This window comes from Intrasporangium sp. (assembly GCF_040414665.1).
Taxonomy (GTDB): Bacteria; Actinomycetota; Actinomycetes; order Actinomycetales; family Dermatophilaceae; genus Intrasporangium.
The window spans coordinates 1-41,703 of the sequence record NZ_JBEDUL010000073.1 but is presented as its reverse complement, the minus strand read 5'-3'; the positions used below and the strand labels follow the sequence as shown (position 1 = coordinate 41,703).

Here is a 41,703-nt window from a genome sequence, read left to right as displayed (position 1 = left end):
CATCTGCCATGCGCATCACGCATACTGGCAGCGTGTCACTGACTCCTTGGGTCGCCTTCGTCTCGGCCTGCGACCAGGGCACTCTGGGCGCCGCTGCGCGCGAGCTCGGCTACACCCAGTCCGCCGTCTCCCGCCAGATCGCCAGCCTCGAGCACGAGCTCGGAGTAGCCCTGCTCGAGCGGCGACCGCGTGGCGTGCGTCCAACGGCCGCCGGCGCGGCGGCCCTCGCCCATGCTCGGCTCCTCGTGGCTGAGGCGGAACGTGCGCGGCGGGCGGCCCACCAGCCGGGGCCGGGGCGGCACTTCGCCGTCGGGTCGGTGCCGTCGATGGCGATCGCCCTCCTCCCGACTGCTCTTCGGGCCAGCGGTGACGTCGTCTCCTGGGCCCTCGTCACGGGCCTGACTCCCACCCTCGTCGAGCGCGTCGCAGCCCATGAGCTCGACCTCGCCGTGGTCACCGATGCGCCTCCTGGCCTCCCGGACATCGCGGGAGTGTCGTTCACCCACCTGCTATATGACCCGATGGCCGTCCTCGTGGCCACCCATGCCGCCCGACCCGGCGGGCTGCGCCTGGAGGACCTGGCAGACGCGGTGTGGTTGGAGGACAACGCCGGTTCCCGAACCTTGCTCCAGCAGACGGCAGCGCGTCAGGGGCTGAGCCTCGACATCGAGCTGGTGGGCGGTGACCTCATGACCAAGGTCGCCCTCGTCGCCGCGGGACACGGCGTCGCCTTCATCCCGTCCTCACTGGGCGGGGCGCTCCGCCCAGACGTCCAGATCGTGCCGCTCGACGACGCGCCCGTGCGCGGCATCTACGCGGCCACCAGAACGCGTGATGACGCCACCGACGGACTCCTCGAGTCCCTCAGGGCCGCAGCTCGATCCATTGAGACGTCCCTCGGACCGGACAGCCACTAGGCTCCGCACATGGTGCGTCCTGCCCTTGTCGCGCTCGCGGCTGTCAGCGCGGTACATCTCGGCGCGCAGCTCGTCGACCCGGACGGGATCATCGCCCCACTGACTCAGGTGCTGCTCATGCCGGTCCTGGCGTGGGTGCTCGTTTCGGGCGTGTCATCGACCCGCCCACGTCTGGTGAGGCTCACCCTGCTCGCCCTCGGATTCTCCTGGCTCGGCGACACGCTTCCCCGTTTCGCGTCGGAGGATGCCGGGTTCCTCCTCATGGTCGGTTGCTTCCTTCTCGCCCAGCTGACCTACGCCGTGGCCTTCCTCCCGTACTGGCGCGCCTCCATCGTCAGGCGCAGTCCCATCCTCCTGGTGCCGTATGCCGCTGGGCTCGCTCGGCTCGTCGCCGTCACTCACGTGCGGGCGGGGTCCCTCCTTGTGCCCCTCGTCTTCTACGGGTTGGCGCTGGGCACCATGGCGGTTCTTGCCACCGGTCTGGGTTGGGTCGCCGGGATCGGGGGAGCACTCTTCTTCCTGTCGGACTCCCTCATCGCGCTACGCGCCTTCGCCGACGTGACCCTGCCAGCGCATGGATTCTGGGTCATGCTCACCTACATCCTGGGCCAGACACTGCTCGTCCTCGCGGTCGTCCGTGTCGCGGACGGCGCCGTGCTCAGTCGGAGCCTGCGCGCGGAGCCAGCTCAGCGGCATACGGCATAGCGTGGAAAGGTGACCATCGAGATCAAGCCCGCCACCCGAGCTCGGTTCGACGATCTCGCGACGATGCTCGGCCCGAGGAACCCGACGTCGAACGTGTGCTGGTGCCTCAGCCACCGGATCGACTCGAGGACGAACCGCGGGCTCGAGGGCACCGCGCGCGGCGACTACATGCGCGAGCTGACCGAGCGGGACGTGGCCCCCGGCGTGCTCGCCTACGACGACGGCGAGGTGGTCGGCTGGGCCGCGGTGGCGCCGCGGTCCGAGCTGCCCTTCGAGCGGTCCAGACTCATCCCCCACGTCGACGACCTCCCGGTGTGGTCGATCTGGTGCATCAAGGTGCGACCTGGCCACCGGCGCAAGGGCATCTCCCATGCGTTGCTGGCCGGCGCCGTCGAGTACGCCGCCGCCAAGGGTGCCCCTGCTGTCGAGGGCTACCCGGTCGACAACAAGGGCCAGAAGGTCGACCTCACGATGGCCTTCGTCGGGACCCGCGCGGTTTTCGAGCGGGCCGGCTTCACCAAGGCCGCCGATACCGACGCGATCGCCGGCGGCTTCCCTCGCATCCTCATGCGCCGCAGCCTGGCGTAGCGTCGGATCCGGACGTCTCCCTTCCGGATCGGACCCCGACATGCCTCCCGACGCGAGCCCCACCGCGCGAGCGCTGCTCGCCCTGGAGCTGATCCAGTCGAGCCCCGGGATCACGGCCGACCGGCTCGGGACGAGGCTCGGGGTGACCGAGCGGGCGGCCCGTCGCTACGTGGGCATCCTGAGGGAGGCCGGCATCCCGATCGACTCGGTCCGTGGGCCCTATGGCGGCTATCGCGTCGGGCGTGGGCTGCGGCTGCCGCCGATGGTGTTCAGCGCCACGGAGGCCCTCGGACTCGTCATGGCCGCCCTGGACGGACACCACGCCGCGAGCGACCCCAGCGACCCGGTGGGCAGCGCCCTCGGGAAGCTCATCCGGGCTCTGCCGGAGCCCGTCGCCGCTCATGCGGAAACCGTCCGGCGAACCACCGCGCCAGCGCCCGACCGCGCTGCAGCACGGCCTGATCCGGGCACGACGGCGACACTCGTCGAGGCGTGCTCGAGCCATCGGACGGTGCGGCTCGACTATCGCTCCGAGGCCGGCTCCGAGTGGGTGGTCGAGATCGAGCCGTGGACGGTCGTGGTCCGCCATGGCCGGTGGTACGTGGTGGGGCGGTCGCTCCAGCACGGCCAGACCCGGACCTACCGCGTCGACCGCGTGCGGCGGGTTGACCTGCTCCGTGAGCCTTCCGCGCTCCGAGTGGCTTGGACCCGGTCGAGCTCCTCGAGGAGCACCTCGCCGTCGGGTGGGAGTACGACGCGCACGTCGAGATCGCCGCCCCGCTCGACGTGGCAGGCCGTTGGCTGGCGCGCACCCTCGGCCGACTTGAGCCGCTCGATACCGAGGCGACGCTCCTGGTCGGCAGCACGAGCAACCCGGCGTGGTACGCGCAGCAGCTCGCCATCCTGCCCATGGCGTACCGGATCCGCGGCGGTCCCGAGCTCCGGGCGGCCGCCGTCGAGGTCGCCGGGCGGATGAAGGGGGCCGTGGATGTCCCGAGCGAACCGGAACGATAACGTCCGGAACCGGCCCTACCGTGTTGCGCATGAGCACTGATGACACACCGTGGGAACCACCGCTCGCCGGCACCGAGGTCGGGCACCTGCTCGGCGCACTCGACCGACTCCGCGCCACCTTCCGCTGGAAGGCCGACGGACTCGATACCGCCGCTCTGAACGCCACGATCGCTGCGTCGGCCCTGACCATCGGCGGCCTGCTCAAGCACTTGGCCGCCGTCGAGGACTTCTCCATGACGCGGAAGCTGCGCGGTGAGGACATGGGCGAGCCGTGGGCGTCCTTCGGCTACGACGGCAGCAACGACTGGGAGTTCATGTCGGCCGCCCAGGACTCGCCCGAGGAGCTCTACGCCCTCTACGACGGCGCCGTCGAGCGGACGCGGAGCCGGATGAGGGACGCGTTGGCGAACGGAGGCCTCGACCAGCCCGCGCACGCTGCCAGCGACGAGGGCGAGCATGCCAGCCTACGCCGGCTCATCTTCGACCTCGTCGAGGAGTACGGGCGGCACACCGGTCACGCCGACCTCATCCGCGAGGCGATCGACGGCCGTGTGGGCGAGGACCCCCCGCCCGGGTGGCGCCCCGTCTCAGGCCAGTTCGCCTTCGCCCATGACTGAAGCGGCCCGAGCACCCCCCCACATCGAGTGAACAGCTTTCGGGACACACATTCTGTTCACTCGATTGGGTCTGACGCCGGCGCGGCCGAGCGCGCGTGCGGAAGCCAGCCCAGCGGCATACGGACATCTCTGCTGTGATGATGTCGAGATCCGGCACCCGGCTCCGTTCCATGGGTGCGGGGCCAACCGGGCCCGCGACCGACTCGAAGGAGTGAGCACGATGCCCCAGTTCCTATTGCTCAAGCACTACCGCGGCGCCCCTGACCTGCCCGAGCCCGTCCCGCCGATGGACCAGTGGGCGCCCGAGGACGTGGATCGCCACCTTCGCTTCCTGGACGACTGCACTGCGATGCTCAAGGAGTCCGGTGAGCTCGTCGACGCCTCCGGGCTGGCTCCCGATCGCGTCTGGGTGCAGTACGGAGGAACGCCCGGCGCGACGCCGGTGACGACCGACGGGCCGTACCCCGAGACGAGTGACCTCGTGGCCGGCTGGTACTGGGTCGACGTCGCGTCCCGTGAGCGGGCGCTCGAGATCGCGGCCCACGTCTCGTCCGGCCCCGGCCCGGGCGGGAAGCCGATGTACGAGTGGATCGAGCTCCGCCAGGTCATGTTCTCCGTGCCCGTAGAGGCCGACTGAGTCAGTGGCTGTCGGACGGCTGTCGGGTGACTGTCGGGTGACTCCCAGCGACGAAGTGCTCCTGCGAACGCTCGTGCCGCAGGTCATCGGGGTCCTCGTCCGCCGCGGCAACGACTTCGCGGCGGCCGAGGACGCCGTCCAGGACGCTCTCATCGAGGCGGTGCGGCACTGGGCGGAGCATCCTCCGCGTGATCCGAAGGGCTGGCTCATCGGGGTGGCCACCCGGCGCCTCATCGACGCGGCACGGAGCGACCAGGCGCGGCGGTCCAGGGAACAGCGGGTCGACCACTTTCCGGCACCCGGGCCGACGGAACGCGAGGACGACACCCTCCTTCTCCTCTTCCTGTGCTGTCATCCGTCGCTGAGCCAGACCTCGGCCATCGCGCTGACCTTGCGCGCCGTCGGAGGGCTCACGACGGAAGAGATCGCCGAGGCGTTCCTGGTGCCGCTCGGCACGATGGCGCAGCGGATCAGCCGCGCCAAGCGGACCATCGCGGACGTTGAGCTGGGCCCGACGGGCGACCTCGCCTCGGTGCTCCGGGTCCTCTACCTCATCTACAACGCGGGCCACGGCGGCCGCGTCGACCTGGCCGCCGAGGCGATCCGCCTCACCAGGCAACTGGCGAGCGGGCACTCGGAGCCCGAGGTCCACGGCCTGCTGGCCCTGATGCTCCTGCACCACGCTCGTCGACGTGCGCGCTTCGACGCGGACGGCCGCCTCGTCACGCTCGACCGACAGGACCGCTCCCTGTGGGACACCGGCGAGATCGCCGAGGGCGTCCGGATCCTGCAGCAGGCGCTCGCGGCGAACCACCGCGGCGAGTACCAACTGCAGGCCGCGATCGCGGCGCTGCACGATGATGCGCCCACGGCCGAGGAAACCGACTGGGCCCAGATCCTCGAGTGGTACGACGAGCTCGTCTCCTTGGCGGACAACCCGATCGCGCGGCTGAGCCGGGTCGTCGCCCTTGCGCACGCGCTCGGGCCCGACGCCGCGCTCGCCGAGCTCGAGACCCTCGAGCCGGTCGTCGGGGAACGGCATCGCTACTTCGCCGTGCGTGCCTACCTCCTCGAGCAGGTCGGCGACTTGGCTGGGGCTGCCGAGCACTACGCGACGGCCGCGCGGCGAACGACGAGCATCCCGGAGCGCGACCACCTGACCCGTCGGGCTGCCACGCTCCGCCACGAGGCTCGGGAAGGTTGAGCGCTGCTGCTGGGTTGAGCGGGACATGACCGACTACGGCCACGACCTGCTCTTCGGCTCCTTCATCACGCCGGCCAACGCGGCGCCTGACAACGTCGTCGCCCTGGCCCAGCTCTCGGAGGAAGCGGGTCTGGACCTCGTCACGTTCCAGGACCATCCGTACCAAGCGGCCTTCCTCGACACCTGGACGCTGATGAGCTTCGTTGCCGCCCGGACCGAGCGGGTGCGTATTGCCGGCAACGTCCTTAACCTCCCGCTCCGGCAGCCGGCGGTCCTCGCGCGCGCCGCGGCCAGCCTCGACCTGCTCAGCGGCGGGCGCGTCGAGCTCGGGCTCGGGGCCGGTGGCTTCTGGGACCCGATCGTCGCGATGGGCGGCGAACGCCTCAGCCCCGGCGAGTCGCTCACGGCGCTCCGCGAGGCGATCGACGTCATCCGCGGCATCTGGGACAAGGGCAATCCCGAGCGGCTCGTCATCGACGGCACACACCACCGGGTCAGCGGAGCCAAGCGCGGACCCGCCCCAGCACACGACATCGCGATCTGGGTCGGCGGTCTCAAGCCGCGGATGCTGAGGCTCATCGGCGAGAAGGCCGACGGCTGGCTGCCCTCGCTCGCCTACCTCAAGGGCATCGAGCAGATCGCGGAGTCGAACGCCCGCATCGACGAGGCCGCCTCGGCAGCCGGGCGTGACCCGAGGCAGGTGCGGCGTCTGGTCAACCTCGGCGGCCAGTTCACCGCCCAAGCGAGCGACCGGCTCCTCGTGGGACCGCCCAGCCAGTGGGCGGAGCAGCTGGCGACGCTCGCGCTCGAGCATGGCCTGAGCGCCTTCATCGTCGTGGGTGACGACCCGAACCAGCTCGCCCTCCTCGGCCAGGAGGTCGCCCCGGCGACGCGCGAGCTCGTCGCCGCAGAGCGCGAGCGACGCGGGACCGCGACCGTCCGCCCCGGTTCGGGACGCTGATCGGCACCATGGACCTCGGACAGCCGCTCGAGTTCGGCACGTTCATCACGCCGCTCAACGGCCAGGCAACGGACGACCCTCTCGCCCCCGTCAGGCTCGCGCAGCTCAGTGAGGCGGTCGGACTCGACCTCGTGACATTCCAGGACCACCCCTACCAGCCCCGCTTCCATGAGACGTGGACGCTCCTCAGCTGGGTGGCGGGACAGACGGAGCGCATCCGGCTGGCACCCAGCGTCATCAACGTGCCGATGCGCCAGCCGGCCGTCCTCGCCAGGGCTGCCGCCAGCCTCGACCTGCTCTCGCACGGGCGACTCGAGCTCGCGCTCGGTGCCGGCTACTTCTGGGACGCCATGGAGTCGATGGGCGTGGATCGCCTCTCCCCCGGCGAGTCGGTCGACGCGCTCGAGGAGGCCATCGACATCATCCGCGGCGTCTGGTCAGCGAGCCAGCGGAATCCATTGCGTACCAAGGGGGCCCACCACCGCGTGAATGGCATCGACCGCGGCCCGGCGCCCGCTCACACCATCCCGATCTGGGTGGGCGGAGGAAAGCCCCGCATGCTCGATCTCATCGGCCGGCTCGCCGACGGGTGGGTCATCCCGGGCGGCAAATCGGGACTGACCGACCTGTCCACCGCCGGCCGAGCCGTAGACGCCGCTGCGATCGGGGCCGGCCGCGACCCACGCGAGATCCGGCGCATCGCCAACGTCTCGGGCCACTTCGGCTCCCGCGACGGCGGCTTCCTCGACGGACCGCCCGCGCAATGGGTTGAGCAGCTCCTGCCCGTCGTCGTCGATCACGGCGTCGGGACCGTCATCCTCGCCTCGGATGATCCGGGCTCGATCGAGGCCTTCGCCGGCGAGGTCGTGCCCGCCCTCCGCGAGGCGGTCGCTGCCGAGCGGGCCGCTCGTGGCACCGCGACGCGGACCATCGCGAGCAGCTTCGTCCGGGTCCAGCGCCACGTAGGCATCGACTACGAATCCATCCCGGCCACCTTGGCGCGGGACGCGGTCGAGCCCGGCGACGCCGCTTACGCGCGCCTCCGGTCCACCTACCTGCGGGGCGGGAATCCCGGCCTCGTGCTGCAGCCACGCGATCCGAGTGAGGTCGCCGAGGCGGTGCGATGGGCCCAGACCCAGCCGGTCCCCTTGTCGGTGCGCAGTGGCGGTCACGGCATCAGCGGTCGCTCCACGAACCACGGCGGCATCATCATCGACCTGCGCCAGCTCCGGTCGATCGACGTCATCGACCCGTCCACCCGACGCGTCAGGGTCGAGCCGGGGGCTCGCTGGGGTGAGGTCGCGGCGGCCCTGGCTCCCCATGGCTGGGCCCTCACCTCCGGGGACTACGGCGGTGTCGGAGTCGGCGGCCTCGCCACGGCAGGCGGCATTGGTTTCCTCGGGCGATCGCAGGGCCTGACCATCGACCGGCTGCGGGCTGTCGAGCTGGTCCTCGCCGACGGATCCAGGGTGCGTGCAAGGGAGGACGAGCGTCCCGACCTGTTCTGGGGCGTCCGCGGTGCCGGCTTCATGCTCGGCATCGTCACGGCCTTCGAGTTCGAGGCCGGCGAGGTCGGCGAGGTCGGCTTCGCCCAGCTCGTCCACGACGTCACGTCGGACGTGGCCGGCTTCCTCGAGCGGTGGGGCGCTGCCGTCGAGTCGTCACCGCGCGACACGACCAGCTTCCTCATCATGGGGCCGCCCCGCGACGGCCGGGTCATCGCCCAGACGATGAACGTCGTTGTCTCCGACGACTCCGAGACAATCCTGTCCCGGCTGCAACCGCTGGCCAACACCGCGCCGCTCATCGGGCAGCAGGCACAGATCCTGCCCTACGAGGCGCTCGTCGTCCCACCACCGGCGATCCACGACGCGCAGGGCCAGCCGGTGTCCCGCTCCGGTCTGCTCGACCGCATCACCCCCGAGTTCGCGAAGCAGGCCGCCGAGCTGCTCCGCTCGGGAGCGACGTACTTCTTCCAGATCCGTGCCCTCGGCGGCGCGACCCAGGACGTGTCGCCCGATGCGACGGCCTTCGCCCACCGGTCGGCCGCGTTCAGCGTGGTCGCACTCGGCGCGACGCACACCCTGCTCGACCGCGAGTGGGACGGCCTGGCCCACCACTTCAACGGCCTCTACGTCAGCTTCGAGACCGACCGCCGGCCCGAGCGCCTCACTGACGCCTATCCACCCGCGACGCTCGCACGGCTCCGCGAGCTCAAGCGGACCTACGACCCCGACAATGTCTTCACGGACAACTTCCCGCTGGACCGGTAGGCGCCGCCCCGCGGCGCGATGCGTCAGGGGTGCAAGCGCGTGCCCTTGAGGATCCGGTCGACCGCATTCTTCGGAGCATGCAGGGCGAGGCCGACCAGGTCGAGCGAGTCCGCGGGCGCCGTGGCAACCACCGCCCGGTTGGCCGCATCGTGCCCCGTCGAGAACATGTCCTTCGTGTAGATCGCGAGCGGAGTCCCTCGTCGCACCGCGCGCTCGTGCGCCGTCGCGACCGCCGCTGGCGAGCCCTCGAAGATGAGCACCGGCATCCCGAGCAACGGGAGGTAGGAGCGACCGGCGGCATCGGCATAGGGCTGCCCGACGAGCTCCGGGTGCGCCGCCGTGACGCCGCTGATGAGGAAGGCCGTCACGTTGAGCCGCTGCCAGACCTCGAGGTCGTCACGCACGACGACCGCGATCTTGGTGTCGAAGGGCGGGGTGAGCAGGTCGTCCATGGCCAGAGTCTGCCGCGCCACCCCAGCAGGCGCGACGGAGGGTCAAGCGCGCTGGGGGTCCGCACCAGGTGGCCACCTGGACGCAGCGCCGGCCCATGCCGACCTGACCGACTAGGAGCAGGCCGGGGCGCTGCGCCCCGCGGCGATGGACGCGGCCGAGGCCTTCGGTCCCGAGGCCCATCGCCTCGCGCCGGCCGCTCCTGGCCAACCCCCTCCTGGGCAGCAGCCCCGCCCAGCTCCGCGAGATGGCCCGGACCTACCTGCCGTCGTCCGTCGATCGGCTGTGCCACTGGCTGGACACCGGCCGCTTCACCCGTGCGCTCGCGACGGCGTGACGAGCATTGCGCTGGAAGGCAACTCAGCGGCATACGGCATCATCCCGTATGCCGCTGCGTCCGCTCCCGCTCGCCGCTCGCCTCCCGCTCGTCCCACCCCGCAACACGCCCGAGAACTCGGAACTCACCACTGTTGCTTCAGGGTGAGTTACGCGGTGCCGGGCGTGTTGCGAGTTGGCTTTCGCTGGAAAGCAACTCAGCGGCATACGACATTGGCCGTATGCCGCTGAGCTGAGTTGGGCGTTCAGCGCTTGCGAAGCGCCCACGTCCCGTCGGCGAGAGCCTTGTCCGGGTGCTGGATGTTGAGGAACAGCGTCTTCGGGTCCTTGCCGAAGTAGATGCCCGAGATCTCGGCACCCGTGTCGACGAGGGAGGCGAACTGCTCGACGGAGTCAGCCGCACCGTCCCGGTCGGTGTCGAGGCCGGCAACCCACACGTCGGAGAGGTAGTTGTCCTCGACGATCCAGAGACGGCCGTCGGGACCCTGCGCGAGGTTGTCCGGGTTGTTGAAGCCGGTCACGCCCGCGCCCGAGTTCTCGACCGGGACGTTGACGCCCTTCTCGACGAATGAGGTGAGCTCGTTCTTCGTGAGGTCGATCGCCACGACGCGGTCTTCCGACGTGTTGGCGACATAGAGCGTGCTGCCAATGACCTCGACGTCCTCCGGACGGCCGAATTCCGTTGCGGCGACGTCGTTCGCGGCCTCGTCGGCATCCACGACCACCGTGTCCATGTCGAGGGCCACCCACTCGAAGGCCCCGACTTTCTGCTGATACGTGCTCGAGCTCCACTTCTGCTCGGCATCGGTGAGGCCCGTGAGCTTCAGGGCGTAGAGCTGGCCATCGGACAGGTCGCCGCGCTTGGTCGGCACGAACTTGAAGATCGATCCGCCATTGAGCTCGTCGATGACGTAGACGGTGCCATCGCCGAGCGCCTCGATGCCCTCGTGCCGCAGGATGCCGACCTCGCGGCGCTCCTCCACTCTCGTGACGACGGTCGGGTCCTTCGGGTCGAGGAAGGCCTCGAAGAGGCGGCCGCTGTCGCTCTCCTCGGCGAAGAGCAGCGTGCCCCACGGCGTCCACCGCAGGCCGTCAAGGCGCCGCCAGTCCTCGCGCTGGGCGATGACCTTCGCCTTGCCCGTGTCGAGGTCGACGACGGACAGCGAGCCGTCCGAGCCGACTTCGTGGGTGCGGTAGAGGAAACGGCCCGCCATGGGGCCCGTCTCGTTGACGGTGTTCATGTCGGTGAGGTCGTCGGCGCCGACGTAGATGTCGAGCTGCGTCTCGTCGACGACGAGCTGCTGGGTGAAGCCGCTGGGGATGATGAACGGGTCGGTCCAGTCGGCGCTGGCGGTGGCGTAGGGGGTGCCGTCGATCGGCTCGAAGCTCATCGGGCCGTTGGCGGCGGTGGCGCCTGCGGGAATCATGGCGGCGGCTGTCGCGGAGAGGGCGACGGTGGCCGCAATGCTGCGGATTCGCATGAGAACTGCTCCCTGAGTCAGTTGGTGAGGGACGGCCTCAACGTAGGGAGCGGTGGTGTCGTGAGGTTGACCTGTGGTGGGCGCGCAGGGGCGGTTTCATGAACAGCTCGGGACGGCGAGTCGCATCCTGCTCCGCAACGCGGAGCAGGATGCGATGCGCACCCGGCGCCCAGTCAGGCCCGCAGCGCCTCCGCGAGCTGGCGGAAGTCCTCGACGAGAACCGCCATGTCGTCGTCGGTGTGCGCGAGCGACACGAGCCACTGCTCGTCGAGTCCGGGCGGCGTCAGGACACCCCGGTTGACACCCCACAGCCAGGACAGCTCGGCCAGGCCGAAGTCGGTGGCCTTGTAGTCCCGATAGTTGCGCACCGGCGTCGCCGACCACGTGACGCAGCCCTTGACGCCGAGACCGACGGTGTGGGCGGGCAGCTCGTGGGCGGCGATGATCTCGTCGATCGCGTCCATGGCGCGGTTGTTCATGGCTTCTGCCGCATCGAGGGCCTCCGGCGTGCAGATCTCGTCGACGGCACGCGCGGCCGCCATGACAAGCGGGTTGCCGTTGTAGGTGCCGAAGTGCGCCATCCGCCCGTCGACGACGACCTCCATGATCTCGCGCTTGCCGCCGAAGGCCGCCAGGGGCAGGCCGCCACCGATCGACTTGGCGAGGGTGATGAGATCGGGCTGGACGCCGAGTCGCTGGGCTGCGCCGGCGTAGCCTGCGGTGAGTCCGGTCTTGACCTCGTCGAAGATGACGAGGACGCCGTGCGCGTCACAGGCGGCCCGGACGCCGGCGAGGTAGCCCTCGTCGGGCACGACGATCGACAGGTTCTCGATGACCGGCTCGATGACGAGCGCCGCGATGTCCCGGCCATGCTCGGCCAGCACCCGCTCGAGCTGCCCGAGGTCGTTGTAGGCGACGACGTGGACGGTCCCCGCCTCGACGTCGAACGGGACCTCCGGGATGGGTTCCTCCGCCGGGCCGATGTCTGCGAGGTCAGGCTTGACCGACACCTGGAGCGCGTCGTAGCCGCCGTGGTAGCCGCCCTCGATCTTGATGATGGCCTTGCGGCCGGTGTGGGCCCGGGCCACCCGGATCGCATACATGAGCGACTCGGTGCCGGAGTTGGTGAAGCGGAGCAGGTCGAGACCGAAGCGGCCCTGGAACCGTTCAGCCATCTCGGTCGCCTGGGGAGAGGGCGTCACGAAGAGCGTCCCCGTGTGCGTCAGGGCCTCGGTGACGTGCTCGACGACGACCGGGTTGAGGTGGCCGACGAGCATCGCGCCAAAGCCCATCGACAGGTCGAGCAGCCGATTGCCGTCGACGTCGGTGAGCCACGCACCTCGCGCGGAGGCGATGGAGATGGGGTAGGGCTCCCAGTGCTGGAACGAGCTGGTCACGCCAAGCGGCAGCGAGCGGCTCGCCCGCTTGTTGTGTTCGCCGGAGCCCCGCGACCACGACGTGAACCGCTCCCACTCGGCCGCCAGGAGCTGCTCCACGCGGCGGGGATCGATCGGCTGGGACCGCTCGGGCAGGCGGCGTCTTGTCCCCGGGTCGTGGGCGGTGCTGGTCTGGAGCGTCTCGGTCATCGCTGTCTCCTTCGCTGGAGCCCAAAGACTAACGAATCCGTCTGACCGAATGCTAGTTCGCCGCTGAAACCGTGGCGCCTGAGGCGACGGCGCTTCGGATTCCGTCGTTGCCGGACAGGTCAAGGTCAAAGGTCCCGATCCCGGCGTGCGCGGCCCGTGGGCATTGTCACGGGTGCGACCCTGCGGCAGGGGGAGGAGGCCGCAGGACAATGGACCCAGGGCGTTTCGGCCGTGCGCCCAGCCGGGCGGACGGCACTTCGATGAAGTACGAGGTGTTTGAGATGAAGGCGCTTGTTTACCACGGACCGGGCCGCAAGGTGTGGGAGGACGTCCCGGATCCGAGCCTCAAGGATCCCGCCGACGCCATCGTCAAGATGGAGGCGACGACGATCTGCGGCACGGACCTGCACATCCTCAAGGGCGACGTGCCAGCGGTGACCGACGGCCGCATCCTCGGCCACGAGGGGGTCGGCGTCGTCACGGAGGTCGGCTCGGAGGTCAGCAAGCTCAAGGTCGGTGACCGGGTCATCGTCTCGTGCATCAGCAAGTGCATGAAGTGCGACTACTGCAAGGCTGGACTGACGTCGCACTGCCAGACCCTCGGCGGCATCGGCTGGGTCTTCGGCCACCTCATCGACGGCACGCAGGCCGAGTTCGTCCGCGTTCCCTTCGCCGACAACGGTCTCATCCCGCTGCCCGAAGGCGTCACGCCGGAGCAGGCGGCCATGCTGAGCGACATCCTGCCCACGGGCTACGAGATCGGCGTCGTCTACGGAGAAGTCAAGGAGGGCGACGTCGTCGCGGTCATCGGTGCCGGCCCCATCGGGCTCGCCGCGATCATGACGGCAGGGCCACGGGGCGCCTCGAAGATCATCGCGGTCGACGGGGACGCCTACCGGCTCGAGCAGTCGCGGGCCTTCGGGGCCACCGACACCATCGACATCACGAAGACCGACGACGTCGTCGCCGAGCTGAAGAAGCTGAGCCGCGATGGTCTCGGGGTCGACGTGGCCATCGAGGCAGTCGGGATCCCGGCCACCTTCACCACCGCGCTCGACTCGATCCGGCCCGGCGGCCGCGTCGCCAACGTCGGAGTGCATGGCCAGCCGGTCAGCTTCCCGATCGAGCGTGACTGGATCAACAACATCACCATCACGACTGGACTCGTCAATGCCACGACGGCCCAGGAGCTGCTCGGCCAGATCGAGGCGGGTGCGATCGATCCGGGCAAGTTCGTCACCCACCACTTCACGTTCGACCAGTTCATGGAGGCGTACGACACCTTCGGGAACGCGGCCGACAACCGGGCGCTCAAGGTGCTCCTGACCAACAACGGCTGATCCTGTCGGGGGGAGCCCAGCGACAGACGTGCCATGCCGTATGCCGCTGGGCTGACCGGCTGCCCGACGACCCGTTGTCGAGCAGCCGGGTTTGTGCCTGCGAGACGGTGCCCGGCGGCGTACCGTTGAAGCGTGAACACAGTGCATCTCACCGACACTGAGCTGGCGCTGACCCGCAACGCCATGCAGTCCTTCCTGAGCACTTTCGGCCATGACGAGGCGGACGTTCGCGAGCAGGTCAGGAGCGTCATCGCCAAGCTCAACGCGGCCGAGCAGGAAGAGGAGGAGCCGATCATCATCGGGTGATCTGCCCGACACCGGCGCGCGAGCGACGCGCGACGTCAGGCGGAGTCGAAGGCCCGCTGCAGTTCGGCGATGTCGAGCTTCTTCATCCGGAAGATTGCATCGGCGACGGCTTGCTGCTTGGCCGGGTCATCGGACTCGAGCGCGTTGAGCATGCTCGGGACGACCTGCCATGAGAACCCGTACTTGTCCTTGAGCCAGCCGCACATGCTCTCCTCGCCACCGTCCGCAGTCAGCCTGTCCCAGTAGTGGTCTATCTCGTCCTGGTCGGCGCAGAAGATCTGCATGGAGATGGCCTCCGAGAAGGTGAACTCAGGCCCACCGTTCAGGGCGGTGTACGGCTGCCCGTCCAGCTCGAAGTCGACGGTCATCGCGGTCCCCGGGCCGAACGGAGCGGGGAACGGACTCCCCTCGGGGTAGGGCTGGACCCGCGTGACGCGAGAGTTGGGAAACACGGAGCAGTAGAAGGCTGCCGCCTCCTCGGCCTGGCCGTTGAACCACAGGCACGGCACTGTTCGGGGCATCGTCGACCTCCTTGGCTCGGCACCGGGTGCCCGAGTTGGACAGGTACCGACGCTAGTCCGCCGACAACGACGGGTCGACCCCTTGGTGTCAGGGCGTCAGGTGACCGGGTCGGCCTGCGGCGCACGGATCGGGATCGGGCCCGTCGGGTCGTCCAGCTCGATGGACCAGCTGTGCGGGACCACCCCGGCCGCGGCGGCTCGACCCTCGGTCGCTCGGCGCCTCGTGCCCGAGGGGCTGTCGCCGACCAGCTGCAGCTGCGGCCCTCCGTCGCGCCGGGGACCCTGGCCGTCGAGGAGCACGCGCACCTCCTCATGGCCGACCTCCACCGGCTCGCCACGCACGCTCAGGGTCACCGGCTCGCCCACCTCGATGACGAAGCTGATTGCCTCGCGGTCCAGCCTGACCCGGAGCCGGGACTGGTGCCAGCGCATGCGCCAGGTCATTGACGGCCAGCCCTCCGGCAGCCGGGGGTCGAAGGTCAGGCTGCCCCCGTGGTCACGCATGCCGCCGAAGCCGGCCACCAGGGCGCTCCACACGCCTCCCGTGGAGGCCACGTGCACCCCGTCGACGGTGTTGCCGTGCCGGTCGGCCAGGTCGACGAACAACCCGGCGTAGAAGTAGCGCAGCGCGAGCTCGTGGTATCCCACCTCGGCCGCGACGATCGACTGCACGACCGCGGAGAGCGAGGAGTCCCCGGTGGTGATCGGGTCGTAGTAGTCGAAGTCCAGGAGCTTGTCCTCCTCGCTGAAGTGGTCGCCCACGAGGTAGAGCGCCAGCACGACATCGGCCTGCTTGAGCACCTGGAAGCGGTAGATGACCAGCGGGTGGTAGTGCAGCAGCAGGGGCCGTCGGTCCGCCGGGGTGGCATCGAGGTCCCACACCTCGCGCTCCAGGAAGTGACTGTCCTGCGGGTGGACCCCGGTGCGCTCGTCGTAGGGAATGTGCATGCCCTGGGCACACCGTTCCCACGTCGCCACCTCCTCCTCCCTCAGGCCGAGACGGGCCACCGCCCGCGCCATCTGTCCGGGGTCTGACCGCTTCAGCTGGCGGACGGCGTCAACCGCTGCCTCGAGGTTGTGCCGGGCCATGACGTTGGTGAAGAAGTTGTCGTTGACGACGGTGTTGTACTCGTCGGGTCCGGTGACGCCGTGGATGTGGAACGACTGGTCGCCGTTGAGCTGCCAGAAACCCAGGTCGGTCCACAGCCGGGCCGTCTCGACGAGGATGTCGACACCATGGTGGAGGAGGAACTGTTGGTCACCGGTCGCCTGCACGTACTTGCTCAGGGCGTAGGCGATGTCGGCGTTGAGGTGGTACTGCGCCGTGCCGGCCTGGAAGTAGGCGGAGGCCTCCTCGCCGTTGATCGTCCGCCACGGGTAGAGCGCCCCGAACTGGGACAGCTCAGCGGCGCGGCGACGAGCGGGATCCAGCATCCCGTGCCGGAAGCGCAGCGCGTTTCGCGCCGCCTGCGGGTGGGTGTAGGTGAGGAACGGCACGACGTAGCACTCGGTGTCCCAGAAGTAGTGGCCCCCGTAACCGGTGCCCGTCAGGCCCTTGGCGGGGATGCCCTGGTTGCCGGCTCGGATGGTGGCCTGCCCGAGCTGGAACAGGTTCCATCGGATGCCCTGCTGCACCGCGGGCTGATCCTCGACCTCGACGTCGGACTCGGCCCAGAAGCGCTCCCACTGCTCGGCGTGCTCCCGGTGGAGGCGCGGCACGCCTGCCGAGACTGCGCGGTCCAGGGTGCGTCCGCAGCGGTCGGCCAGCTCACGCGGCGGCACGCCGCTCGAGGTGTGCACGGCGACGAGCTTCTCCACCCGCACCGGCCGGCCGCGCTCGGCGGCGATCTCGTAGACCTGCTTGGCCAGGTCCTCCTCGACGCTGCGCCGCTGCGTCCGCTGATTGTCGGTCTCGATCGCGTGATGAGCGAGGGTGGCGATGGTCATCTTCGAGTTGGTGCATCGGTACCCGAGCAGCAGCCGGTCGTCGACGATCTCGTGGCGACGCGGCTGCAGGACGCGGTGCTCGAACGACTCGGCCTGCCGGGGATCGAGGCCCTCGCCCATGGCCGCCGAGCTGACGCGGTACTCGTCCGAGCCGTCCTGGCGGTTGAGGATCGAGCTGGAGATGACGAGCGAGGCATCCCCGTCGAGCATCTCGACCTCGAAGGTCATGACCGCCAGATGCCGCTCGACGAGGCTGGTCATGCGGGTACTGGAGATCCGGACGCGCTTGCCCGAACTGGTGCGCCAGATCAGGTCCCGGGTCAGCAGCCCGCGTCGCATGTCCAGGGTGCGCTCGTAGGACTCGAGATCGGCGTTCGACAACAGCAGCGGCTCGTCGTCGACGTAGAGCTTGATCGTCTTGGGGTCCGGGACGTTGACCATCGTCTGACCCACCCGGGCCAGGCCGTAGGCCTCCTCTGCGTGCTGGATCGTCCATGTCTCGTGGAAGCCGTTGACGTAGCTGCCATGGGTGTGCGTGTCGCGGCCCTCCTCGACGTTGCCGCGCAGGCCGAGGTAGCCGTTCGAGACGGAGAACAGCGTCTCGGTGAGCCCGAGGTCATCCTTCCCGTAGGCGCACTCGACCAGCCGCCACGGGTCGATGGGGAAGCGACTCCGGTCGAGGGGGTCGACGGGTTGTGGCGGGCGATGCCACGAGTCGGTCTGCATGGGGCTCTCCGGGGTCATGGGTGCGGTTGGGAGACGGGACCGGCCGTGGGGACCAGCTCGGCCAGGTCATTGACGACCACGTCGGCACCTGCTTGGCGCAAGGTGTCCGCGCCGACGCCACGGTCGACGCCGACGACGATCCCGAAGCCTCCGCGGGCGCCGGCGGTAACGCCGGAGACGGCATCCTCAACCACGGCGCAACGGGCCGGCTCGACGCCGAGCTGCTCAGCGGCATACCGGAAAGTGTCTGGCGCCGGCTTGCCGGCGAGCCCCTGCTCGGTCGCGACGGACCCGTCGACGACGATCTCGAACCGCTCGGCCAGCCCCGCCGTGTGGAGCACATGCGGGCCGTTGCGGGAAGACGTGACGACCGCGGCCGGAGTGCCACGGTGCTCGAGGTCGTCGAGCAGCGCGACGGATCCGGGATAGGGCTCGATCCCCTCGGCATCGAGGAGCTCGTTGAACAGCACGTTCTTGCGGTTACCCAGACCGCAGATGGTCACCTCGTCTGGCGAGTCCTGCGGCGTCCCCTGAGGGAGGTCAATGCCCCTCGAGCGCAGGAACGCCTCGACGCCCTCGTAGCGCGGCCGTCCGTCGACATGGTGGAAGTAGTCGTCGTCCGTGTAGGGCGAGCGGTCGGCCTCGCCGTGCTCCGGCAGCCGCTCGAGGATGTCGGTGAAGAGCTGCTTCCACGCGCGCATGTGGACCTCGGCGGTCGGCGTCAGCACGCCGTCGAGGTCGAAGAGCACGGCGCCGGCGTTCTGCCATTCCATCTGCCCAACCGTAGGGCAGGAGGCAGGTCGCAGGGCAGGTGGGGCAGCACCCATGATCGGGTCACTCGCGGTCGTCGACGAGTGGCTCCTTGGGCAGGCGTCGGACCTTGTGGCGCCGACGCCGACGCTCGGGGATCATCGACCGCATCTCCTCGAGCTTGCCGAAGCAGAGCAGCCGGTCCTCGGCCTGCAGCTCGGTGCGGCGACGCGGGTTCGGGATGACGGAGGTGCCGCGGTGGAGCGTGAGGACGGTGATGTCGCGGTCGTCGAGGCCTGACTCCGCGATCGTCTTGCCGACGAGATCGGCGCCCGCGTGCACGACGAGCTCGGCTACGCCGTAACCGGTCGACACGGTGAGCCGCTGGCGCACGTCGATCTCCGGGAAGCCCACCTGGTGGGAGACGTAGTCGATGATGGCTCCGGCGACGTCGAGCTTCGTTGCCGTCTCGATGCCTTCGAGGCCGGGCGAGGAGTTGACCTCCATGACGAGCGGGCCGTCGACGCTCTCGAGCATGTCGACGCCGGCGACGCGCAGCCCCATGATCTGCGCCGACCGCACTGCGGCCTCCTCGTACTGTGGGGCCAGCGACACGGCCTCGACCGCGCCTCCGCGATGGACGTTGGAGCGGAACTCGTCCCCATGGGCGACCCGGCGCATCGCGGCCACGACCCGGTCACCGACGACGAGGGCCCGGATGTCCCGGCCGCGGCTCTCCTTGACGAAGCTCTGGATGAGCACGTTCTGCTTCGTGCTGTGGAGCGTCTCGATGATGGCCTCGGCGACGTTGACCTCGGGGGCCAGGATGACGCCGATGCCCTGGGTGCCCTCCAGCAGCTTGATGACGACGGGGGCCCCGCCGACCCGCTGGATCGCCGGCCGCACGTCCGCGCGGTTGCGCACGAAGGTGGTCGCAGGCATCCCGATGTGGTGCCGCGAGAGGATCTGGGTGGCGCGCAGCTTGTCGCGGGAGTTGGCGATCCCGTTGGCGGTGTTGGGCGTGTAGACGTCCATCTGCTCGAACTGCCGCACGACCGCGGTGCCGAAGTAGGTGATCGAGTTGCCGATGCGGGGCAGGACGGCGTCGTAGTCCGAGATCGGCCTCCCGCGGAACTGGAGGTCTGGGTCGGGACCGGAGAGATCGATCGCGAAGCGCAGGGTGTTGAGGACCTTCACCTCGTGCCCACGGTCGAGGGCGGCGGTCCGCAGCCGCTGCGTCGAGTACGACCGGGGGGCGCGCGAGAGGATCGCGATTTTCATGATGTCTACCTGCGAGGTCGATCGACGTGATGGAGCCGAACCATCTAAGCACTCGCCGGAGGCGCCGTGAGCCGCGCTGGTCTGCGGATGCGAGATGCCCCGGCGCTCTGCTGAGCACCAGGGCTTCTCGCCGGGCGATCACTCGATCGAGTGAACAGCTTTCGGGACCGAAGCTGGCTCGTGAGCGGGTTCGGGTCACCCCGTCACTTCACCTCGGACCGCATGGCCAGGCGCAGTCCCAGCAGCGCGGGGACGATGATCCAGACCCCGGCCGTGACCGCGACGTTGGCCCACTGTTCGCCGGTCACCTGACCGTTGAAGAGGAACGACTCCGCAAGGTTGAGGTCGATCCAGGGCCGCACGTCCGGGAACCAGTCCACCGTGGTCATGAGCAGCCCGAACAGGCTGGGCAGCACGAAGGCGTACATGAAGTAGACGACGAGCGCTGCCACCGAGCTGCGGATGAGCAGGCCCAGCATGGTGCCGGTCAGCAGGCAGAGCAGGCTGCCGAGCACGATGGTCGCGCCCTCGGTGAGGGAGACGTCCCACACCAGGTCGGCGCCGGTGATGGCCGTGCCGACGAGGTTGCCGACCGCGCCGACGGCGAAGGCGAAGAGCATCGCCACGACGCCGACCCCGAGGGAGGTGAGGCCCTTGGCGACGATGACCCGGTTGCGGCGCGGGACCAGGGTGAACGTCGTCAGGCCGCTGCGCTGGCTCCACTCGCCGGTGATCGACAGGGTGGCGATCATCGGAAGGATGATCGCCATCGGGAAGCCGACGGCCTTGGCGAACGTGTAGTACGTCAGCTCCGACTCGGGTGCCAGCAGGATGATCCCGACGGTCGTCCCGACGCCGGCGATGACGATGCTCGCCATGAGCCAGAAGCCGGACCTGGTGTTGAACATCTTGCGCAGCTCGACCGCGACGACGCGGGTGAGGGGGATCCGCTTGGGGGTGCCGCGATCTGCACGGCCGGCGGCGGTGGTGTCGAGGGAGTCGACAGTCATGGCGGTCATGCCGCTTTCCTTTCTCGTTGGGTGTCAGCGGTGAGCTGGAGGAACATGTCCTCGAGCCCGCCGTCCGCTGGGCGCAGCTCGGTGAGGGCGACGCCGGAGGCGTGTGCGGCCCAGCCGACGCGCGCGGCGTCGGCATCGGCACGCAGGGCGCCGTCGTCGGTCACGGTCGTCTGGACGCCGCGCTGGTCGAGGGCTCGCTGGAGCCGGAAGACGTCGGCCGCGCGGACGACGGTGCCCGCGGCACCCAGGAGCTCGGCCTTGGAGCCCTGGGCGACGATCCGCCCCTTGCCGATCATGACGATGTCGTCGGCGATGACCTCGACCTCGTGGAGCAGGTGCGAGGAGAGCAGGACCGTGCCGCCCTGGTCGGCGTAGCGGCGCAACAGGTCGCGCATCCAGCGGATACCGGCCGGGTCGAGCCCGTTCGCCGGCTCGTCGAGGATGAGCACGGCGGGGTCACCGATGAGGGCCGTGGCCACACCGAGGCGTTGGCGCATGCCGAGCGAGTAGTTGCCGACCCGCTGCCCGGCCTCGGACTCGGTGAGCCCGACCGCTTCGATGGACTCGTCCACGCGTCGGGCCGGCAGGCCCATGAACCGCTGCGCAAGGGTGAGGATCTCTCGGCCGGTGCGGCCGGCGTGCTGGGCCGAGGCGTCGAGCATGACGCCCACCTCGAGGCCCGGGTTGGGCAGGTCGGCGAACCGACGACCGAGGATCGTGGCGCTGCCCGACGTTGGTGTCGTCAGGCCGACCATCATCCGCATTGAGGTCGACTTGCCGGCCCCGTTCGGTCCGAGGAAGCCGGTCACCCGGCCGCTGCTGGCCACGAAGCTGACGTCGTCGACGACGGTCAGCTTGCCGTACGTCTTCGTCAGGGAGTCGATGGTGATCATGTGGAGGTGCCTTTCGCACTGGGTGATTGGATGCTTCAACGCTAGGAACGGGGCACCCTCCAGCGCGTCGTCGCGAGGTCGCGAGCAGGTCCGACGAGCCGACGATCTTTCGGGTCCGACGTTTGGAGGACGTCGGGCGGTCAGGCCAGCTCGGACGAGTCGAAGAGCCCGGACTGGTAGGCGAGGACGATGGCCTGGGCGCGGTCGCGCACGTCGAGCTTCTGGAGCAGTCGGGTCACGTGGGTCTTGACCGTCGTCTCGCTGATGAACAGCTCACGTCCGATCTCGGCGTTCGACAGTCCCCGTGTGATGAGCCGATAGACGTCGAGCTCCCGCGTCGTCAGGCTCTCGAACACGCGAGGGGGCGCATGCCGGCTCAGCCTGGTGAAGTGTTGGATGACGCGTTTCGTGACCGCAGGGGAGAGCAGTGCGTCTCCGGCCGCGATGGTGTGGACCGCGGCGATGAGCTGCTCGGGTGGGTCGTCCTTGAGGACGAAGCCGCTCGCCCCCGCCCTGAGCGCCTCATAGACGTAGTCGTCCAGGTCGAACGTCGTGAGGATGAGGACGCGGGCCGCCGGGTCGGCCGCCAGGATTCGTCTCGTCGCCTCGAGCCCGTCGAGCTCGGGCATCCGGATGTCCATGAGGATGACGTTCGGGTGGAAGCGTGCGGCCTGGGCGATCGCCTCGAGGCCGTTGCTCGCGTCGGCGACGACCTCGATGTCGGGCTCGTCGGCGAGCAGCATGCGGAAGCCGGCCCGCACCATCGACTGGTCGTCCACCACGAGCACCCGGATCGTCATCGGCCAGCTCCATCGAGGGGGAAGCGTGCGCGCAGCACGTAGCCGCCGGCTCGGGACGCTCCCGCCGACATCTGCCCGCCGTAGATCTTGACCCGTTCCCGGATTCCGACGAGACCGTGGCCGAGCCCGCTCTCGGAGCCCCCGTCGTGAGCGATGGCCGCGTCGCCAACCGCGCGGCCCGCGCCTCCCGCGCCTCCCGCGCCTCCCGCGCGGCCCGCGCGGCCCGCGCCGCCCGGGCCGTCGTCGCGGACCTCGAGCTCGAGCTCCCTCGGGCGGTAGCGGACCTGGACCTCCGCCTGAGTGGCGCCCGAGTGCTTGAGGCTGTTGGTCAACCCCTCCTGGACGATGCGGTAGGCCGAGAGGTCGAGTCCGGGCGGCAACGTCACCGGCTCGCCCTCGACCTCGAGTCGGACGGGCAGCCCGGCGGCCTGCACGTGCGCCACGAGCGTCTCCAGGTCATGCAGCCCCGGCTGCGGCTCCAGCTCGAGCGACTCGTCGTCGTGGCGCATCGCGTTGAGCAGTCGACGCATCTCCGCGAGCGCGGTGCGACCGGTCTGCTCGACCTCCTTCAGGGTCTCGCGGACCTCCGCGTCGCCGTCCGGCATCCGGTGGCGGACGGCGCCGACCTGCAGCACCATGACGCTCATCGCGTGGGCGACGACGTCGTGCAGCTCGCGGGCGATGCGTCCCCGCTCCTCCGCCACGGCGACCCGCGCCGCGATCTCGCGCTCCCGCTCCGCCCTGCTCGCCCGCTCCTCCGCGACCTCTGTCTGAACCGCGCGCTCGCGGAGCGCGTAACCCACGAGCCAGCTCATCCCGAAGAGCGCTGGCGTGAAGATGAGGTCGTCGCTCCCGTGGCCGGGGATGTTGTAGACGACCACCGCCGCACCGCCGACCGCGATGACGAGCCCGACCCGTGCCTCAACGTCGCGACGCAGGTTGCCCAGGAGGAGCGCCGCACCCATCCCGGTGAGGAAGAGGCCGGTGCGGTTGGCAATGAGCTGCCCGTCGAGGAACGACAACGCTGCGCTGAAGAGCCACATGGCCGCGGGCGCCCCGAAGGGGAACCGGCGTCGCGCGAGGAGCAGCAGCACGAGGAGGGCGACAGCGACAGCCTCGAGCCACAACGCGACCCCGGTCGGCCGCTGCGGGTCGTCCCGAGCGAGGACCCCGACCGCGCTCGCGAGTGCCGTCCCCACGATGAGGACGTCGACTCCGTGCCTCGACGCGAAACGCCATGCGTTCCCCACGTGTTCACGGTACTCAGCGGGGCTCCTGCAGTCGTCCTACGAAAGGAGGAGGCAGGGCGGCCTGCAGAAACAGCAAGGGGTATGCCGCTGAGCTGGCTCCCCGGTCAGCTGACCTCCGGACGTGGCTCAGTTGCTCCGATCACGGGCGGGCCCGTGTCGCAGGCGGAGGAAGCCACCGGGGAAGTTCGACGGCTGCAGCAAGAGGCGCGCCGGACCTGTCGCTGCCGCCATGACGACGTCCTTGCCGACGAACTCCGGCTCCGTGCACTCGAACTCGCGCCCGCCCAGCCGAACGGTGCACCGCCCGGCCGCACGTACGTTTCGCACCCAGTCTGTGCCGCGTCCCCACGGCAGTCCGACGAAGAAGGCGCCGGGCGTCGAGGTGAACGCGAGGGGCGTCGAGTACACGCGTCCACTCTTCCGACCGGAGTGCTGGAGCACCCCCCACAGCGGCACGAAGCGGCGGCCAGCCAGGAGGAGGGCGAACCGGTTGAACGTCTTGACCGAAGCAGGGGGACCAGCCATCCACCCACGGTAGAGCCCCCACCCCTTTGTCGAGTGTGCAGTTTGCGCCTGAATCCGCCCGGGCGCGAAGTGCACACTCGACCAGGAGGGAGCTGGGCACGAAGTGCCGCCGTGAACCCGCCCGTCACAAGCGGGGCCGTATGCCGCTGGGCTCCGTTCCGCGGCAGCCACCCCCTTGGTCGAGGGCGCAGTTTGCGCCGGAGGCTTGGGCAAGTGGCGGGCCTTGGCATCCGGCACGCACTGCACGCTCGATCGGGGGAGGCTGCGCTGGAAGCGAGCTCGCCGGCATCGGCGCAAACTGCACACTCGACCGGGGGGAGCCCGCGAGGGTCCCGGGTTTGCGGGCGCCGACCTGCGAGGATGTCGACGTGGTGGAGCCGACTCGTGTGCGCACCCAGGTCGGGTGGCGTGAATGGGTGACTCTCCCTGGTTTCGGGGTGCCGTGGATCAAGGCGAAGGTCGACACGGGCGCCCGGTCCTCGTCATTGCATGCCTTCGACATCGAGCACATCCTGCGCGACGGCGAGCCCTGGGTGCGCTTCTCCGTGCACCCGTGGCAGCGGTCCGACACGGACGCCGTGGTCGTCGAGTGCCCGATCCAGGACGAGCGGATCGTCCGCAGCTCGTCCGGGCACGCCGAGGAGCGCATCGTGGTGCTCGTCGACGTGGTCCTCGGCAAGCGCACCATCGAGGCGGAGGTCAGCCTGTCCAACCGCGACCAGATGGGCTTTCGCATGCTCATTGGACGCGAGGCGCTGCGCCAGGGCTACGTCGTCGATCCGGGCAGGTCCTACCTCGGCGGGCGTCCACGCCTCGCGATGCGCCGCCGGAACAGGGGTCGGTGATGGCGCGAGCGTCCTTCGGTATCGGACCGGTCCGCGTCCGCCCGGGCTACGCCCGTGAGGTCGAGCTGCCCATCACCCGACTCGTCACCGGTGCCGAGATCACCCTGCCGGTGCGGGTCGTGCACGGGCGCGAGGACGGCCCGACGGTGTGGGTCACCGCCGCGATCCACGGTGACGAGGTCGTCGGGATCGAGGTCATCCGGCGACTCGTGGCGCGGCTGAACCCGAAGGCCTTCCGGGGCACTCTCGTGGCCGTGCCCATCGTCAACGTCTTCGGCTTCACGTCGGGCGATCGCTACCTACCCGACCGGCGCGACCTCAATCGCTCGTTTCCGGGCTCGGCGCGAGGGTCGTTGGCGAGCCGTATCGCGCACCTCCTCATGACAGAGGTAGTGGGCCGCGGGGAGGTGGGGATCGACCTGCACACGGGCTCTTTCGGTCGGACCAACCACCCGCAGATCCGGGCCGACCTCGACGACCCGCGGACCCGTGAACTGGCTGCGGCTTTCGCGGCGCCCGTGATGATCAACGCGAGGCTGCGCGACGGCTCGCTTCGGGCGGCGGCCCAGGAGCGCGGCTCGGTCGTGCTGCTCTATGAGGCCGGCGAGGCGTGGCGCTTCGACGCGTGGGCCATCGAGGCGGGGGTCGTCGGGGTCCGCAGGGTGCTTGCGGCACTGGGCATGGTCGACCCCCTCGACGAGCCCGCGCCCACGCCGAGCCTCGTCTCCCGCTCCAGCGGCTGGGTCCGGGCCCGGCGCACCGGGATCCTCCAGCTCGATGCGGTCCTGGGCCAGCGGGTCGACGTCGGGGACCGGCTCGGGAGCCTCTCGGACTCCTTCGGCAAGACCCTGCGCCTCGTCCACGCCGACCGTTCCGGCATCGTCGTCGGCCGAACGACCACGCCGCTCGTCAACCGCGGCGATGCCCTCATCCACATCGCCGGGCTCGAGCCGGATCCCCCGGCAGAGCCGTCTCCGTCGGAGGCTGACGCGCTGCCTCAAGACCTGGAGCCCGACCTCAGCTGAATCGTGCGGAGGAGCGCGGTGGAGGGAGCCGTCGTTACGATGCGAGCATGCCTCGACTCGTGCTCACCGTCATCGGCGACGACCGCTCCGGCCTCGTTGAGGCGCTCGCCAACGTCGTCACCAACCACGGGGGGAACTGGGAGCACAGCCAGATGACCGAGCTGGCCGGCAAGTTCGCCGGCATCGTCGTGGTCTCTGTCCCGGCCGATCGTGCCGACGAGCTGACCAGCTCACTGGGCGAGCTCGAGGGCCTTCTCGAGGTGTCCGCGCATCCCGGCGCCGAGGCGGAGAGTGCCGAGGCCGCGCAGGCCCAGCCCACCCTGACCATCGACCTCGTCGGCAACGACCACCCAGGGATCGTCCACGACGTGTCCGCCGTGCTCGCCCGGCACGGCCTCAGCATCGAGACGATCGAGACCGAGACCCGGGACGCGCCGATGGCGGGTGGGCGCCTCTTCGAGGCGCACGTCGTCGTCGGCTTGCCGGCGTCAACCCAGGTCGGGCAGCTCCGCACTGACCTCGAGCGCCTCGCGACGGAGCTTCTCGTCGACCTCGACGTGAGCGAGGACTAGGACTACGCCGTATGCCGCTGAGCGCGGGCCCGCACGTCGTCGTCCTCGTCGAGGGGCGGAGTGACGCCGCGGCCGTGGCCGTGCTCCTGCGTGCCCACGGGCTCGACGGCGAGGGCCGAGTGAAGGTCGTGTCGATGGAGGGGGTGACCAACGTCGCTCGTGACCTGCGCAAGTCCCGAGACGAGCACCCGGACGCCATGGTGCTTGGTCTCTACGACGTCGCGGAGGAGCGCTTCGTCCTCGGTGCGCTGCGCCGGGCCGGCGTGCCGCTCGAGGCGCCGGTCGACCTTGTCGATCACGGCTTCTTCGTCTGTGACAGCGACCTGGAGGACGAACTGATCCGGGCGGTCGGGACGGCGGTGGTCGAGGACGCGCTCGACGAGATGGGCCACCTCGAGCGGTTCCGCACGTTCCAGTACCAGCCCGAGTGGCGCCACCGGAGCCTGACGGACCAGCTCCACCGGTTCGCCGGCAGTGGCTCCGGCCGGAAGGTGGCGCTGGCCGAGCGCCTCGCAGTCCGTCTCGACGCGACCACGACCCCGCCGCCCCTGGCCGGCCTGCTCGGCCGGATCGCGCAGCACCTCCACCCCTGATCGAGTGAACAGCTATCGGCCCGAATCATGTTCACTCGATCGTGCAGGGGCGTGAAGTCGCCTGGCGGTGACAACGGTTCGACGCCCATCGGGGGTTCAGGTGGGTGAGTGCTCGAGAGGCGAGCACAACCGAACAGGGGGAAACCCAATGCGTGCAATGTTGCGGCGCAGCGCCGTCCTCGCCACGGCCGTGACCGCGTCACTCCTCTCCGCCACGTCCGCGATTGCGGGCGGCGCACCCGACTACGGCGACGTGAACGTCGACATGCGGGCCGTGCTTCAGGACGGCGCCCTGACCATCGGGGGCACGTACCAGTGCGAAGGGCCCGGTCAGCGGCTGGGCAACGCCTCTGTCGAGATCTTCCAGCGCGGAGACCGCGTTGCGGTCGTCGTGCTCGAGGCGCTCACGTGCGACGGAGCAGACCACCGGTGGGAGGTCAGGGTCGCGGCCGAGAACGCCCGGCCCGGACGAGCCCTGGCGCACGGCCTGCTCCAGGTCTGCGAGGTTCCGGACGGGCCCTGCCCAGGCGTGCTCTTCGACGAGGACATCGTGGTGACGCCTCGCCGGTGATCCCGGGCCCACCGATCGAAAGAGCGGCTTCCGGCCGCGAGGGCGCTGCCACCGGAATCCGCGCCATTCCAGCGCCCGGGTCCCCATCTGGCGGGCCGAGCGAGTTGGCTGTCCGGCAGCTTCAGGTCCGGATCCTGTTCTTGCGATCGCCCCGGTCAGGTTCTGCGGCTGGGGAGGCCGGGGCCGTCGAGCCCGACCCCGAGCCAGGCGGCGAGGTCCTCGAGCTCTGCGAGGACCCCCGCCGTCATGGCCCGGGTGAACCGGACGTCCTGGTGGAGGGCGTTCACCCGGAGCACCTTCGCCTTGCGGTCGACCGTGCCGTCGACCTTGCCCACCAGCCGGTCGCCGTGAAGGACCGGTAGGGCGAAGTAGCCCCAGCGTCGTTGTGCAGCAGGCTTGTACATCTCAAGCGTGTAGTCGAAGCCGAAGAGCTCGAGCGCCCGCTTCCGGTCGTGCGAGAGTCGATCGAACGGTGACAGCAGTGCCGTCCGGCCCTCGAACTCGTCGTCGACGCGCTCGAGCTGGCCAGGATCCACGCGCCACTCACCGGCAACGCCGTGAACCGCGGCAGCGACGCCGGCCTCACCGACGAACGGCGGCTCGGCGGGCATGTTCGTGCCAGTCGCGCGAGCGATGCCGAGCGCCCGGAGCCGTCGCTCATCCCGGATGCGCTTGGCATCGGCTGGCGTCACGTGCGGCAGGTCGGCCGGATACACCCGGGAGGACAGGTCCCAGATCCGCTGTCGTCCTTGGCGTCCGGCGATCGCGACCTCGCCCCGGGCGATGAGGAACTCGAGCATCTGCGTCACATTGCGGTTGTTCGTCCACCCGGTGGATGGCCATGGGACGACGCAGGTGTCCGGGATGTCCTTCGACTGCAGCGGTCCCTCTGCGTCGAGCCGGGACAGGATGTCGCGACGGAACGAGGCGTTGCCTTCGAACCAGGCCCGGGAATCGGGATACCTCGGGACCTCGTCTGCATCTGCCAGGTAGAGGGGCAGGTCCTCCATCGGTCGGATCAGGGCGTTGAACTCGACGAGTGACCGGTCCTGCTCGAGCGCCTTCTTCAGCTGAGCGGGCTCGTACGACGACCCCAGGCGACTCCAGGCGACGAGGTCCGCGCTCGGCGCCACTGCCGCGGTCGGGTCGAGCTGCAGGAGAGTCAGCTGGCGCACCATCTCGACAAGCTCCACGGGACGCGGCGCATCGAGCAGCTGCGCGCGCACCGCGATCCGCCGCGCCTGCTCACCGGTGAGCCGTTCCAGGTCCACGTCTCCGACGATAGACCGAGCGTGAGTCCGTTTGTGGCTCACAGCAACCCGCTCAGCGCGGCAGAAGGAAGTAGGAGAGCGCGGGACTCGTCGTCACGTCGACATAGGGGTAGCCGAGGGCCTCCACGTGCTGGTGGAAGGTGACGTCCCCCGCCACGCCCTCGAAGGCGCAGAGCACCCGCCCGTAGTCCGCTCCATGGCTGCGGTAGTGGAACATCGTGATGTTCCAGCGCGTGCCCAGCTGGGTGAGGAAGCGGGCGAGGGCTCCCGGGTGCTCCGGAAACTCGAACGAGTAGACCTGCTCCGGGAGGGCAGGCGGGTGGCCGCCGATCATGTAGCGCACATGCGTCTTCGCCGTGTCGTCGTCGGACAGGTCGATCACCGGGTAGCCCGCGGCCGACATCGCCTCCGCGATCTCGGACCGCTCCGCGTGCCCCCGGACGAGCTGGACGCCGACGAAGATGCGCGCGTCGTCCGACCCGTCGACGCGGTAGTTGAACTCCGTCACCGCGCGACCCTTGAGCACCCTGAGGAACTCGAGGAACGACCCCGCCCGCTCCGGGATGGTCACGCCGTAGAGGGCCTCGCGCTGCTCGCCGATCTCCGCGCGTTCGGAGATGTAGCGCAGGGTGTGGAAGTTGACGTTGGCTCCAGACAGGACGTGGGCCAGGCGCTCACCCCTCAGGCCATGGGACTCGACGTACTTCTTGAGGCCGGCCAGGGCCACCGCTCCGGCGGGCTCGGCGACGGCTCGCACGTCCTCGAAGATGTCCTTGATCGCGGCACAGATCTCGTCGGAGTCGACCGTGACGACGTCGTCGAGGTAGCTCCGGCACATCTCGAACGTCGTGTCGCCGATCCTTTTCACCGCCACACCCTCGGCGAAGCGGCTCACCTCGGGCAGCTCGACGGGCCTGCCTGCCGACAGGGCAGCGCTGAGGCAGGCGGCGTCCTCGGGCTCGACACCGATGACCTTGATCCCGGGCATGAGGTTCTTGATGAGTCCTGCGATGCCGGCCGCGAGCCCACCACCGCCGACCGGCACGAAGACCCGGTCGAGGTGGGCGTCCTGCTGAATCAGCTCGAGCCCGAGCGTGCCTTGGCCGGCGATGACGAGCGGGTCGTCGAACGGGGCGATGTACGTGTGGCCGTGCTGCGCCGCGAGTCCGAGCGCCTCGTCCTTCGCCTCGTCGAAGGTGTCGCCGAAGAGGACGACGGTTGCGCCGTGGCTGCGGACCGCATCGACCTTGATCGGCGCGGTCGTCACCGGCATGACGACGACGGCCTCGATGCCGAGCAGCGAGGCCGAGAGCGCGACCCCCTGGGCGTGGTTGCCCGCCGACGCGGCGATGACTCCACGGGAAGCCTCGCCCGGTGTCAGGGCACGCATCCTCGTGTAGGCGCCGCGGATCTTGAACGAGTGGACCGGCTGGCGGTCCTCCCGCTTGACCTCGACGGTGTTGCCGAGGCGTTCGGAGAGCGACTCCATCACCTCGAGGGGAGTGACAACGGCCGCCTCGTACACGGGCGCCCGGAGGACGTCGCGCAGCAGCTCGGCCCCGTTGCCACCGGCCCGGTCGCCGCTCGTCACCACAGTCGGCAGGGTAGACCCGGGTGGGGTCAGTCGGCGACTGCCAGCTCGAGGCTGCGAAGTCGGTCCGTGTCGGAGATGACGTCGATCGCGGTGATGTGATCTCCGTCGAAGGCGAAGGACAGGACGAGGAAGAGCTGCCCACGAGGCGCCATGACGATCCCTGCTGCTCCCTCGACGAGCGCCGGTGCGCTGTACCTCGCGCGGTGGGACGACGCCATGGCGGCGCGTGCCACGACCTCGGCCCCGCGCAACGACACGAGCCGCCCCGCCGGCGTCGCGCCCGCGTCCGCCCGAAGGACGACGTCCGGGTCGAGGAGCAGGAGCAGTCCCTGGAAGTCGCCGTCCCGGACGGCAGCGAGGTAGGCGTCGACGACCCGACGCTGCCGCGGCAGATCGGTAGGAGGGGTCGGTGTCCCACGCACCCGCCGCCGGGCCCGGGAGGCGAGCTGCCTGGCCGCCGAGGAGGACCGCCCGACGATCGGACCGATCTCGTCGAAGGGCAGGTCGAAGAGGTCATGGAGGACGAAGGCCAGTCGCTCTGCCGGCGAGAGCGTGTCGAGGACGACGAGCAGGGCCACCCCGACCGAGTCCGCGAGGATCGCTTCCTCCGCCGGGTCCATGCCCCCGCTTCCACTGGACGTCGGCTCTCGCCTCTCGGCGTCGAGCGGCTCCTCGAGCCGGGTCCTGCGCGAGCGCAGCATGTTGAGCGAGATCCGCCCCACGACCGTCGTGAGCCACGCGGCGAGGTTGTCGATCTCCTCGGCCTCGGTCCGGCTCAGGCGCAGCCACGCCTCCTGCACCGCGTCGTCCGCCTCCGTCGCGGATCCGAGGACGCGGTAGGCGATGCCTCGCATTCGGCCGCGGTGCTCCTCGAATCGAGCCGCCAGCCACGCCAGGTCGTCAGTTTCGTGGGTCATCTCGTCCTATTCTCCGGTCCTGGGGTCACCGGAGTAGACCCGCCGGATCCCCTCGATGTGACCAGCGCACGTGACGCCCGCGCAATCGTTGAGAAATGCACTGGATCGCGACGCGGAGCGCCTGCGAGGGTGGCGGCATGACGCGTGACCACTGCCTGTTCGCGCGGATCGAGGCCTATTACGATCTGGTCCCCCGAGCCGCGGCAACGACCGAGGAGGTCGGACCCTTCACCCTCTTCGTCCCCGAGGAGGGCACGGGGTGGCACTTCTACGCACGACCGAGGTTGCACGGGTCGGCGACCTTCACCGCCAAGACGGTCGAGCAGGTGCTCGCACGCCAGGTCGAGCTCGGCCTGCCCCGGGCGATCGAGTGGGTCGCCGACGTCACGCCGTCCCTGCTGCCCGCCGTCCGTGGGGCGGGCTACGAACCCCACCCGTATCCCTTGCTGACGCTGCCGGCCGACATCCCCATCGAGGCTGACCCTCGGGCCCGACCACTGCCGCACGCCGACCCACACCTCGGCATCGCGTTCGGCACGGTCAAGGCCGGGTTCAACGGCAAGGACCAGGTGGAGCAGCACGACACCGGGCGCAAGCCGGAGCTCATCGAGCAGGGGGCGCTCATCGTCGTCGCGTCCTACGAAGGCGGGCGACTCTGCGGCGCCGGATCAGCGGCCCCTCGGGGGGACGTTGCCGAGCTGATGGGGATCGCGGTGCCGCCGGGTCACCGAAACCGCGGTCACGGCAGCGCCATCACCCGTTCGCTCGTCGCCACCTGCCGCGAGCGGGGCGTCGACCTCGTCTTCCTCACCGCGGGAGCCGACGCCGCGGCCCGCATTTACCGGCGTGTCGGCTTCCGCGACACGGGGACGGCCTACGTCCTCGAACTCGACGACTAGAGAAGATGCCGTATGCCGCTGAGCCAGCTCAGCGGCATACGGCACCTTTGTCTGTGGTTCAGAGGTGGATGCGGACGACCTCACCGCCGCCGGCAACCACGGACCCCGTCGTCACGTAGGCGTCCTGGCCCCGGATGGCGACGCCGTACGGAGCGAACAGGCCGCCGGCCACCACCGTGTGGGTGTTGGAGTGCGCGTGCACCTTGACGAGCGAGCCGATCGGTCCCTGCAGCAGGCCGTTGGCGGCGATCTCCACCGCGTAGAGCGAGCCGTCGCCGGCGAAGGCCAAGGACGTGACATTCGTCAGGCCGGTCGCAAACGCCGTCGGCTGGTGTCCCGGAACGACGCGCCAGATCGTCGATGCACCCTGCTCGAAGGGGAATCCGACGAGCTGCGAGACGTACCAGGCACCGTCCGGTCCCTTGACGACATCCGTCGGAACGGCATCAGCCGGGAACCCCGCAGGCAGCGTGAATGGCGGGAAGGGAAGGGTAACCGCCTGCGTGGTGGGCACCGGCGCGAACGTGGCAACGTTCCGGCCGCCCTTCCGAGTCGAGTTGACGGCGTTGCCGCCGGCGTCGGCGAAGACCCAGCCGTTGCCGGACTTCGCGATGCCGACGGGGTTGCTGTCGATGTCCGTACCGTCCGGGTTGGCCTCCGCCTCGAAGGCGGCCGCGTCGAAGGCCACGGACAGCGAGTCCAGCCCGTCGAGGTGCCGGAGGTCGCCGGTCAGGACCGTGCCGAGCAGAGCGGCATCGGGGCCGAAGCCCGCACGGTACTCTGGCGAGCCGCCGAGGCCGATCGTCAGGGCGAACGTGTGGTTCCCCGTGAAGGCGATGGAGCCGGGTCCGAGCGGCTCGTCAGCAGTCCCGACCGAGGGCAGTCCTTCCAGGACACGAACGAAGCCGCCGTGGTGCTTGATCTTGCTCAGCGAGCCGGTGAGGCCGAAGCACACCTCGCCGAACTCGGGGCTCTGCTGACAGGTGTCGCTGCCCGATGGACCAGTGGTCCCGGCCTCCGTGACATAAAGGTCGCCGCCGGGAGTGAAGGCGAGCTGCCTGGGACTGTTGAGGCCGGAGGCGATGACGGTGGGACCACTGTGAGGCCCACCGTTGGCTGCGGCGGTCACGCCTCCCATCACCGCGAGGAGGAGTGATGCCGCTCCGGCAGCGACGAGTCGTGCCGATCGATGATGTCTGCTCATGGGGCACCTCTGTGACTGAGTCCCCTGACGCGGAACGTGACCCGTCGACGGTAGGACGGGCTGACCGCACTGTCTGGGGAACCGGGAAAGCCGCGGGAAGCGTCCGGGTTTGTCCTCAGGTCAGGGTGCTCCACCGGATGGAGACGACCAGGCCGGCGGCGAGCAGCAAGGCGGCCAGGGCCGCGAACGCCGCGCTGAGGTCGACGTCCTGCTGCTGGGTCGTGACGTGCTTGGGCAGGTCGGCGAGGACCGTCGACAATCCGGCTGCGTCGGTCGCGCCGAAGTACTCGCCGCCGGTCGTCTCCGCCACGTGTCGCAGCGCTGGTTCATCGACGACGAGGAAGTTCCGGGTCACCCCTCCGCCGCCTCCCGGTGGGCCGAAGCCGAAGTTCTGCCGTGGCTCGAAGCCGCCGTACTGCTCTCGTGAGCAGGCCAACGTCGTCGGGTTCGTCGTGCCGAAGCCGATCGGGTAGACCCGCACGCCGCGCTTCGCGGCTTGGTCCGCGGCCTGCGCGGGGGTCACCCCACGGGTGTTCGCGCCGTCCGTCAGCAGCACGATGATCTCGGGGACCGGCGCAACGCGAACCGAGGGATCCCCGCTCGCCTGGTCGGTGGGACCGGTGGGGACCGGGGTGGGCGGCGTCAACGCCGGTGCGCCGCCCTGGTCGACGTCGCCGGCGATCTCGACCGGGTCGCTCGGCCGCACGTCCGGGTCGATCTCCGAGATCGCGTCGATCGCGGTGAGGATCGCGGCGCCGATCGTCGTGCCCCGGCCCGTCGTCACTCCGTTGATCGCGCTGAGCAGGTCGTCCCGATTGGTGGAAGGTGCGACGGCGACCTCCGCAAACCCGGAGAAGACGACGAGGCCGAGCTTCGCCTCCGGTGGCTGCTCCTCGACGAAGTCGCGGACTGCCGCCTGGGCGGCGGTCAGTCGGTTCGGGGCGACATCGGTGGCACACATCGATCCCGAGACGTCGAGGGCGATGAGGATCGTCGTCCCGGAAACGGGCACGTCCGTGCGCACCTGCGGGCGAGCCGAGGCCATCCCGAGGACGGCCAGGCTGGCGAGGACGAGGGCAATCGGCACGTGTCGCCGCCACGAGCGGCGTCGGCCGGCCGCGACGCGGACGAGGGCGACGTTGGAGAACCGGACCGTGCGGCGTCGTCTGCGGCGCAGCTGCCACACATAGGCGCCCAGCAGGATCGGGGCGGCGAGCGCCAGGGCGAGCAGGAGCGGCTGGGCGAAGGACACTCAGACCACCCGGCCCTGGCGGAGGACCGAGATGGTCGCTCCGACCGCGAGCAGGAGGGCGGCGAGGGCGGCGACCAGCGAGGTCACCTCGTGCGGCACCGTCCGCATTGTCCAGTTCAGCTCGATCGAGTCGTAGATCTTCGCGAGCGACGCCGCGTCGCCGGCCTCGCGGTAGGTGCCGCCGGTCGTCTTGGCGATGTCCTCCAGCACGGCCTTGTCGAGGGCCGTGGCGATGCTGAAGCCGTCGACCTGCAGGACCGCCCCCTCGGGAGTCCCGAGCCCGATGGGCTCGATGCGCACCCCTGCGGCGGACGTGAGGTCGGCGACGTCGCGCGGGTCCGGACCCGTGGTGTTCTCCCCGTCGGTGAGCAGGATGATGGAGGTCCCGCCGTAGTAGCCGATGTCCGACTCCTGGTCGGAGCCGGACTCGGAGGTGGCGACCTTGGTGATGGGTCGGCCAGCGATGGCGCTGAGGGCTCCGAGCAGGCCACCACCGAGCGAGGTCTCGCCCTGCGCGTCAAGCCGGTTCACCGCGGCGAGAACGGTCGCCTTGTCCGTCGTCGGGCGCTCCGTGACGAGCCCGGTGCCCCCGAAGGCGACGACGCCGAGCCTGACGGACGGCGGTTGCTTGTCGATGAACTGCCGGGCCGCTGCCTTGGCCGCCTCGAGTCGGGTGGGCTTGATGTCGGTGGCAGACATGCTCGTGGACACGTCGAAGGCGAGCACGACGGTGCCTTCGCGATGGGGCTCGGCGACCGCCGCCACCGGTCTGGTCATCGCGACGACGAGCACGACGAGCGCGGCGACGAGGAGGGCTGGGGCGAGCCGTGCCCACCGGTCCCTGGGCGGGACGGAGACCACGAGGCCTTGGCGTGCAAGCTCGCCCCGCCGTTCCTCCTGCCGCCGGAGCAAGCGCCGGAACCCCATGACGACGACCGGCACGAGGAGCAGTCCGAGCAGGGCCCACGGCCACGTGAGGGTCATCGCCGTCGCCTCCGCCGCAGCTCGGAGACCCGGACGAGGACGCGGACCAGGTCGTCGTCGGTGCTCACCCGATGGAGGTCGACGCCGACCCGACGGGCCTCTCCCTCGAGGGCCTCCTGCCGCTCGGCCACCGCGTCACGAAGCCGCTGACGGAAGCCGCGGTCGCTCGTGTCGACGAAGATCTGCTCCCCGGTCTCCGCATCCTCGACGTAGATCGAGCCGACGTCGGGCAGCTCGGACTCGCGCGGATCGCTGACCTGGAGGGCGACCACCTCATGGCGGCGGGCGAGCAGGGCCAGCGGACGCTCCCAGCCCTCGGCGCTGATGAAGTCGGACACGACGATGACGAGGGACCGGCGGCGGGCCAGCCCTGCTGTCGCGCGGAAGAGCGCACCGAGGTCGGTGACGCGTCCGGTCCCCGTCTCCGCACGGGTGTCCAGGACTGCCTTGGCGATGCGCAGCACCTGGTTTCGCCCGCTCGATGGTGGGATGACCGTGCGCACCCCCGTGTCGAACAGGACCGCGCCGACCCGGCTGCCACCGCGCGACAGCACGTGGGCGATCGTCGTGGCCACCTCGGCGACGACGAGGCCCTTCTGCCTGGCGACCGGGCCGAAGGCCATCGACGGCGACAGGTCGAGCAGGAGCCAGGACGTGATCTCGCGGTCCTCGACGTACTCGCGGACGTAGGGCGTGTCCAGCCGGGCGGTGACGTTCCACTCGATGTGTCGCAGGTCGTCGCCGGGCTCGTACTCCCGCAGGTCAGTGAAGTCGATCCCCATCCCACGGAAGAGGCTGCGGTAGTCGCCCTGGAGCAGGCCGTCGAGCCTCCGGACGACCCGCCACTCGAGTCGCCGAAGCAGCCGCTCGGGACTCAGGGTCGCGGTCGGGTCCATGACTGCTCGTGCTCGTGGGCGACGCTCGTTGGCCGCGGGACCGCCTCGATGATCGGCAGCAGCAGGTCGTCGGCGCTGAGGTCCTCGGCCAGCGCCTCGTAGGACAGGACGACCCGGTGGCGCAGCACGTCAAGAGCGAGATCGCGCACGTCGTCAGGCAGGGTGTAGTCCCGGCCGCGGAGGAACGCCAGCGCGCGAGCGGTCAGGACGAGGTTGATCGACGCGCGTGGGCTCGCGCCGTAGGTGAGGAAGTGGGCGAGGTCGTCGCGCCCGACGCCGTCCGGCTCCCGGGTGGCGGTGGCGAGCCGGACGGCGTAGTCGATGATGGACGGGTCGGTGTAGACGTCGTCGACCTGGCCCTGGTAGTCGCGCAGAGTGTCCGGGTCGAGGACCCGCTCGGTGCGGACCGGGCGGCCGACTTGCCGTTCGACGACGACGAACTCCTCGGCCGCGGCGGGATAGCCGACGAGAACCTTGAGCATGAAGCGGTCAACCTGCGCTTCGGGGAGCTGGTAGGTCCCTTCCGACTCGATCGGGTTCTGCGTCGCCATGACGAGGAACGGGTCCGGCGCCGGGTAGGTCTGGCGGCCGATCGTGACCTGGCGCTCCTGCATCACCTCGAGGAGGGCGCTCTGCACCTTGGCCGGTGCGCGGTTGATCTCGTCGGCGAGCACGAGGTTGGCGAAGACGGGACCGAGGGAGACCTGGAACTCGCCGTCCTTCTGGTTGTAGATCCGCGTCCCGACGAGATCGGCGGGCACGAGGTCGGGAGTGAACTGGATGCGCTGGAACTCGCCACCGATCGCCTGGGCCAGCGTCTTGATCGCCAGGGTCTTGGCCAGGCCGGGCACCCCCTCGACGAGCAGGTGGCCGCGGGCGAGCAGGGCCACGACCATGCGTTCGAGGAGTACGTCCTGCCCGACGATGGTCCGCTTCACCTCATAGAGCATCTGCTCAAGGAGCTGGTGCCCCGTGCCGGTTCGCGTCTCGTGTGTCCTCTCGCCCTCCATGTCGGCTCCTCCTGGTCGTGGGTCGGCGTGCATCGACCTGCTCCCTGCGCGGTCTCAGCGTGGTGGCCCGCCGACGGCGCCGCCGGCGGTGGCGATGGGGACGGCGAAGCCGATCCCGACGAAGAGGCTCTCGTTGGTGGGGTTGGCCAGGCCGGTGACGATGCCGACGACCTGTCCCGCACCGTTGAGGAGCGGTCCCCCGGAGTTGCCGGGGTTGACCGCGGCGTCGATCTGGATGAGGTGCTCGAGGCGGCGGCCCCCATCGACGCGGACGTCGCGGTCCAGTGCGGACACGACTCCCGCCGAGAGAGATCCCGCCAGCCCGAGTGGATGACCGACCGCGTAGACGGGGGTGCCCACCTGCACTCCGCCACCGAGGACGGCAGGCACCACCGTCTTTGGGAGGGTCTTGGGGATGAGCGCGGCGATGTCGTTGTCCGGGTCTGCGGAGGCGACAGTGGCCGGTGAGCTCGTGCCGTCGGTGAAGGCGACGGTGATCGAGTCAGCGTCCTCGACGACGTGCAGCGCAGTGAGGACCGTGCCCGTGGCGTTGACGATGACGCCCGCGCCCGTGCCGCCGAACTCGCCCTCCGCGTTGGACCCCCGTGTCGTGATGAGGACGAGGGAGGGCTGGATCGCCGCATACGCGACCGTCCCCTCGGCCGGCGCCCTGGCCTCCTTCTCGGCCTGGGCGTTGACACCGACCGTCACGCGCGCGTCGACGTCCCGTCGGGTCAGCGGGGGAGGACCAGGATCGCGCAGTGCGACGAACGCGGCGATCCCTGCGACCACGAGAACCGCCACGACCGCGACCCACGCCCTTCGCCGGAGGCGCCCCAGCCAGCCGATCTCCGAGGGTCTGTCGACGCGTTCCTCCGTGTCGCCGGGATCCACGGCGACAGGCACCTCGGGTGGTACGGGAAGGCGCGCCACCTCTCGACTGTACGTTTCGCCTGCCGAAAGCGGCAGACCCAGCCACGACGCAACGGGCTTTCAGCGAGCCCTCGTCCTGAACTCCGGCGAGACGGGACTCCACGGCCCGGCGGAACTCAGCTCAGCGGCACACGGAACCCTTGTCTGTGGCGGGCGTCCCTGACCCCTCGGATGTTTCGTCCTGAATGAGCCGAAACAAGGACATAGCGACCACGGGCTCGGTAGGGTCTGGCAAGCCCTCACGACCCGAAGGATCTCGGTGCATCCCTCCACTCGCTCGACCGCCGTCCTGTTCCTCATCGGATCCCTGCTCCTGGCTCCGGCAGCAGTCGCACCGTCAGTCGCGAGCGAGGCTGATCCCGTGGTCGAGGTTCTGCAGCCGGTGTCCACCGTGCCGGGCACAGCCATAGTGGACGGCCCGTTCGACATGATTGTCCAGGTGACGGGCGGCGTGCCTCATGATCTGACGTTGACGCCGTGGCTGCCGTCGTGGGCGGCAAGCTCACCCACTGCGGACCCCGTCACCATCCCGGCCGGATCCTGCCCGGAAAGCTGCTCGGTTTCGTGGCGGCTCAACCCTGCGAGCCAGACCACGCCCTGGTATCCGGGTTTCGCCCGCTTGGACGTGGATGCTGTCATGGACGGCCGGTCGATCCAGACCTACGGGAATGGTGTCAACTACCAACCTGTCGTCCAGCCCACCCGGGTGGCCGGCACGGAGGCTACGGCCACACCGAACACGGCGGGAGGCGGACCTGAGGTCTTCGACTCGGGCGGGTGGGTGACGTTCAGCGGTCTTGGCACCAGGGCCGCGGACGAGCAGGTTCAGGTGAGCGTGTTGACGGCGGCGGGCGACCTCAGTGCGACACCTTTGCTGTCCGCCGCCGGCTTCTGGTCGCAGGAACCGGATCCCGACACGGGTTATGCGGTCGGCCGCGCCCAGCTCAACACCTCCGCCCTGCCCGAGGGGCGCTACCGGCTGGTCGCGCAGGCGCATGACTCAGCTGGTCGCTGGAGCTACGCCTCGCCGGGTTCGATCGTCGTTGTGCACAGCCCGCCAGTCACCGTCCGGGCGGACGATCCGGGCATGGTGGCAGCGGGTCAACCAATCACCGTGAGGGTGGAGGTCCGAGGACTCCGCTCTCCCGCTCCGCGTCCGGGAACCGTGCGGTTGACGATGAACGGGACCGTGTCGGAGTACCCGGCCGACTTGACCGACTGGTACGTGCCTCGGGACACCACGAAGGCCTCGACCCGTGTCATCGCCGCGTCGACCGCGGGCCTCCCGGTCGGGGCTGTCGACGTCGTGGCCGAGGTTCTCGATGTGGGCGGCAAGAGCATCGGCAGAGCGTCGACGTCCATCAAGGTCATCGACTTCCGCGAGACCGTGACCGTCCCCGCGCTCGTCGTCGGGCGCAGCGCATCGGTCCGCCTGCGGGCCACTGCTCCGACAGGCACAGCGCTGCTTCAGTGCTTCGTCTCGCTCCAGTCCCCGCTCAAGCAGGACTTCACCTCCAACCTGTGCCCCGGCCCCCGGGCCACTTCCGTGGACCGCAACGCCGTCTTCGTTCCGCAGAACGCCGGCACCGGGGTGCTGCGAGCGGAGATCATGGCCCATGACGGCGTGATCGGTCCACAGCGTGATGTTCGTGTCACCGTGTACGCCAACCGCACTGCAACCCTGGCCGCTCCGGCTCGGGCATCGTGGGGCACTGTGCAGACCGCCACGGTGACCGTGCTGGATGAGAAGCGTGTCGGTCTGCGGAGTCCAGCCGCTGCCGGGTTGACCGTCACCCTGCAGCGCAAGAAGGCAGGCTCGTCGACCTGGACCTCCATCGGCACGGCGGTAATCGGCTCAACCGGGAAGGCCACGATCCGATACACCAATGCCGCGTCCGGCCGGCTCCGCGCCCTGGTCAAGGGAACGGTGCCCGGCAGCACCGTGGCGAGCGCCGAACGGTCAACCACTTCAGTCGCCGTCGTCGCCTGGTCGTCCCTGCCCACCTCCGCCCGCTACGGATCGGTCGTGACTGCCGGTGTGTACGCAAAGCCCCATGAGAAGGGGGCCCTCGTTCGCTTCCAGGCCCGCAAGCTGGGAACCGCCACGTGGAAGTCCTTCGGGTCGGGAGCGGTGGGCACGAGCGGGTACGCGAAGGCCAGCGCACGGCTACCGTCGAAGGGCACCTGGGAGGTGCGCATCCAGCGCGCCGGCACCACCGCCCAGGCCACCGGCTACAGCACGGTACGCCGCATCAAGGTCACCTGACGGAACCCACCCGAAAGTGAGTCCGACGTCCGAGGGTCATCACCCTCGCACCTGCAACCGTGCTCGCCAGCGTCGGCCGACTCGCATTCGATCGCCCGAACAATGACCGACGGAACGTAGGCTGCTCAAAGTGCCAATTGGCCCTTGATCAGCACGCCGAGGAGGCTCTGTGTCTCACACACCATTCCGACTCCGGACGATTCTGCCGAGTTCGAGTCGCACCGCCTTGGGCGCGACCCTCGCTGGCGGTGTGCTGACCGGTCTCGCGTCGGTCCCTGAGCGGATGAGCCGGTTGTTCCGGCACCGCTTCCCCATGGTGGCCGTGACCGGGATGACCGGCGTCGGCAAGAGCCAGCTCGTTGACCGGCTCACGCGGCGCGCCTCGGGCGACGGAGTGGCCGAGGTGGGCTCGGCGGTGATGGAGCGTCGCACCCGTCGGTCTCCTCGGCTGCAGGGCTTCCGCTTCCTCGTGGTGCCAGGTGACAACGCGGCGACGCGGCTCGGTGCCCTGGACGAGGTCTTCCATGACGAGCCCGTCGACGGGGTGATCCACGTGGTCGCGAACGGCTACGCCACCCCGCGGCGTACCGCCGGCACGACCGGCGCGGCGTCCGCGACCCGCGAGGACCAGCTCGCCGCCGAGCTCGAGGACTGGACGATCACCGCGCACCGGATCGCCTCGCTGGCGGTACGCCGTCACAAGCCGATCTGGCTCGTCATCGCCGTGACCAAGACCGACCTGTA

General features: G+C 69.8%; 39 protein-coding genes and 2 pseudogenes. 20 read left to right on the top strand and 21 right to left on the bottom strand.

All coding sequences use genetic code 11. The annotated features are described in order from the left end of the window. Nucleotides 1–32: 32 nt before the first annotated feature. From ABF401_RS08565 to ABF401_RS08520, 10 genes and pseudogenes are all read left to right on the top strand, one after another. Complete coding sequence (locus ABF401_RS08565; protein ID WP_353509124.1) at nucleotides 33–917, top strand: LysR family transcriptional regulator; 885 nt, start codon at nucleotides 33–35, stop codon at nucleotides 915–917. A gap of 9 nt (nucleotides 918–926) precedes the next feature. Beyond that, nucleotides 927–1,622: a lysoplasmalogenase gene (locus tag ABF401_RS08560; protein WP_353509123.1), complete on the top strand. Its 696-nt coding sequence runs from the start codon at nucleotides 927–929 to the stop codon at nucleotides 1,620–1,622. 9 nt (nucleotides 1,623–1,631) lie between these two features. Then, entirely contained in the window at nucleotides 1,632–2,210 is a 579-nt protein-coding gene (locus ABF401_RS08555; RefSeq protein ID WP_353509122.1) for a GNAT family N-acetyltransferase, read from the top strand. Nucleotides 2,211–2,250: 40 nt separating this feature from the next. Beyond that, a pseudogene (locus ABF401_RS08550) lies at nucleotides 2,251–2,820 on the top strand (helix-turn-helix transcriptional regulator); the annotation flags it as partial. Between the two features lie 92 nt (nucleotides 2,821–2,912). Beyond that, the gene (locus ABF401_RS08545; RefSeq protein ID WP_353509125.1) at nucleotides 2,913–3,224 is read left to right on the top strand and encodes a hypothetical protein; all 312 of its coding nucleotides are present in this window, start codon (nucleotides 2,913–2,915) and stop codon (nucleotides 3,222–3,224) included. A gap of 29 nt (nucleotides 3,225–3,253) precedes the next feature. After that, complete coding sequence (locus ABF401_RS08540) at nucleotides 3,254–3,841, top strand: mycothiol transferase (RefSeq protein WP_353509121.1); 588 nt, start codon at nucleotides 3,254–3,256, stop codon at nucleotides 3,839–3,841. Between the two features lie 220 nt (nucleotides 3,842–4,061). Further along, nucleotides 4,062–4,478 carry a YciI family protein gene (locus ABF401_RS08535; protein ID WP_353509120.1) on the top strand — a complete coding sequence of 139 codons (417 nt, stop codon included), beginning with the start codon at nucleotides 4,062–4,064 and terminating at the stop codon, nucleotides 4,476–4,478. Nucleotides 4,479–4,515: 37 nt separating this feature from the next. Beyond that, a complete protein-coding gene (locus ABF401_RS08530; protein WP_353509119.1) occupies nucleotides 4,516–5,682 on the top strand; it encodes an RNA polymerase sigma factor in 1,167 nt (388 codons plus the stop codon). A 25-nt stretch (nucleotides 5,683–5,707) separates the two neighbouring features. Next, entirely contained in the window at nucleotides 5,708–6,643 is a 936-nt protein-coding gene (locus ABF401_RS08525; RefSeq protein ID WP_353509118.1) for an LLM class flavin-dependent oxidoreductase, read from the top strand. Nucleotides 6,644–6,651: 8 nt separating this feature from the next. Next, nucleotides 6,652–8,916, top strand: a complete 2,265-nt coding sequence (locus ABF401_RS08520; RefSeq protein ID WP_353509117.1) for an LLM class flavin-dependent oxidoreductase — start codon at nucleotides 6,652–6,654, stop codon at nucleotides 8,914–8,916. A 23-nt stretch (nucleotides 8,917–8,939) separates the two neighbouring features. Here ABF401_RS08520 and ABF401_RS08515 read toward each other — a convergent pair whose 3' ends face one another. The 3 genes from ABF401_RS08515 to ABF401_RS08505 form a co-directional block, all read right to left on the bottom strand. Beyond that, nucleotides 8,940–9,368, bottom strand: coding sequence for a DUF2000 family protein (locus ABF401_RS08515; protein ID WP_353509116.1), 429 nt, complete (start codon nucleotides 9,366–9,368; stop codon nucleotides 8,940–8,942). A 579-nt stretch (nucleotides 9,369–9,947) separates the two neighbouring features. Continuing rightward, nucleotides 9,948–11,183, bottom strand: a complete 1,236-nt coding sequence (locus ABF401_RS08510; protein ID WP_353509115.1) for an alkaline phosphatase PhoX — start codon at nucleotides 11,181–11,183, stop codon at nucleotides 9,948–9,950. A gap of 173 nt (nucleotides 11,184–11,356) precedes the next feature. Then, the gene (locus ABF401_RS08505; RefSeq protein ID WP_353509114.1) at nucleotides 11,357–12,769 is read right to left on the bottom strand and encodes an aspartate aminotransferase family protein; all 1,413 of its coding nucleotides are present in this window, start codon (nucleotides 12,767–12,769) and stop codon (nucleotides 11,357–11,359) included. A gap of 281 nt (nucleotides 12,770–13,050) precedes the next feature. Here ABF401_RS08505 and ABF401_RS08500 point away from each other — a divergent pair, with 281 nt between their 5' ends. Further along, on the top strand, nucleotides 13,051–14,109 hold the full coding sequence (locus tag ABF401_RS08500) for a zinc-dependent alcohol dehydrogenase family protein (protein ID WP_353509113.1): 1,059 nt from the start codon (nucleotides 13,051–13,053) through the stop codon (nucleotides 14,107–14,109). Nucleotides 14,110–14,241: 132 nt separating this feature from the next. Further along, nucleotides 14,242–14,415 carry a hypothetical protein gene (locus tag ABF401_RS08495; protein ID WP_353509112.1) on the top strand — a complete coding sequence of 58 codons (174 nt, stop codon included), beginning with the start codon at nucleotides 14,242–14,244 and terminating at the stop codon, nucleotides 14,413–14,415. Nucleotides 14,416–14,450: 35 nt separating this feature from the next. Here ABF401_RS08495 and ABF401_RS08490 read toward each other — a convergent pair whose 3' ends face one another. From ABF401_RS08490 to ABF401_RS08450, 9 genes are all read right to left on the bottom strand, one after another. Then, nucleotides 14,451–14,936 (bottom strand): VOC family protein, encoded by a 486-nt coding sequence (locus tag ABF401_RS08490; protein ID WP_353509111.1) that lies wholly within the window; start codon nucleotides 14,934–14,936, stop codon nucleotides 14,451–14,453. 96 nt (nucleotides 14,937–15,032) lie between these two features. Beyond that, nucleotides 15,033–17,609 (bottom strand): glycoside hydrolase family 65 protein, encoded by a 2,577-nt coding sequence (locus ABF401_RS08485; protein ID WP_353509110.1) that lies wholly within the window; start codon nucleotides 17,607–17,609, stop codon nucleotides 15,033–15,035. A gap of 14 nt (nucleotides 17,610–17,623) precedes the next feature. Beyond that, nucleotides 17,624–18,382: an HAD family hydrolase gene (locus tag ABF401_RS08480; RefSeq protein WP_353509109.1), complete on the bottom strand. Its 759-nt coding sequence runs from the start codon at nucleotides 18,380–18,382 to the stop codon at nucleotides 17,624–17,626. A gap of 61 nt (nucleotides 18,383–18,443) precedes the next feature. Then, complete coding sequence (locus tag ABF401_RS08475) at nucleotides 18,444–19,640, bottom strand: RimK family alpha-L-glutamate ligase (protein WP_353509108.1); 1,197 nt, start codon at nucleotides 19,638–19,640, stop codon at nucleotides 18,444–18,446. A 203-nt stretch (nucleotides 19,641–19,843) separates the two neighbouring features. Next, nucleotides 19,844–20,659, bottom strand: coding sequence for an ABC transporter permease (locus ABF401_RS08470; protein WP_353509107.1), 816 nt, complete (start codon nucleotides 20,657–20,659; stop codon nucleotides 19,844–19,846). Next, the gene (locus ABF401_RS08465; protein ID WP_353509106.1) at nucleotides 20,656–21,552 is read right to left on the bottom strand and encodes an ABC transporter ATP-binding protein; all 897 of its coding nucleotides are present in this window, start codon (nucleotides 21,550–21,552) and stop codon (nucleotides 20,656–20,658) included. Before ABF401_RS08465 ends, ABF401_RS08470 begins: the two co-directional genes overlap by 4 nt. Before the next feature lie 140 nt (nucleotides 21,553–21,692). Beyond that, nucleotides 21,693–22,352, bottom strand: coding sequence for a response regulator (locus ABF401_RS08460; RefSeq protein WP_353509105.1), 660 nt, complete (start codon nucleotides 22,350–22,352; stop codon nucleotides 21,693–21,695). Next, on the bottom strand, nucleotides 22,349–23,602 hold the full coding sequence (locus tag ABF401_RS08455; protein ID WP_353509104.1) for a sensor histidine kinase: 1,254 nt from the start codon (nucleotides 23,600–23,602) through the stop codon (nucleotides 22,349–22,351). Before ABF401_RS08455 ends, ABF401_RS08460 begins: the two co-directional genes overlap by 4 nt. 126 nt (nucleotides 23,603–23,728) lie before the next feature. Then, on the bottom strand, nucleotides 23,729–24,127 hold the full coding sequence (locus ABF401_RS08450) for a nitroreductase family deazaflavin-dependent oxidoreductase (protein ID WP_353509103.1): 399 nt from the start codon (nucleotides 24,125–24,127) through the stop codon (nucleotides 23,729–23,731). Between the two features lie 368 nt (nucleotides 24,128–24,495). Between ABF401_RS08450 and ABF401_RS08445 the strand changes: the two genes are divergently transcribed. From ABF401_RS08445 to ABF401_RS08425, 5 genes are all read left to right on the top strand, one after another. After that, complete coding sequence (locus tag ABF401_RS08445; RefSeq protein WP_353509102.1) at nucleotides 24,496–24,972, top strand: ATP-dependent zinc protease family protein; 477 nt, start codon at nucleotides 24,496–24,498, stop codon at nucleotides 24,970–24,972. After that, nucleotides 24,972–25,997 carry a succinylglutamate desuccinylase/aspartoacylase family protein gene (locus ABF401_RS08440; RefSeq protein WP_353509101.1) on the top strand — a complete coding sequence of 342 codons (1,026 nt, stop codon included), beginning with the start codon at nucleotides 24,972–24,974 and terminating at the stop codon, nucleotides 25,995–25,997. Before ABF401_RS08445 ends, ABF401_RS08440 begins: the two co-directional genes overlap by 1 nt. A gap of 47 nt (nucleotides 25,998–26,044) precedes the next feature. Next, nucleotides 26,045–26,569 (top strand): glycine cleavage system transcriptional repressor, encoded by a 525-nt coding sequence (locus tag ABF401_RS08435; protein ID WP_353509100.1) that lies wholly within the window; start codon nucleotides 26,045–26,047, stop codon nucleotides 26,567–26,569. A gap of 11 nt (nucleotides 26,570–26,580) precedes the next feature. Next, on the top strand, nucleotides 26,581–27,162 hold the full coding sequence (locus tag ABF401_RS08430; protein ID WP_353509099.1) for a hypothetical protein: 582 nt from the start codon (nucleotides 26,581–26,583) through the stop codon (nucleotides 27,160–27,162). A 148-nt stretch (nucleotides 27,163–27,310) separates the two neighbouring features. Continuing rightward, nucleotides 27,311–27,733, top strand: a complete 423-nt coding sequence (locus tag ABF401_RS08425; RefSeq protein WP_353509098.1) for a DUF6299 family protein — start codon at nucleotides 27,311–27,313, stop codon at nucleotides 27,731–27,733. Between the two features lie 155 nt (nucleotides 27,734–27,888). Here the strand turns inward: ABF401_RS08425 and ABF401_RS08420 are convergent, their stop codons facing one another. The 3 genes from ABF401_RS08420 to ABF401_RS08410 are packed head-to-tail and all read right to left on the bottom strand — an operon-like array spanning nucleotide 27,889 to nucleotide 31,515. Next, nucleotides 27,889–29,004: a DNA glycosylase AlkZ-like family protein gene (locus ABF401_RS08420; protein WP_353509097.1), complete on the bottom strand. Its 1,116-nt coding sequence runs from the start codon at nucleotides 29,002–29,004 to the stop codon at nucleotides 27,889–27,891. 52 nt (nucleotides 29,005–29,056) lie between these two features. Further along, complete coding sequence (gene ilvA / locus ABF401_RS08415; protein WP_353509096.1) at nucleotides 29,057–30,595, bottom strand: threonine ammonia-lyase, biosynthetic; 1,539 nt, start codon at nucleotides 30,593–30,595, stop codon at nucleotides 29,057–29,059. Nucleotides 30,596–30,624: 29 nt separating this feature from the next. Further along, nucleotides 30,625–31,515 (bottom strand): sigma-70 family RNA polymerase sigma factor, encoded by an 891-nt coding sequence (locus tag ABF401_RS08410; protein WP_353509095.1) that lies wholly within the window; start codon nucleotides 31,513–31,515, stop codon nucleotides 30,625–30,627. Between the two features lie 137 nt (nucleotides 31,516–31,652). On the opposite strand from ABF401_RS08410, the gene ABF401_RS08405 reads away from it, so the two are divergent. After that, on the top strand, nucleotides 31,653–32,414 hold the full coding sequence (locus ABF401_RS08405; protein ID WP_353509094.1) for a GNAT family N-acetyltransferase: 762 nt from the start codon (nucleotides 31,653–31,655) through the stop codon (nucleotides 32,412–32,414). A 58-nt stretch (nucleotides 32,415–32,472) separates the two neighbouring features. Here the strand turns inward: ABF401_RS08405 and ABF401_RS08400 are convergent, their stop codons facing one another. From ABF401_RS08400 to ABF401_RS08375, 6 genes are all read right to left on the bottom strand, one after another. After that, complete coding sequence (locus ABF401_RS08400; RefSeq protein WP_353509093.1) at nucleotides 32,473–33,618, bottom strand: ScyD/ScyE family protein; 1,146 nt, start codon at nucleotides 33,616–33,618, stop codon at nucleotides 32,473–32,475. 115 nt (nucleotides 33,619–33,733) lie between these two features. Further along, nucleotides 33,734–34,870 carry a VWA domain-containing protein gene (locus ABF401_RS08395; RefSeq protein ID WP_353509092.1) on the bottom strand — a complete coding sequence of 379 codons (1,137 nt, stop codon included), beginning with the start codon at nucleotides 34,868–34,870 and terminating at the stop codon, nucleotides 33,734–33,736. After that, on the bottom strand, nucleotides 34,871–35,854 hold the full coding sequence (locus tag ABF401_RS08390; RefSeq protein ID WP_353509091.1) for a VWA domain-containing protein: 984 nt from the start codon (nucleotides 35,852–35,854) through the stop codon (nucleotides 34,871–34,873). After that, a complete protein-coding gene (locus tag ABF401_RS08385; RefSeq protein ID WP_353509090.1) occupies nucleotides 35,851–36,750 on the bottom strand; it encodes a DUF58 domain-containing protein in 900 nt (299 codons plus the stop codon). The genes ABF401_RS08390 and ABF401_RS08385 overlap by 4 nt, the downstream gene beginning before the upstream one ends. Then, nucleotides 36,729–37,760: an AAA family ATPase gene (locus tag ABF401_RS08380; RefSeq protein ID WP_353509089.1), complete on the bottom strand. Its 1,032-nt coding sequence runs from the start codon at nucleotides 37,758–37,760 to the stop codon at nucleotides 36,729–36,731. Before ABF401_RS08380 ends, ABF401_RS08385 begins: the two co-directional genes overlap by 22 nt. Before the next feature lie 54 nt (nucleotides 37,761–37,814). Beyond that, on the bottom strand, nucleotides 37,815–38,693 hold the full coding sequence (locus ABF401_RS08375) for a S1C family serine protease (RefSeq protein ID WP_353509088.1): 879 nt from the start codon (nucleotides 38,691–38,693) through the stop codon (nucleotides 37,815–37,817). Nucleotides 38,694–39,330: 637 nt separating this feature from the next. Here ABF401_RS08375 and ABF401_RS08370 point away from each other — a divergent pair. Together ABF401_RS08370 and ABF401_RS08365 are read left to right on the top strand one after the other, a co-directional pair. After that, nucleotides 39,331–40,959, top strand: coding sequence for a hypothetical protein (locus tag ABF401_RS08370; protein ID WP_353509087.1), 1,629 nt, complete (start codon nucleotides 39,331–39,333; stop codon nucleotides 40,957–40,959). Nucleotides 40,960–41,242: 283 nt separating this feature from the next. Then, nucleotides 41,243–41,703: pseudogene (locus ABF401_RS08365) on the top strand (hypothetical protein); the annotation flags it as partial.

What these genes read in the sequence shown, in the direction of transcription:
- ABF401_RS08560 (WP_353509123.1), top strand. Translation starts at nt 927, where the DNA reads ATGGTGCGTCCTGCCCTTGTCGCGCTCGCGGCTGTCAGCGCGGTACAT.
- ABF401_RS08540 (WP_353509121.1), top strand. Translation starts at nt 3,254, where the DNA reads ATGAGCACTGATGACACACCGTGGGAACCACCGCTCGCCGGCACCGAG.
- ABF401_RS08535 (WP_353509120.1), top strand. Translation starts at nt 4,062, where the DNA reads ATGCCCCAGTTCCTATTGCTCAAGCACTACCGCGGCGCCCCTGACCTG.
- ABF401_RS08525 (WP_353509118.1), top strand. Translation starts at nt 5,708, where the DNA reads ATGACCGACTACGGCCACGACCTGCTCTTCGGCTCCTTCATCACGCCG.
- ABF401_RS08520 (WP_353509117.1), top strand. Translation starts at nt 6,652, where the DNA reads ATGGACCTCGGACAGCCGCTCGAGTTCGGCACGTTCATCACGCCGCTC.
- ABF401_RS08515 (WP_353509116.1), bottom strand. Translation starts at nt 9,368, where the DNA reads ATGGACGACCTGCTCACCCCGCCCTTCGACACCAAGATCGCGGTCGTC.
- ABF401_RS08510 (WP_353509115.1), bottom strand. Translation starts at nt 11,183, where the DNA reads ATGCGAATCCGCAGCATTGCGGCCACCGTCGCCCTCTCCGCGACAGCC.
- ABF401_RS08505 (WP_353509114.1), bottom strand. Translation starts at nt 12,769, where the DNA reads ATGACCGAGACGCTCCAGACCAGCACCGCCCACGACCCGGGGACAAGA.
- ABF401_RS08500 (WP_353509113.1), top strand. Translation starts at nt 13,051, where the DNA reads ATGAAGGCGCTTGTTTACCACGGACCGGGCCGCAAGGTGTGGGAGGAC.
- ABF401_RS08490 (WP_353509111.1), bottom strand. Translation starts at nt 14,936, where the DNA reads ATGCCCCGAACAGTGCCGTGCCTGTGGTTCAACGGCCAGGCCGAGGAG.
- ABF401_RS08485 (WP_353509110.1), bottom strand. Translation starts at nt 17,609, where the DNA reads ATGCAGACCGACTCGTGGCATCGCCCGCCACAACCCGTCGACCCCCTC.
- ABF401_RS08480 (WP_353509109.1), bottom strand. Translation starts at nt 18,382, where the DNA reads ATGGAATGGCAGAACGCCGGCGCCGTGCTCTTCGACCTCGACGGCGTG.
- ABF401_RS08475 (WP_353509108.1), bottom strand. Translation starts at nt 19,640, where the DNA reads ATGAAAATCGCGATCCTCTCGCGCGCCCCCCGGTCGTACTCGACGCAG.
- ABF401_RS08470 (WP_353509107.1), bottom strand. Translation starts at nt 20,659, where the DNA reads ATGACCGCCATGACTGTCGACTCCCTCGACACCACCGCCGCCGGCCGT.
- ABF401_RS08465 (WP_353509106.1), bottom strand. Translation starts at nt 21,552, where the DNA reads ATGATCACCATCGACTCCCTGACGAAGACGTACGGCAAGCTGACCGTC.
- ABF401_RS08460 (WP_353509105.1), bottom strand. Translation starts at nt 22,352, where the DNA reads ATGACGATCCGGGTGCTCGTGGTGGACGACCAGTCGATGGTGCGGGCC.
- ABF401_RS08450 (WP_353509103.1), bottom strand. Translation starts at nt 24,127, where the DNA reads ATGGCTGGTCCCCCTGCTTCGGTCAAGACGTTCAACCGGTTCGCCCTC.
- ABF401_RS08440 (WP_353509101.1), top strand. Translation starts at nt 24,972, where the DNA reads ATGGCGCGAGCGTCCTTCGGTATCGGACCGGTCCGCGTCCGCCCGGGC.
- ABF401_RS08435 (WP_353509100.1), top strand. Translation starts at nt 26,045, where the DNA reads ATGCCTCGACTCGTGCTCACCGTCATCGGCGACGACCGCTCCGGCCTC.
- ABF401_RS08430 (WP_353509099.1), top strand. Translation starts at nt 26,581, where the DNA reads ATGCCGCTGAGCGCGGGCCCGCACGTCGTCGTCCTCGTCGAGGGGCGG.
- ABF401_RS08425 (WP_353509098.1), top strand. Translation starts at nt 27,311, where the DNA reads ATGCGTGCAATGTTGCGGCGCAGCGCCGTCCTCGCCACGGCCGTGACC.
- ABF401_RS08410 (WP_353509095.1), bottom strand. Translation starts at nt 31,515, where the DNA reads ATGACCCACGAAACTGACGACCTGGCGTGGCTGGCGGCTCGATTCGAG.
- ABF401_RS08405 (WP_353509094.1), top strand. Translation starts at nt 31,653, where the DNA reads ATGACGCGTGACCACTGCCTGTTCGCGCGGATCGAGGCCTATTACGAT.
- ABF401_RS08400 (WP_353509093.1), bottom strand. Translation starts at nt 33,618, where the DNA reads ATGAGCAGACATCATCGATCGGCACGACTCGTCGCTGCCGGAGCGGCA.
- ABF401_RS08390 (WP_353509091.1), bottom strand. Translation starts at nt 35,854, where the DNA reads ATGACCCTCACGTGGCCGTGGGCCCTGCTCGGACTGCTCCTCGTGCCG.
- ABF401_RS08385 (WP_353509090.1), bottom strand. Translation starts at nt 36,750, where the DNA reads ATGGACCCGACCGCGACCCTGAGTCCCGAGCGGCTGCTTCGGCGACTC.
- ABF401_RS08380 (WP_353509089.1), bottom strand. Translation starts at nt 37,760, where the DNA reads ATGGAGGGCGAGAGGACACACGAGACGCGAACCGGCACGGGGCACCAG.
- ABF401_RS08370 (WP_353509087.1), top strand. Translation starts at nt 39,331, where the DNA reads ATGGACGGCCGGTCGATCCAGACCTACGGGAATGGTGTCAACTACCAA.